Origin of the sequence: Butyricimonas sp. RTP31003st1_G1_RTP31003_210430 (assembly GCF_040920905.1) — a bacterium.
GTDB lineage: Bacteria > Bacteroidota > Bacteroidia > Bacteroidales > Marinifilaceae > Butyricimonas > Butyricimonas paravirosa.
Window position 1 is genome coordinate 57,672 of sequence record NZ_JBCOSQ010000005.1, and the last position, 57,671, is coordinate 115,342.

The 57,671-nt window shown below is 42.9% G+C and carries 57 protein-coding genes and 1 riboswitch (2 of these 58 cut by a window edge); of the genes, 33 read left to right on the forward strand and 24 right to left on the reverse strand.

Annotated features, from left to right (window positions below; all coding sequences use genetic code 11):
- The 3 genes from thrS to AB5542_RS02730 form a co-directional block, all read right to left on the reverse strand.
- Window positions 1-1,653, reverse strand: the 5' portion of a protein-coding gene (gene thrS, locus AB5542_RS02720; RefSeq protein ID WP_117775061.1) for a threonine--tRNA ligase. Its footprint begins 300 nt before the window's first position; 1,653 of the gene's 1,953 nt are visible here — the first part of the coding sequence; its start codon is at window positions 1,651-1,653; its stop codon lies beyond the left edge, outside the window.
- Between the two features lie 558 nt (window positions 1,654-2,211).
- Entirely contained in the window at window positions 2,212-2,847 is a 636-nt protein-coding gene (locus tag AB5542_RS02725; RefSeq protein WP_087420432.1) for a redox-sensing transcriptional repressor Rex, read from the reverse strand.
- A 64-nt stretch (window positions 2,848-2,911) separates the two neighbouring features.
- Complete coding sequence (locus AB5542_RS02730) at window positions 2,912-3,286, reverse strand: polymer-forming cytoskeletal protein (protein WP_087420433.1); 375 nt, start codon at window positions 3,284-3,286, stop codon at window positions 2,912-2,914.
- A 405-nt stretch (window positions 3,287-3,691) separates the two neighbouring features.
- Here AB5542_RS02730 and AB5542_RS02735 point away from each other — a divergent pair, with 405 nt between their 5' ends.
- Entirely contained in the window at window positions 3,692-4,966 is a 1,275-nt protein-coding gene (locus AB5542_RS02735; protein ID WP_270542043.1) for a bifunctional folylpolyglutamate synthase/dihydrofolate synthase, read from the forward strand.
- An 85-nt stretch (window positions 4,967-5,051) separates the two neighbouring features.
- Here AB5542_RS02735 and AB5542_RS02740 read toward each other — a convergent pair whose 3' ends face one another.
- Window positions 5,052-5,477, reverse strand: a complete 426-nt coding sequence (locus AB5542_RS02740; protein WP_209279522.1) for an META domain-containing protein — start codon at window positions 5,475-5,477, stop codon at window positions 5,052-5,054.
- Window positions 5,478-5,757: 280 nt separating this feature from the next.
- Here AB5542_RS02740 and AB5542_RS02745 point away from each other — a divergent pair, with 280 nt between their 5' ends.
- The 6 genes from AB5542_RS02745 (at window position 5,758) to nqrF (ending at window position 11,851) form a co-directional block, all read left to right on the forward strand.
- Complete coding sequence (locus AB5542_RS02745) at window positions 5,758-7,113, forward strand: Na(+)-translocating NADH-quinone reductase subunit A (protein ID WP_087420436.1); 1,356 nt, start codon at window positions 5,758-5,760, stop codon at window positions 7,111-7,113.
- Between the two features lie 89 nt (window positions 7,114-7,202).
- Complete coding sequence (locus tag AB5542_RS02750) at window positions 7,203-8,357, forward strand: NADH:ubiquinone reductase (Na(+)-transporting) subunit B (protein WP_087420437.1); 1,155 nt, start codon at window positions 7,203-7,205, stop codon at window positions 8,355-8,357.
- Between the two features lie 77 nt (window positions 8,358-8,434).
- On the forward strand, window positions 8,435-9,208 hold the full coding sequence (gene nqrC, locus AB5542_RS02755; protein WP_270542042.1) for an NADH:ubiquinone reductase (Na(+)-transporting) subunit C: 774 nt from the start codon (window positions 8,435-8,437) through the stop codon (window positions 9,206-9,208).
- Entirely contained in the window at window positions 9,208-9,852 is a 645-nt protein-coding gene (locus tag AB5542_RS02760; protein WP_087420439.1) for an NADH:ubiquinone reductase (Na(+)-transporting) subunit D, read from the forward strand. The genes nqrC and AB5542_RS02760 overlap by 1 nt, the downstream gene beginning before the upstream one ends.
- 23 nt (window positions 9,853-9,875) lie before the next feature.
- A complete protein-coding gene (gene nqrE, locus AB5542_RS02765) occupies window positions 9,876-10,496 on the forward strand; it encodes an NADH:ubiquinone reductase (Na(+)-transporting) subunit E (RefSeq protein ID WP_027201138.1) in 621 nt (206 codons plus the stop codon).
- Window positions 10,497-10,582: 86 nt separating this feature from the next.
- Window positions 10,583-11,851 carry an NADH:ubiquinone reductase (Na(+)-transporting) subunit F gene (gene nqrF / locus AB5542_RS02770; RefSeq protein WP_027201137.1) on the forward strand — a complete coding sequence of 423 codons (1,269 nt, stop codon included), beginning with the start codon at window positions 10,583-10,585 and terminating at the stop codon, window positions 11,849-11,851.
- Window positions 11,852-11,925: 74 nt separating this feature from the next.
- On the opposite strand, the gene AB5542_RS02775 is transcribed toward nqrF, so the two are convergent.
- Both AB5542_RS02775 and AB5542_RS02780 read right to left on the reverse strand, forming a co-directional pair.
- Window positions 11,926-13,803, reverse strand: coding sequence for a DUF3413 domain-containing protein (locus AB5542_RS02775; RefSeq protein ID WP_279037346.1), 1,878 nt, complete (start codon window positions 13,801-13,803; stop codon window positions 11,926-11,928).
- A 215-nt stretch (window positions 13,804-14,018) separates the two neighbouring features.
- Window positions 14,019-14,513, reverse strand: a complete 495-nt coding sequence (locus AB5542_RS02780) for a hypothetical protein (RefSeq protein ID WP_087420443.1) — start codon at window positions 14,511-14,513, stop codon at window positions 14,019-14,021.
- 155 nt (window positions 14,514-14,668) lie between these two features.
- Between AB5542_RS02780 and glyA the strand changes: the two genes are divergently transcribed.
- Window positions 14,669-15,949, forward strand: a complete 1,281-nt coding sequence (glyA, locus tag AB5542_RS02785) for a serine hydroxymethyltransferase (protein WP_279037349.1) — start codon at window positions 14,669-14,671, stop codon at window positions 15,947-15,949.
- A gap of 300 nt (window positions 15,950-16,249) precedes the next feature.
- Here glyA and AB5542_RS02790 read toward each other — a convergent pair whose 3' ends face one another.
- Both AB5542_RS02790 and AB5542_RS02795 read right to left on the reverse strand, forming a co-directional pair.
- Window positions 16,250-16,870 (reverse strand): hypothetical protein, encoded by a 621-nt coding sequence (locus AB5542_RS02790; RefSeq protein WP_087420445.1) that lies wholly within the window; start codon window positions 16,868-16,870, stop codon window positions 16,250-16,252.
- A 72-nt stretch (window positions 16,871-16,942) separates the two neighbouring features.
- Window positions 16,943-17,509, reverse strand: coding sequence for a GNAT family N-acetyltransferase (locus AB5542_RS02795; RefSeq protein WP_279037352.1), 567 nt, complete (start codon window positions 17,507-17,509; stop codon window positions 16,943-16,945).
- 273 nt (window positions 17,510-17,782) lie between these two features.
- Between AB5542_RS02795 and AB5542_RS02800 the strand changes: the two genes are divergently transcribed.
- Both AB5542_RS02800 and AB5542_RS02805 read left to right on the forward strand, forming a co-directional pair.
- A complete protein-coding gene (locus AB5542_RS02800; protein WP_027201131.1) occupies window positions 17,783-18,157 on the forward strand; it encodes a hypothetical protein in 375 nt (124 codons plus the stop codon).
- A 135-nt stretch (window positions 18,158-18,292) separates the two neighbouring features.
- Window positions 18,293-18,601, forward strand: coding sequence for a hypothetical protein (locus tag AB5542_RS02805; protein WP_027201130.1), 309 nt, complete (start codon window positions 18,293-18,295; stop codon window positions 18,599-18,601).
- Window positions 18,602-18,666: 65 nt separating this feature from the next.
- On the opposite strand, the gene def is transcribed toward AB5542_RS02805, so the two are convergent.
- From def to AB5542_RS02835, 6 genes are all read right to left on the reverse strand, one after another.
- Entirely contained in the window at window positions 18,667-19,266 is a 600-nt protein-coding gene (gene def, locus AB5542_RS02810; protein ID WP_118449158.1) for a peptide deformylase, read from the reverse strand.
- Window positions 19,263-20,630 carry an MATE family efflux transporter gene (locus AB5542_RS02815; RefSeq protein ID WP_368242975.1) on the reverse strand — a complete coding sequence of 456 codons (1,368 nt, stop codon included), beginning with the start codon at window positions 20,628-20,630 and terminating at the stop codon, window positions 19,263-19,265. The genes def and AB5542_RS02815 overlap by 4 nt, the downstream gene beginning before the upstream one ends.
- A gap of 280 nt (window positions 20,631-20,910) precedes the next feature.
- Window positions 20,911-21,258 (reverse strand): hypothetical protein, encoded by a 348-nt coding sequence (locus tag AB5542_RS02820; protein WP_368242976.1) that lies wholly within the window; start codon window positions 21,256-21,258, stop codon window positions 20,911-20,913.
- Window positions 21,188-21,601 carry a phage holin family protein gene (locus AB5542_RS02825; RefSeq protein ID WP_279037355.1) on the reverse strand — a complete coding sequence of 138 codons (414 nt, stop codon included), beginning with the start codon at window positions 21,599-21,601 and terminating at the stop codon, window positions 21,188-21,190. Before AB5542_RS02825 ends, AB5542_RS02820 begins: the two co-directional genes overlap by 71 nt.
- Window positions 21,602-21,607: 6 nt before the next feature.
- Window positions 21,608-21,871 (reverse strand): YtxH domain-containing protein, encoded by a 264-nt coding sequence (locus AB5542_RS02830; RefSeq protein WP_087420450.1) that lies wholly within the window; start codon window positions 21,869-21,871, stop codon window positions 21,608-21,610.
- Between the two features lie 85 nt (window positions 21,872-21,956).
- Window positions 21,957-22,751, reverse strand: a complete 795-nt coding sequence (locus tag AB5542_RS02835; RefSeq protein WP_087420451.1) for a nitroreductase family protein — start codon at window positions 22,749-22,751, stop codon at window positions 21,957-21,959.
- Window positions 22,752-22,895: 144 nt separating this feature from the next.
- On the opposite strand from AB5542_RS02835, the gene AB5542_RS02840 reads away from it, so the two are divergent.
- The 8 genes from AB5542_RS02840 to AB5542_RS02875 all read left to right on the forward strand — a co-directional run bounded on the left by AB5542_RS02840 (window position 22,896) and on the right by AB5542_RS02875 (window position 30,323).
- Window positions 22,896-23,567: a superoxide dismutase gene (locus tag AB5542_RS02840; RefSeq protein ID WP_087420452.1), complete on the forward strand. Its 672-nt coding sequence runs from the start codon at window positions 22,896-22,898 to the stop codon at window positions 23,565-23,567.
- A gap of 86 nt (window positions 23,568-23,653) precedes the next feature.
- Window positions 23,654-24,190 (forward strand): HD domain-containing protein, encoded by a 537-nt coding sequence (locus tag AB5542_RS02845; RefSeq protein ID WP_027201124.1) that lies wholly within the window; start codon window positions 23,654-23,656, stop codon window positions 24,188-24,190.
- A 74-nt stretch (window positions 24,191-24,264) separates the two neighbouring features.
- Window positions 24,265-25,665, forward strand: coding sequence for an alanine/glycine:cation symporter family protein (locus AB5542_RS02850; RefSeq protein ID WP_027201123.1), 1,401 nt, complete (start codon window positions 24,265-24,267; stop codon window positions 25,663-25,665).
- A gap of 138 nt (window positions 25,666-25,803) precedes the next feature.
- On the forward strand, window positions 25,804-27,060 hold the full coding sequence (locus AB5542_RS02855) for a DEAD/DEAH box helicase (protein ID WP_087420453.1): 1,257 nt from the start codon (window positions 25,804-25,806) through the stop codon (window positions 27,058-27,060).
- 28 nt (window positions 27,061-27,088) lie between these two features.
- The gene (locus AB5542_RS02860) at window positions 27,089-28,588 is read left to right on the forward strand and encodes a potassium/proton antiporter (RefSeq protein WP_279037359.1); all 1,500 of its coding nucleotides are present in this window, start codon (window positions 27,089-27,091) and stop codon (window positions 28,586-28,588) included.
- A gap of 149 nt (window positions 28,589-28,737) precedes the next feature.
- Complete coding sequence (gene rbr, locus AB5542_RS02865) at window positions 28,738-29,310, forward strand: rubrerythrin (RefSeq protein WP_279037361.1); 573 nt, start codon at window positions 28,738-28,740, stop codon at window positions 29,308-29,310.
- A gap of 159 nt (window positions 29,311-29,469) precedes the next feature.
- A complete protein-coding gene (locus AB5542_RS02870) occupies window positions 29,470-29,847 on the forward strand; it encodes a RidA family protein (protein ID WP_027201119.1) in 378 nt (125 codons plus the stop codon).
- 80 nt (window positions 29,848-29,927) lie between these two features.
- Window positions 29,928-30,323, forward strand: a complete 396-nt coding sequence (locus AB5542_RS02875) for a DUF6146 family protein (RefSeq protein WP_288215110.1) — start codon at window positions 29,928-29,930, stop codon at window positions 30,321-30,323.
- Window positions 30,324-30,401: 78 nt separating this feature from the next.
- Here AB5542_RS02875 and AB5542_RS02880 read toward each other — a convergent pair whose 3' ends face one another.
- The 4 genes from AB5542_RS02880 to AB5542_RS02895 all read right to left on the reverse strand — a co-directional run bounded on the left by AB5542_RS02880 (window position 30,402) and on the right by AB5542_RS02895 (window position 35,261).
- Complete coding sequence (locus tag AB5542_RS02880) at window positions 30,402-31,124, reverse strand: nucleotidyltransferase family protein (protein ID WP_270542032.1); 723 nt, start codon at window positions 31,122-31,124, stop codon at window positions 30,402-30,404.
- Window positions 31,125-31,775 (reverse strand): response regulator transcription factor, encoded by a 651-nt coding sequence (locus AB5542_RS02885; RefSeq protein WP_117775066.1) that lies wholly within the window; start codon window positions 31,773-31,775, stop codon window positions 31,125-31,127.
- A gap of 10 nt (window positions 31,776-31,785) precedes the next feature.
- The gene (locus tag AB5542_RS02890; protein WP_270542031.1) at window positions 31,786-32,730 is read right to left on the reverse strand and encodes a sensor histidine kinase; all 945 of its coding nucleotides are present in this window, start codon (window positions 32,728-32,730) and stop codon (window positions 31,786-31,788) included.
- A 191-nt stretch (window positions 32,731-32,921) separates the two neighbouring features.
- Window positions 32,922-35,261 carry a BamA/TamA family outer membrane protein gene (locus AB5542_RS02895; protein WP_270542030.1) on the reverse strand — a complete coding sequence of 780 codons (2,340 nt, stop codon included), beginning with the start codon at window positions 35,259-35,261 and terminating at the stop codon, window positions 32,922-32,924.
- Between the two features lie 48 nt (window positions 35,262-35,309).
- Here AB5542_RS02895 and AB5542_RS02900 point away from each other — a divergent pair, with 48 nt between their 5' ends.
- The 12 genes from AB5542_RS02900 (at window position 35,310) to AB5542_RS02955 (ending at window position 49,319) form a co-directional block, all read left to right on the forward strand.
- Window positions 35,310-36,080, forward strand: coding sequence for an RNA methyltransferase (locus AB5542_RS02900; protein WP_410520040.1), 771 nt, complete (start codon window positions 35,310-35,312; stop codon window positions 36,078-36,080).
- A 33-nt stretch (window positions 36,081-36,113) separates the two neighbouring features.
- Window positions 36,114-36,656, forward strand: a complete 543-nt coding sequence (locus AB5542_RS02905; protein WP_087420460.1) for a porin family protein — start codon at window positions 36,114-36,116, stop codon at window positions 36,654-36,656.
- A 142-nt stretch (window positions 36,657-36,798) separates the two neighbouring features.
- Window positions 36,799-36,904: riboswitch (SAM riboswitch) on the forward strand.
- Between the two features lie 351 nt (window positions 36,905-37,255).
- Window positions 37,256-38,419 (forward strand): homocysteine biosynthesis protein, encoded by a 1,164-nt coding sequence (locus tag AB5542_RS02910; RefSeq protein ID WP_270542028.1) that lies wholly within the window; start codon window positions 37,256-37,258, stop codon window positions 38,417-38,419.
- A gap of 94 nt (window positions 38,420-38,513) precedes the next feature.
- Window positions 38,514-38,936 carry an NIL domain-containing protein gene (locus AB5542_RS02915; RefSeq protein WP_087420462.1) on the forward strand — a complete coding sequence of 141 codons (423 nt, stop codon included), beginning with the start codon at window positions 38,514-38,516 and terminating at the stop codon, window positions 38,934-38,936.
- A gap of 35 nt (window positions 38,937-38,971) precedes the next feature.
- On the forward strand, window positions 38,972-39,733 hold the full coding sequence (locus AB5542_RS02920; RefSeq protein WP_270542027.1) for a UPF0280 family protein: 762 nt from the start codon (window positions 38,972-38,974) through the stop codon (window positions 39,731-39,733).
- A gap of 16 nt (window positions 39,734-39,749) precedes the next feature.
- Window positions 39,750-43,172, forward strand: a complete 3,423-nt coding sequence (gene metH / locus AB5542_RS02925; protein ID WP_270542026.1) for a methionine synthase — start codon at window positions 39,750-39,752, stop codon at window positions 43,170-43,172.
- Between the two features lie 201 nt (window positions 43,173-43,373).
- The gene (gene metF, locus AB5542_RS02930; RefSeq protein WP_279037375.1) at window positions 43,374-44,327 is read left to right on the forward strand and encodes a methylenetetrahydrofolate reductase [NAD(P)H]; all 954 of its coding nucleotides are present in this window, start codon (window positions 43,374-43,376) and stop codon (window positions 44,325-44,327) included.
- Window positions 44,328-44,330: 3 nt separating this feature from the next.
- The gene (locus AB5542_RS02935; RefSeq protein ID WP_340279063.1) at window positions 44,331-45,620 is read left to right on the forward strand and encodes a Na+/H+ antiporter NhaC family protein; all 1,290 of its coding nucleotides are present in this window, start codon (window positions 44,331-44,333) and stop codon (window positions 45,618-45,620) included.
- 38 nt (window positions 45,621-45,658) lie between these two features.
- Window positions 45,659-46,408, forward strand: a complete 750-nt coding sequence (locus AB5542_RS02940) for a sulfite exporter TauE/SafE family protein (RefSeq protein ID WP_279037380.1) — start codon at window positions 45,659-45,661, stop codon at window positions 46,406-46,408.
- Window positions 46,409-46,505: 97 nt separating this feature from the next.
- Window positions 46,506-46,883 (forward strand): thioesterase family protein, encoded by a 378-nt coding sequence (locus AB5542_RS02945; RefSeq protein ID WP_279037381.1) that lies wholly within the window; start codon window positions 46,506-46,508, stop codon window positions 46,881-46,883.
- 85 nt (window positions 46,884-46,968) lie between these two features.
- Complete coding sequence (gene uvrB / locus AB5542_RS02950) at window positions 46,969-48,975, forward strand: excinuclease ABC subunit UvrB (protein WP_279037382.1); 2,007 nt, start codon at window positions 46,969-46,971, stop codon at window positions 48,973-48,975.
- Between the two features lie 29 nt (window positions 48,976-49,004).
- On the forward strand, window positions 49,005-49,319 hold the full coding sequence (locus tag AB5542_RS02955; protein ID WP_118258243.1) for a HigA family addiction module antitoxin: 315 nt from the start codon (window positions 49,005-49,007) through the stop codon (window positions 49,317-49,319).
- Window positions 49,320-49,360: 41 nt separating this feature from the next.
- On the opposite strand, the gene AB5542_RS02960 is transcribed toward AB5542_RS02955, so the two are convergent.
- The 5 genes from AB5542_RS02960 to AB5542_RS02980 all read right to left on the reverse strand — a co-directional run bounded on the left by AB5542_RS02960 (window position 49,361) and on the right by AB5542_RS02980 (window position 53,505).
- Window positions 49,361-50,377: a hypothetical protein gene (locus tag AB5542_RS02960; RefSeq protein WP_279037383.1), complete on the reverse strand. Its 1,017-nt coding sequence runs from the start codon at window positions 50,375-50,377 to the stop codon at window positions 49,361-49,363.
- Between the two features lie 5 nt (window positions 50,378-50,382).
- Window positions 50,383-50,826, reverse strand: a complete 444-nt coding sequence (locus AB5542_RS02965; protein WP_279037385.1) for a hypothetical protein — start codon at window positions 50,824-50,826, stop codon at window positions 50,383-50,385.
- A 270-nt stretch (window positions 50,827-51,096) separates the two neighbouring features.
- Window positions 51,097-52,584, reverse strand: a complete 1,488-nt coding sequence (locus AB5542_RS02970) for an RNA-binding domain-containing protein (RefSeq protein WP_279037387.1) — start codon at window positions 52,582-52,584, stop codon at window positions 51,097-51,099.
- A gap of 107 nt (window positions 52,585-52,691) precedes the next feature.
- Window positions 52,692-53,108: a PaaI family thioesterase gene (locus AB5542_RS02975; protein ID WP_118258247.1), complete on the reverse strand. Its 417-nt coding sequence runs from the start codon at window positions 53,106-53,108 to the stop codon at window positions 52,692-52,694.
- Between the two features lie 82 nt (window positions 53,109-53,190).
- Window positions 53,191-53,505, reverse strand: coding sequence for a DUF4491 family protein (locus AB5542_RS02980; RefSeq protein WP_087420475.1), 315 nt, complete (start codon window positions 53,503-53,505; stop codon window positions 53,191-53,193).
- 167 nt (window positions 53,506-53,672) lie between these two features.
- Between AB5542_RS02980 and bcp the strand changes: the two genes are divergently transcribed.
- From bcp to AB5542_RS02995, 3 genes are all read left to right on the forward strand, one after another.
- Entirely contained in the window at window positions 53,673-54,140 is a 468-nt protein-coding gene (gene bcp, locus AB5542_RS02985) for a thioredoxin-dependent thiol peroxidase (RefSeq protein WP_087420476.1), read from the forward strand.
- 164 nt (window positions 54,141-54,304) lie between these two features.
- The gene (gene recA, locus AB5542_RS02990) at window positions 54,305-55,327 is read left to right on the forward strand and encodes a recombinase RecA (RefSeq protein ID WP_087420477.1); all 1,023 of its coding nucleotides are present in this window, start codon (window positions 54,305-54,307) and stop codon (window positions 55,325-55,327) included.
- 32 nt (window positions 55,328-55,359) lie between these two features.
- A complete protein-coding gene (locus AB5542_RS02995) occupies window positions 55,360-57,435 on the forward strand; it encodes a S9 family peptidase (RefSeq protein ID WP_279037393.1) in 2,076 nt (691 codons plus the stop codon).
- Window positions 57,436-57,498: 63 nt separating this feature from the next.
- Here the strand turns inward: AB5542_RS02995 and AB5542_RS03000 are convergent, their stop codons facing one another.
- A protein-coding gene (locus tag AB5542_RS03000) for a hypothetical protein (RefSeq protein WP_087420479.1) crosses the window boundary here: on the reverse strand, window positions 57,499-57,671 show its 3' end. It continues 754 nt past the right edge of the window; 173 of the gene's 927 nt are visible here — the last part of the coding sequence; its start codon lies beyond the right edge, outside the window — the gene reads right to left on this strand; it ends in the stop codon at window positions 57,499-57,501.

Here is a 57,671-nt window from a genome sequence, read left to right on the forward strand (position 1 = left end):
CACGACCTGGTCCGGAGTCAACCACAACGGGAATTTTCCACCTGTGTGTTCGATCAGCACGGCCACGAACCGCTCCATACTTCCGAACGGAGCCCGGTGAATCATTACCGGACGATGTTTCTGGTTATCAGCACCCGTGTATTCCAGCTCGAAACGTTCCGGCAAGTTATAATCCACTTGGATCGTTCCTAACTGCCACTTCCGCCCGATAGCATCCTTCACCATGAAGTCCAATTTCGGCCCATAGAATGCGGCCTCACCCAACTCGACAGTTGTTTTCAATCCTTTCTCGGCAGCCGCCTCGATAATAGCACTCTCGGCTTTCTCCCAGTTTTCATCGGTTCCGATGTATTTCTCCTTATTATTCGGGTCTCTCAAAGAAACCTGCGCGGTGAAATTCTCGAAACTCAACGCTTTGAATATCGTGAAAATAATGTCGATTACTTTCTTGAATTCCTCTTTCAACTGATCGGGCGTACAGAACAAGTGAGCATCATCCTGCGTGAACCCGCGAACCCTTGTCAACCCGTGCAATTCCCCGCTCTGCTCGTAGCGATACACCGTACCGAATTCTGCAAAACGAACCGGAAGATCCTTATAAGACCGCGGTTTGAATTTGTACATCTCGCAGTGGTGCGGGCAGTTCATCGGTTTCAACATGAATTCCTCGCCTTCTTGCGGGGTCGTGATGACCTGGAAACTATCTTTACCGTACTTCTGGAAATGTCCTGAAGTCTTGTACAAGTTCACGTTACCGATATGCGGGGTGATCACCTGCTCGTAACCGTACTTCTTCTGTACCTTGCGCAAGAAAGCTTCCAGACGATCTCTCAACATGGCTCCCTTCGGCAACCACATCGGAAGTCCCGAACCAACCGCTTGCGAGAACATGAACAACTCCATTTCCTTACCAATCTTACGGTGATCGCGTTGTTTTGCCTCCTCCATCAATACCAGCCATTCGTCCAGCATTTTCTGTTTCGGGAAAGTGATACCGTATATACGGGTTAACATCTTGTTATGTTCGTTCCCTCTCCAGTATGCCCCGGCAACTGAAGTCAACTTGATAGCTTTGATATAGGATGTATTGGGCAAGTGTGGTCCGCGGCACAAGTCCGTGAAATCACCCTGACGGTAATACGTGATTGTTCCGTCTTCCAAATCGTTGATTAACTCTACTTTATATGTTTCATTGAGCGATGAAAAATGATTCAACGCCTCTTGCTTACTAACGTCTATCCTGCAATACTCCTCGTTCTTTCTTGCCAATTCCAACATTTTCTTCTCAATCTCCACCAAATCTTTCTCTTGGATAGCAACACCTTCTCCCGGGTCCACGTCATAGTAGAAACCATTTTCAATTGCCGGACCGATACCGAACTTGATATTCGGGTAAATAGCCTGCAAAGCTTCTGCCATAAGGTGTGCAGATGAGTGCCAGAAAGCATGGCGTCCCTCTTCATCGTCCCATGTATATAGCTTAATCTCGGAGTCTGTTGTTATACCGCGCATCAAATCCCACGTGACGCCATTTACGGATATAGACAACACTTCCTTAGCCAGCTTATGGCTAATCGACTTAGCTATGTCCATGCCGGTTACCCCGGACTCGAACTCTTTTACATTCCCATCGGGAAATTTAATCTTTACCATTCTGCTTTCTTTTAGTTATTACTCTTTGTAATTTACGAACCGCAAAATTATAAAAAAACATCGGAATATCAAAGAAAAAGCCCGGCTTAAACACGCCTCTTCTCTTGAAAAAGAAACAGACACGAGGCATGTTCAAAAACGATCCCGGACATCATTTAACAAATGCAAATATTCGCTATTATTTATTTACTTTATTGCATTCACATTGTGACCCGCTCCCATTCCGCTCCCATTCCTCCCCTATTCCCCTCCTATTAATATTAAAAATATATTAAATTATAATACAATATACAAACGAGCTGATCAATGTATGATAATAAGTAAATACATAGAATATAAAAAATTGATTTATAATACTTTACCTAACAAAATTTGTATTTTTCTAAAAAAAACGTAATAGCACGGGAAAAAACGAGAGGCGAACTCAAAAGTCATGCTCAAAACAGCAACCTTCCCCCCTGTGTAAGGGGAAACTAAAAACTAAAAACTAAAAACTAAAAATTAAAAGATGTCGGCTCGTGCGCTGGAATCTAAAATTTAAAAGCTAAAATTAAAAAGCTATTCCTGTCCGTGTAATTTATTAAATAAAATGGCCAAGTTCGTGTATATCGTCGTGTTTTGCACGGCAATATGAGCAGGTACTTTAATCCGGGCCGGGGTAAAATTCCAAATAGCCTTGATTCCCCAAGCAACCATTAAATCGGCCACGTTCTGGGCACATTCGGCCGGAACGGTAATGATACCTATCGCCACGTTACATTCTCCCGGCATTCCCCGGAACTGGTCCACATGAAAAATCTCGACATCATTAATCTTTGTCCCGATTTTAGATTTGTCCACGTCGAAAGCCTTCTGTATATTCAAACCGAAATTTCTCAGTCCCTTATCCTGCAACAAGGCACATCCTAACGAACCCGCCCCGACTAGAAAAGCGTTATTAATCTTGTTAAAACCAAGAAAGTCATCCAGTATCTCCACGAAATTATCCACCTCGTAACCAACACGAGTTTTACCGGAGATACCGGTATGCGACAAATCTTTCGTCACTTGCGTGGCGTCTATTTCCATGTATTCGGCAATTCTTGTCGATGAGACGTACTTCTCTCCCTGTTTTTGCAATGTCTTCACGAAAGAAAGATATGCGGGCATCCGCCTCAAAACCGGAACTGGAACAACTTTACTATCATTAGCCATATAACGTTCTATAATTTCTGCAAAGTTATATCTTTTCGGCGAAATCCGACACAAAGAATTTGCATTATTTCTTTTCTGTCGTTTCCGGGCGAACAACACCTTTGGCCGACGCGATCATATTACTTTCCCCGTTAAACACCGCCCCGGCCTCAACAACCATAGTTGCAGTGGAGATCGTTCCCTTCACGTTTGATTTTGCCCTTAACACGACAATACCGGTTGAAACTATATCCCCCTCCACGTTCCCGAACACGTCAATATTCGGAGAATTGACTTTTCCCGTAACACGAGAAGAAGGCCCGAGAACCAAACGCCCGTCAGTATGAACTGTCCCGACAAGCGTGCCGTCAATCCGTATATCCCTTGGCGTTTGAATATCCCCCTCGACGATGACACCTTCACTCAAAAGATTCAAGATTGCCTGTACTTCCTTTCCCATATCTCTATTTCATTTTTATTTTCCCAAATGCAACACATACGTTACTACGACAATTAGCACGTTTTCTTATCATGACATACTAATTCCGGGTTTAAAGTTAGTGAAATTTCGTCAAATACATACATCATCTCCACCGGCACACACGATCTCTTCACTTCACGCCCCATGCTCGTCAGATGAAACGCACGAAAAGAACACACCACACAGCCTACATTTCCCGAATTTATTCCATATTTGTACGAAATCAATGTCATATACTTCTTATATATTATTAACATTTTCATCCTCAAACACACGCCTTTTTTCACTGAAAAGAAATATCAAAGCCCGAACTTACACCCACTGTATATTTTTACTATTTTTGCCCGCTCAACAGAATGAACCAGTTTATTTAAAAGAATATACATGAACTACAAGGAAACATTAGAATGGTTATTTGCCCAGCTTCCCATGTACCAAAGAGAAGGTAAGGCCGCATACAAAGCCAATCTGGACAACACGTTAAAACTGGATGAACACTTCGGTTCTCCGCACAAACAATTCAAGACCATCCACGTGGGGGGTACAAACGGTAAGGGTTCAGTGTCTCACATGCTGGCCTCCATATTACAAGAAGCCGGGTATAAAACCGGACTATACACGTCACCGCACTTGAAAGATTTCCGTGAACGTATCAAAATAAACGGGGAGATGATCACGGAACAATACGTGATCAATTTCGTGGAAGAGAATAAATCACTTTTCGCCGGGATCAAACCGTCCTTCTTCGAAATGACGGTGGCTATGGCCTTCCAATATTTCGCGGACCAACAAGTTGATATTGCTGTTATCGAAGTCGGACTTGGAGGGCGACTGGACTCCACGAATATCATAACCCCTCTAGCCTCGGTGATCACGAATATTTCATTCGATCATATGGCCCTTCTCGGTGACACGCTTGAAAAAATCGCACACGAGAAAGCGGGTATTATCAAACCCGGCGTTCCCGCAATCATCGGGACGAAAGACCCCGCCAGTGACTTTGTCTTTATTGAAAAAGCAAAAGAGTGTGAAACCACCCTTGAATTTGCGTCCGAAAACTGGCAAGTAACACGAGATAATAAAAACGCCTACCGGCTGGAAAACAAAAACGGGATCACGTTTGCCCCCGTGCAAGCAGACCTGAAAGGACTTTATCAACGAAAAAATATCCCGGCCGTTCTGGAAACGGTTCTAAGCCTAAGAAACAATGGCTTGCACATCTCCGATCAAAACATATACAACGGCATAGCCAACACGATTCGCAACACGGGATTGCTTGGACGTTGGCAAGAATTATCACAAACGCCCTATACGGTATGCGACACCGGACACAACATCGATGGACTAACCGAGATTGTCGCCCAATTAAAAACCTGCACGTATGAAAAACTCCATTTCGTGATCGGTATGGTAAACGACAAGGACGTGGACAGCGTGTTGCACATCCTGCCAAAAGACGCTATTTATTATTTCTGCAAAGCATCCATACCCAGGGCTATGGATGAGAAAACTTTAGCCGAGAAAGCCCGGCCAAATCATCTTCACGGGGAAACCTTCCCGACAGTTGCTGCAGCCTATCAAGCCGCCCGTGAAGCCGCCAGCAACCGGGATATGATATACATCGGGGGAAGTACTTTTGTTGTCGCGGAAGTGATTTAAAAAAAAACTTATAAACTAAAAGAGTGTCAAAAATAAATGTTGACACTCTTTTTACTACACGAAAAATCAAACTATAAACTTTGTCTTATTCCTTTTTAGGAGTTTCTTTTTGCGCTTTAAATACCGCTATCACGTTATTACTATCTTTCAGCGTCAACTTATCATTCTTTATGATAAAACTCTTCGTATCTTCCAGAACCTTGAAAAAACTTGTTTCAATATCCATATCAGGACAAGCCATCTTAGTCGCTCCCATCCCGCTAAAAGTCAATTGTGACTCGTTTTGTTCGTAAACACCAAAAAAGCGATTACATCCCGCCCTTCCAAATACTTTCTTATCACTGCTTTCAAGCGTGATGAATACCTCGCTCCCACCTTCCTTGAACTTAATCTCTTTCCCGTTCAAACTCTCCGCAACCCATTTCACCCCGGTCAGAGAAACGCTCTCCTTTGCCGACTTGCACGAAGTCATCCATATTGCTAATACACAACAAAAAAATATTCCTTTCATAATTCAATCACCATTTTGGATAATTAGTACTCATTAGTTTTCTCATTCTTTTCTACAAATACCATGCCAAAAGGGAATTTCATCAATAAACCTCACCTCATTCAAACATTCATTTATTTGAGAAATCAAGCAGTAAAAAAAAACATCTAAAGGGATGAATTAACTTTTGAATTACTGAATAAATTCAATAATTGATTATATATTTGCACGTGTTTTTAAAATAAACAATTACAGGGTGAATTAGAAATAATTATCTACATATCAAAAACATAATAAAACAATGTCCAAGGTTATAAAACTGAAAAAAGGCCTTGATATCAAGTTAAAAGGAGAAGCCGAAAATCTGGTGAAAAACATCGAGAGATGTGATTTCTACGCGGTAAAACCAACAGATTTCCGTCTGCTTACTCCCAAACTTGCAGTAAAGGCAGGCGATCAAGTGAAAGCGGGTGACGTGTTGTTTATCGACAAGTACAGACCTGAAGTCAAATTCACATCACCTGTTAGCGGTACAGTCGAAACCGTAAACAGAGGAGAAAGAAGGAAGTTGCTGGAGGTCGTGGTTAAAGCAGATGACCAAATCCAATACAAGGATTTTGGGGCTGCAGACGTGAACAAACTTTCCAGAGACGAAATCATCGAAAAATTACTTGACAGCGGGGTTTGGCCCATGATCAAACAACGTCCGTACGACATCATCGCGACCCCGGCTGATATGCCGAAGGCGATATTCGTGTCCGGTTTTGATTCCGCCCCTCTCGCTCCGGATTTCGACATCACTCTTGCAGATGAATTAACCGCGCTCCAATCCGGAATCGATTGCTTAAAAAAATTATGCGGTAAAAACGTGAACTTGAACTTGAAAGAAGGGACGCCTTCAACATCCGTGTTCGCCAAGCTGAAAAACGTGGATGTGAATTATTTCGCGGGACCACACCCGGCAGGAAATGCAGGAATCCAGATTCACCATCTGAACCCGATCAACAAAGGGGAAATCGTTTGGGTGGTAAACGCTATGGACCTTGCCATTATCGGACGATTATTCACTTCCGGAAAATTCGACGCCCGCAAGACGATTGCTCTCGCAGGTTCAGAAGTTGAAAAGCCTGCTTACTACAAAACCATTCTGGGAGCAAAAATCGGTTGTATCGTGAACGGGAAACTGAAGAATCAAGTTCATCAACGTATTATTTCCGGTAACGTACTCACGGGTTATAAAGTAACTGAAGAGAACTATCTCGGATTCTATAATAATATGGTAACCGTTATCCCTGAAGGTGATAATTACGAATTTTTGGGTTGGGCAACTCCCGGTTTCAACAAATTCTCCATATCAAAAACTTTCCCCTCTTTCTTATGTCCGAACAAGAAATACACTCTTGATGCCAACTATCACGGGGAAGAAAGAGCCTTCGTGGTGACCGGACAATACGAGAAAGTTCTTCCCATGGACATCCTTCCCGTTTACCTGCTGAAAGCGGTACTGGCAGAGGACTTGGACAAGATGGAACAACTCGGTATGTACGAGATTGTCCCGGAAGATATGGCTTTATGCGAGTTCGTTTGTACCTCTAAAACTCCGGTACAGGAAATACTGGAAAAAGGTATAGAGTTAATGATAAAAGAACTAAGCTAATTTTAAATTGCAAATTTTAAATTGTCAATTCCTTGATGGGACACGATTCAAAATTTAAAATCTAAAATCTAAAATTTAAAATTATAAAGATGAATTTTTTACGCAACTATCTAGATAAGCAAAAGCCAAAATTTGAAAAGGGAGGCAAACTATACAAGTTGCATTCCGTTTTCACGGGTTTTGAGTCTTTTCTTTTCGTGCCTAACCGCACGACATCTTCAGGCTGTAATATCCGGGACGCGATTGATCTGAAAAGAACCATGATCATTGTCGTGATGGCCTTGATTCCGGCCCTTTTATTCGGTATTTATAATGTGGGATACCAGCATTTCAACGCTATGGGTACTCTGGCCGATACCGGTTTCTTCGAGTTATTCTTCTATGGGCTGTGGAGAGTGTTACCTATGATCATCGTTTCCTACGTGGTCGGATTGGGTATTGAATTTGCCGCGGCACAAATCAGGGGACACGAGATCAACGAGGGCTTCCTCGTATCCGGTTTATTGATCCCGATGATTATGCCGATTAACGCCCCCCTTTGGATGGTGGGAGTTTCCACCGCCTTCGCCGTGATTATCGGTAAAGAAATCTTCGGTGGTACCGGAATGAACATCTGGAACCCGGCATTGTTAGCCCGTGCGTTCTTCTTCTTCTCCTACCCTTCCATGATTTCGGGGGATAAAGTATGGATCGCCGGAATGCCCGACGGGTTCTCTCAAGCGACCCCGCTTGCCGAGGCTGCCCAAGGTCTACCCACGACCTATGATATGTCTTCCATGTTCTGGGGATTGATCCCGGGATCCGTGGGTGAGACGTCAACTTTCTGTATATTGCTCGGAGCCATCTTGTTAATTGCCACCGGAATCGGAAGTTGGAAAATCATGCTTTCCACTTTCATCGGAGGCTACTGCATGGCTTTATTACTTAACTACACGTTACCCGCAACCAACCCGTACGCAGCAATCACCCCGATTACTCATTTAATCATGGGAGGTTTTGCTTTCGGAGCCGTATTCATGGCAACAGACCCTGTAACATCGGCACAAACGGAAAGAGGGAAATGGATATATGGTTTCATTTTAGGTATCATGGCCATCCTTATTCGTACGCTAAACCCCGGTTACCCGGAAGGAATGATGTTAGCCATCCTGTTAATGAACACCTTTGCTCCGCTTATTGACTGGTTTGTCGTTCAAGGTAACATCAAGCGCAGACTGAAAAGAGCTAAAGCGACGCAATTGTAGATTTTAAATTTTAAATTGTAAATTTATTCTGATACGAATTTAAAATCTAAAATCTAAAATTTAAAATTAATAACGAGATGAACAAACAAGGAAATACATATACCTTTATCTATTCCATCGTTTTGGTTGTCGTAGTTGCAGCCATACTGGCGATAGTGTCTCTTTCACTAAAGCCATACCAAGATGAGAATATAGAGAACGAGAAGAGACAAAACATTCTGAGTTCTGTAAATGTTAGTTCTACCCCGGAGACTTCGGCTGAATTGTTCAACAAAATCATCACGAAACAATTCATTCTGAACTACAAGGGTGAGGCTATCGAAGGAAACGCTTTCGCCGTGGACATCCCGACGGAAGGTAAGAAACTTCAGAAAGCACTTAAAAATCCGGAACTTCAACAAGCATTGAAAGACGGAAAATTGCTTTCAGAAACGATCAAAGATGACAAAGCATTAGCAGATGTCAAATTCCCAGTATTCGTGGCCGACATTGACGGTGCCATCAAGTACATCCTGCCCACTTACGGGGTTGGACTTTGGGGTCCGGTTTGGGGATATATTTCTTTAAATGAAGACAAGAATACCGTTTACGGGGTTCTGTTCGACCACAAAGGAGAAACTCCCGGACTTGGAGCCGAGATCACCCAACCGTTTTTCCAGAAGCAATTCAGCGGAAAGACCGTTTTTGAAAACTCCTCTTTAAAAGCCATCACGGTGAAGAAAGGCGGTAACGCAACCGGAGCACACGAAGTTGACGGAATCTCCGGGGGTACCATCACTTCAAAAGCAGTTGAGACGATGATCGCCGACTACTTAAAATGTTACGAACAATTCTTAAAACAAATACAATAATGAGCGATAAAGAAACATTATTTTCAGCTAAGAACCGAGGCTTGCTACTCGGCCCCTTGAGCAAAAATAACCCCGTTCTGGTGCAGATTCTGGGTATATGTTCTGCTCTCGCCGTAACCGCAAAAATGGAACCGGCCATCGTGATGGCTCTTTCGGTTACAGCCGTAACGGCATTCTCTAACGTGATTCTTTCGCTACTGAGAAATACAATCCCGACGCGTATACGTATCATCGTGCAGTTGGTCGTGGTTGCCGCATTGGTAATCATGGTGGATCAGGTATTGAAAGCGTTCGCTTACGAGGTAAGTAAACAATTATCCGTATTCGTCGGGTTGATCATCACGAACTGTATCATCATGGGACGTATCGAGGCTTTCGCCTTGGCAAACAAACCGTGGCCTTCATTACTGGACGGTATCGGTAACGGTCTCGGATACGGGTTAGTTCTCGTGATCGTGGCATTCTTCCGTGAATTACTCGGGTCCGGAACTTTGTTCGGGGTAAAAGTAATCCCACAAATATTCTACGATTGGGGTTATCAAAACAACGGTTTAATGATCCTTCCCCCGATGGCATTGATGCTGGTGGGTTTGATCATTTGGGTTCACCGTTCCAAGAACAAGGATTTAATAGAACAGAAATAGTCAACTAAAAGTGAAATAACGATATGGAAAATCTATTAAATATATTTGTACGGTCCGTATTCATTGATAACATGATCTTTGCTTACTTCTTGGGTATGTGTTCATACCTTGCCGTATCAAAGACCGTGAAGACATCATTCGGATTAGGTATTGCCGTTGTATTCGTGTTATTAATCACCGTCCCGGTAAACTACTTGCTGGATAACTTCGTGTTGAAAGCCGGAGCTTTAAGCTGGTTACTTGGTGAAAGCGCTGCAAACATTGATTTGAGTTTCTTAAGTTTCATCATGTTCATCGCGGTCATTGCCGCCATCGTGCAACTCGTGGAAATGGTAGTTGAAAAATTTGCCCCGGCACTTTACAACCAGTTAGGAATCTTCCTACCGTTGATCGCGGTAAACTGTGCCATCATGGGAGCATCCCTGTTCATGCAGGAAAGAGGATATGCTAACATTGGAGAGGCAACGGCTTTCGGTTTGGGTTCAGGTATCGGTTGGTTACTCGCTATCGTGGGTATCGCCGCTATTCGCGAGAAACTGAAATATTCAAACATCCCCGCCCCGCTTAGAGGTATCGGTATCACCTTTATCGTGACCGGATTGATGGCTATTTCATTCATGAGTTTCTTGGGAATTAACCTGTAAAGTAATTTTAAATTGTAAATTTTAGATTGTAAATTTCTCTGGAGTCCTCAATTTAAAATTTAAAATCATAAAATCTAAAATTAAAAATGATGTTATTAGCAATAAATACAACAATTGTCATGTCAGGGGTCATCGTGTTCCTCATCGTAACACTGATTCTCGTGGGCATGCTTTTGTTCGCCAAAGCCAAACTGACTCCCAAAGGAGAGGTGAAAGTTGACATTAATCATGGCGAAAAGGAATTGGTAACCGAACCGGGGTCCACGCTATTAGCCACCCTTGGAAACAACAAAATCTTCCTCCCTTCGGCTTGTGGAGGTAAAGGTTCATGCGGTATGTGTCGTTGTCAGGTTGAATCCGGAGCAGGGTCTATCCTACCGACAGAAACGGGATTCTTCTCCTACAAACAACAACACGATAACTGGCGCTTGGCTTGTCAGGTAAAAGTGAAAGAGAATATTGAAATGCACATTCCGGAAGAAGTTCTCGGAATCAAGAAATGGGAGTGCGAAGTGGTTTCCAACAGAAATATCTCTACCTTCTTGAAAGAATTCGTGGTAAAATTACCGGAAGGCGAAAACTTGAAATTCAAATCCGGAGGATATATCCAGATTGACGTGCCTGCAATCGACGTTGACTTCAAGACGTTCGATATTGACGAGAAATACAAGGCGGATTGGGAACGCATGAAAATGTTCGATCTTAAAATGCACAACCCGGAAGCAACCTACCGTGCTTACTCCATGGCAAACTCCCCGGCAGAGGGTAACATTATCATGCTGAACATTCGTATCGCAACTCCCCCGTTCGACAAAGCTATCGGTGGTTTTGCCAACGTGAACCCCGGAATCTGTTCCTCTTACATCTTCTCTCGTAAACCGGGAGATAAAGTAAGTATTTCCGGACCTTACGGAGAGTTCTTCTTGAGAGACACGAACAACGAGATGATGTTCATCGGTGGTGGTGCCGGTATGGCCCCCATGCGTTCACACATCTTCAACCTCTTCCACACGATGCACACCGATCGTAAAGTTACTTTCTGGTACGGCGCACGTGCTTTGCAAGAAGCTCCTTACGTGGACGAGTTCAACAAGATTCAAGAAGAGAACCCGAACTTCCACTGGACTCTGGCTCTCGACAGACCGGACCCCGTGGCTGACGCAGCCGGAGTGGCTTACAAACCGGGCTTTGTTCATCAAGTAATCTTCGAGAATTATTTGAAGAATCATGAAAACCCGGAAGATATTGAATACTACCTCTGCGGTCCTCCTATGATGATCTCGGCAGTAACCAAAATGCTGTACGACCTTGGAGTTCCGGATGAAAACGTGATGTACGATAACTTCGGAGGATAATCAAAATAAAAAAGCTGCTTGTACAAGCAGCTTTTTTATTTCAAATGAGTACCAGCAAGTTTTGAGTTTACTCCCTACTTCTTCAAAAACATATTCTTGAATTCGATTGCTTTAAGCAGCAATCCCGAATTTATCTGATTCCGGGAAAGACGATTCAACAAAGAATCCGTCACTTGGATATTCCCGGCCACCTTCTTCTCGTAAATCACGTTATCCATGATAAAAGCATAATTCTGCGGGTCTCCGGCCAGATGAAAAGGCAGGCGTTCGGGATCAAACAAATCTCTTCCCATAGAATAATCTTCCGCGGGATTCTTTACCCCCAACACCCGTTTCATTAAAGTCGGCGTCACATCATAATGAGACGTTCTGTGCGAGTACACGCCGGGAGTGTTCCCCGGGTAATACAGGATAAACGGGACATGCACCTGTGCGTTCGAAAAATCACTTCCATGTCCCCAAAAGTTCTTCTTATTCTCGTTAAACTCCTGCCCATGATCCCCGGTAATAACGATCACGGAATTATCCAACAACCCGTTCGCTTCCAGTTTATTCACCACCTTTCCCACAAGTGAATCCACGTAATAGGCACAATTACGGTACAGGTTAAAGAACGGTTCCGGGTCCAAATTATTATTTAAAGCCAGATAATTGGCGTAATCCCACGAGGGTTGAAATTTCTTACGATAAGGAGCCGGAATATCAATCGCATGCAACAAATCATAAAACACGAAAGAAAAAAATGGTTTATCCCCCTCTTTCCGTTCATCCAAATAATTCAAAAAATCTTCCGTGATCCTGTTATCCCGATCAAAAGGAGTTGCTCCCGGGGTTTCCTTGCGAATATCTTTCACGTCTCCGAAGACGATTCGATAAAAAGGAGGATTAACAAGCGTCGCACTGGCGAACGTCTCTATATCATACCCATTTTCCAGTAAATTCTCGATAAACAAAGGCTGTACACCCGTACGTTCAAAATCTTGCCAGTATGTTGCGGAAATACCGAAAAACAGACCGAATATCCCACCCCGCGTACCATTACTGGAACTTAAATGACGATTAAATACCGCGGAACGATCACCAAAAGCCCGGATGTTAGGACAACACTCCCGTGTAAAAGTCCTGAAATTCCATGAATCCAGAATAAGATAAATAATATTCAGCGGTTTCACGCTATCCACTTTTTCCAGCGGATGAAGGGGGTACACGAAACTATGCCCCTTCCCTTTATCCGGATTATTCACATATAAGTCCTCCTTTTTGACCACACCCAACTTTAACATCAAACGATTGGCTGTCAAAGGATAAAATTGCGGTAAACAAGCCGATACTTCCGTGATCGAATTCACGTTAGCCGCAGCAGCATAAGCATGGGTTAACTGGGGAGCAATACAGGAGAACAGGAAAAGATAAATACCGATTTTCACCTGTTTAGAAGTAACATACCGGGCATACCGGTAAGCGATAAAAACGACCGCTAAAGTAAACAACAAAATAAGTAACCCGATAAGAACCCCATGCAAGACCAAAGTATTATTAAACACGAATACCTGGTTTCCTCCCCCACCAAAAGCCAGATCCAGCACAAACCCGTTGATATGAAATTTATACAACTGGAAAACAATCCCGTTCAAATAGGCCAGCACGTTCAATAAAAATATAGCACAGGTGAACAGAATGGTACCGACCTTCCGCATCTGCCGCCACCACGTGAAGGGAATATATAAAATAACCCAAGGGATCAAATTGAAAAGAAAAGCTTGCCCCAATGCCGCCATCAGATAATAAAAGCCCCCGACAAAATTCAAAGATTCCCAATAATTACTATTCACGAGATAGATCACAAATTGAACGAGTAACATACAAGAGGCGCACATATAAAACAGAAAACCTCTCTTCAAATAATTCACTCTTTCAGTGCATCCCCCTGATTTAGAAGTATCAAACATCATAAACGATTGTATTAAGAAATGATCATATAATAGTTGCAAATAAAACGGATTAAATCGACTTTTCAATCATTTTCTTAAAAATTCATTTTCAATTATTTAATTCTTTTTCCTGAATCCCCGGCAATAAAAAAAATACATATCAATAAACGATCGTTTAATGACATATATCATGCCAAGCACAAATCCCTTTCAGAAGGGAATATACGTTCAAATTATCAATACTTCAGCTTACTATAATTCAAGCCATACAAGATGATAAATACCAACGCCAAGAATCCGGACATAGCCATGGAAATCACCACGACGCTATTCCAACCGGAATAAATCGGCAGGATAAACAACTGGCCGATCTGCGCGATCGCATATAAATAAAAACCATTCCTTTTTAACTTGTACATCATGAAAGCCCCGATCAAACTGATCACGGCACACAAGGCAGCTAACGAGTAAATTGCTTTCCCGTGCATTATGGTCGTTTGTAACACCTCCAAGGACGAACTCATGATAGAAGAAACCCACGAAGGTTGGGCTTCGGCTCCCGCCATGTTCGTTATCTGTTGAATCTGGACGACTAAGCGCTCCGGTGTAAACATGGCTAACTGGAACAAATTGTTAATTAAGCCCCAACCACTACCAATAAATGTCAAGATGCAAAGTACGGTGAGAAAAGTCGGTCTGACCGGTTTTTCTACGCTAAAGGGATTTTCCATAATCAAATAAATTTTATACACAACAAACGTACACAAATATTCGAAAATTAAAAAACAAGAGATGAAAAAAAGTTGCCAAATACTTTGTTTACATGCACGATTAGTATAATTTTGGCCTAGATTTATAAACGTCTATAGTATTAAAAATCTAAATAATGAAAAGAGACACTCAAATTTTCGACCTGATTGACAAAGAATGTCATCGTCAAAAAGAAGGACTTGAATTAATCGCATCTGAAAACTTCGTGAGCGAGCAAGTAATGCAGGCTATGGGATCTTGCCTGACCAACAAATATGCAGAGGGATACCCCGGAGCCCGTTATTACGGTGGTTGCCAAATCGTTGACCAGACAGAACAACTGGCTATCGATCGGGCTTGCCAATTATTCGGAGCTGAATTCGCTAACGTACAACCGCACTCCGGCGCACAAGCTAACGCTGCCGTGTTCTTCGCTTGCATGAAACCCGGCGATACCTTCCTGGGTCTTGACCTGGCTCATGGTGGTCACCTTTCACACGGATCTCCCGTGAATCTTTCCGGTATTAACTATCACCCGGTAGCTTACCACGTGAAAGAAGAAACCGGGATGGTTGACTATGACGAGATGGAACAATTGGCTTTGGAACACAAACCGAAATTAATCGTGTCCGGAGCATCCGCTTATTCTCGCGACTGGGATTACAAACGTATGCGCAAAATCGCTGATAAAGTAGGTGCTTTGTTAATGTGCGATATGTCTCACCCTGCCGGTTTGATTGCCAAAGGTTTATTGAACAACCCGATGGAATATTGCCACATCGTGACCACAACCACTCACAAAACCCTTCGCGGACCTCGTGGTGGTATGATCCTTCTTCCGAAAGATTTCCCGAATCCTTGGGGATTAAAAACTCCGAAGGGAGAGATCAAGATGATGTCACAAGTAATCAACTTTGCCGTATTCCCGGGACAACAAGGTGGACCGCTTGAACACGTGATCGCTGCTAAGGCTGTTGCTTTCGGAGAGGCGCTATCTGAAGAGTACACCGAATACGCGAAACAAATGCTAGCTAACGCCAGAGCTATGGCCAAAGCATTCGTGGAAAAAGGTTATAAAGTTGTTTCCGGTGGTACCGACAACCATTCCATGTTGATTGACCTGAGAACCAAATTCCCGGAATTAACCGGTAAGAAAGCTGAAAACACGCTTGTTAAAGCTGACATCACGATCAACAAGAACATGGTTCCGTTCGATACCCGTACCCCGTTCTCTACTTCAGGTCTTCGTGTAGGAACCCCGGCAATCACTACCCGTGGTTTGAAGGAAGAACATATGCCTATCATCGTGGACATGATCGACAGAGTATTGAGCGCCCCGGACGATGAAACCGTAATCGCACAAGTAAAGAAAGAAGTAAACGCCATGATGAGCGACAGACCTATGTTCGCCTGGTAATAAGACTTTCTAAATATACAAAAGACCGCAACATGGATTGCGGTCTTTTTTATTTGTTAATTAGTATTTAGTCTATCACGAGATTTCATGGCAATCTTGCATTTGGATCTCACTGTATCTCAAGGTAAATACACCGGTATCCCGCCTATGTCTCGTTAAGAGGTTAACGATAGGTTAACGATAGATTAACGATAGGTCAACGATACGGGGAATTAATGTGTTCCCGATATCATGTTCTCATACAATCATCATATTAACGAGACTACGGCAAGACACGGGTGAAATAGACTGTCAATACCATTACTTCCCACCTCGTCCTTTCTTTACCTTCCGGGAATTCTTTTTTATATCCTTCAGCCCTTTTTTCATTGCATTATATAATAATGTACCAGCCGAACGAGCAAACACAACTTGCTCGTCTCCCGCATCCAGAGTCACGGATGCTATTATTCGCTGAAAATAAATCCGGGCTCCCAAGGAGACATCATACACGGCAATACAGACTTCCGACTCGCTCTTCTGGTAAGAAAGTGGTCCCCCGGGATAAATCAAATCACTGACCTCATTACGCACTTTTCGAGCCGTGGCAGTCACCACATACTTGTAATCCGTCGTTTTCTTCAACGTCTCCATCACTTCGGGAGACAACTCAAAAGTGAGTTTGTCATGAGACAGGTATTTCAAGGATATATCATTTAAAAAATAAATAGAATCCCCTCCCATTTTTTTCAATTCCTTTAATAGATCACGTGTCAACCCTTCCCTGTACATGAGAGGTAACTGAGTTTCCACGTTCGTCACCAACCATTTACCCGTCGTGAAATCCAAACTTTTCGGGGACTCGTATAAATGCATATAACTGGGAGTGGCACACGAAACAGCCATCACCACTAAAATCAATAAAACGCCGTACTTCATCATGATTCTTATTTTATAGTGTTTCCAATCCTTCTCTAAAATTCTTGTATTTTAAACGAGGTAATAGCTCCTCCCTCATCCGGGAAGTATCCCCGTAATATGACACTCGCTTTCCCATATTTCACGCTTTATCAGATCATAATAATACATATCTATCACCCGTCCGTTTTTAATCGCAGCATCACGCAAAATAGCCTGTCTGGTAAAACCGACTTTTTCCAACACTTTCATCGAGGCCGGATTATACTCGTAAACAGAGGCAAACAAACGAATAATTCCGGTTTCCCGAAACACGTAATCAACCAACAACGCAACAGCCTCGCTCGTAATTCCCCACCCCCAATAGGCCTCACCCAGCCAATAACCGACCTCTGCACTAAGGCGCTCCACGTCTGTCAAGGGTACGATCCCAACTCCTCCCACGGCCTCTCCCGCTACCTCTATGGCAAAATTTTGAACATAAGGTTGGGCCTGTACCATCCGGATATACTTATCAGCATCCAACATTGTATACGGGTATGGAAGTCCATCCCGCACGTTATTCCATATTTTCTCGTTATTAATATGTTTTACTAATGATACTATATCCGTCAACTTCCACTCCCGCAACCTAAAATTTTCCTGTTTACTTTTTATTTCCATCAAGTTCGCTTTATAATGCAATCCGAGTTCCAAAATTATTTATTATTCTATATCTTTTTTCAACTTCTATCGTAAAAAAAATTATAAATGAGTAATAAATCCACATAAATTGTAGAATGATGGGGTATATGAAATGTTAATTTGTAACCTTTTCGAAACAAAAAAACAATTTCCGGTAGTAAAAATACTTATTTTTATATAGATCGATAGAAAAAAGAAGAAAAACATTGCAAATGCAATTTATATTCTTTAAATTTGAAACAAACACTAAGTATGATAAGATTCATATTACATAGTATCCTCATTCTTGTGGTAACACAACTCAGCAATGTTGCCATGGGATTGATCATGACAGAATCTCAACATACAGCGGTGACCTACCAATTAGCACAATTACATGACTCCATAAACAAGGGACAAAGCCTTGATTTTCAGAATCAATATCCCAGCCCGTTAATCCGGACTTCACTTGTCAGCATGACAAGATCAGAGCTACCCTGCCGGGTTCGGGTGATGCTGGACGGGGTCTACAAACAGGCAAATGAAAGTCTTACCATTAACAAGGAGGCAGATCACACGGGAATACACGAAGTATTCATATCGCACCCCAAGCGATATTTCCATGAACTCTGTTTGTTAATTATTTGAAACCTCACGTATATATGGCACGTATCTTGTACTAATACAAGATGTTTACACGATTAAGTGTTATCCTTTGATATAAAAAAACAGAGCAACGCTGGGAACGTTGTATATATATATACACACACAACACACAAGAAGATGAAAACAACTTTATTCAGTAAGAACCGGGACGAGAAAAATTACGAGTTATTTTTCGAATCAGATGAATTGCATCGGGTGCAATATCTATTAGAAACCAAACAATTCGGGGAACTTTCCGAATTACAAAGTTCAGAGGACGAGGACACAGGGATTAAATTAAAACTCTCATTAGCTGAACGCGGAAAATTGGTGACGGCACAACTCTTCGAGTACATCATGTCAGCTTACGAGGCTGTATCACCGATCATGACTTTCCGTAATAAAGAGGCTGTGGCTCTTTCAGGAGCCGTAACGCTCGACGAATAGACATTTTTTTTAATAAACGGGTTCCCGAAAATCGAGAACCCGTTTATTATTTATATCCTTAAAACTCACGGAAGATAATCCGTGTACAGAATTCCATTCAAATGGTCGATCTCGTGTTGAAAAATGCGAGCTGTAAATTCTCTCACCGTATCTTGTCTCCACTCGAAAGAAAGTTCATCCCGATAGCGCACGACAATCTCTTTAGACCGATATACCGACCCCATCCGACCCGGAATAGACAAACATCCTTCCTGCCCTAAAACAGTATCTTGAGAGAAATAAATGATTTCCGGATTCACGTAAAATTCAAAAGGCTCTCCCGTTTTATCCAAACGCTGCACAGCAACTAATTGACGTGATATACCGACTTGAGGAGCCGCAATACCCACTCCCTCGTTCAAGGAATCCCTCACGGTAGCAAGCATACGTGATCTTAAAACACGAAAGGTTTCCGTCTCGACATCTTCTTTTCCGAATTCTTTTGCCTGCAAACGCAGGAACAATGAATCTACCCGGTTTGTTACAAGAAACAGAGGCATAATACCCTCTTCTTCCGAATGTCCGATGCGTTCCCGTTCCTCCCGTGTAAAAGAATCCGATTTCTCTCCACACGCAAGGAAACATATCCCTACCCACACGCCAAATAATAACTGAACTATTCTCATTCTATTGTTTTATTAGTTTTAAACAAAAGCCCTTTTCTGACAAAATACATGAACGTGCCTATCGTGGTCATGAAAGAAATAAAATCTGCCATGGGCATACTACTCCACACGCCTGTAATCCCCCAGAAACGAGGTAATATTAACAAAAACGGAATCAAAAATAACAATTGTCGGGAAAGAGACAAAAATATGGAGACTTTAGCTTTCCCAATGGATTGAAAAAAGTTTGTGATAATAATCTGGCACCCCGCAAGAGGGAACATCAAACAAGTCACTCGTAAGCCAAATTTAGATAATTCCATCAACTCATGATTATCCGTAAACATCCCCACAATTGCCGAGGGAAACAACTGGCTCAACAAAAAACCAAACGTCATGATAGAAACCCCGGCAATCAATGCATAACGTAAAGTCTTACGTACCCGGTCAAAAAGAAGCGCCCCGTAATTAAACCCGATTACCGGCTGCATCCCCTGTGTCACCCCGATCTCGATCATGATAAACAAGGTCAGTACCAGATTCACAATCCCGTAGGCCCCGATAGCCAAGTCACCACCATAGCGCATAAAACTATTATTCAATATAATGACCACTGAACTAGCACACACGTTCATCAAGAAAGGTGACATCCCGATGGAAAAAATACTCATGATAATCCGACCTTTCAATTTAAATATTCCCGGTTTAAAACGTATCGTCGTGTTCTTGTTCAGATAGTGACTCACGATCCAGATTAAACCGATCGACTGGGAGATCACCGTGGCCAATGCTGCTCCCCGGATTCCCCAATCCAAATGAAAAATGAATATCGGGGCTAGAATAATATTGGCAAATACGGTCAGTAAAGAACTCAACATGGCCTTTTTCGGGTATCCCGTGGCTCGCATCACGTTGTTCAGACCGATAAAAGTAAAAGCAATCGGATTTCCCATCAAAATAACCTGCATAAAATCCCGGGCGTAAGGTAAAGTCGCCGGACTAGCCCCGAAGAAATGCAAGATCGGATCTAAGAATATCAAAGTCAATCCCCCGAAACAAAACCCGTTAATCACGCATAACAACAACACGTTCCCCAAGACAGAATTCGTTTTCTCCGTGTCTTTCTGCCCGAGATAAATCGAACTGATTGTCGCTCCCCCGATTCCTACCAAAGTCGAAAAAGCAATAATCAGGTTCATCAAGGGAAAAGTGATCGCTAACCCCGATATAGCTAACGGCCCCACACCATGCCCGATAAAAACACTATCAATAATATTATACAACGACGTCACTGTCATCCCGATAATTGCAGGGATTGAATACTGTAACAATAACTTCCCGACTGGCTTTGTCTCCAAAACCTGCGATGCATTAATACTCGACATAACTCTTTATCCTCCTTCTATTAAAATAAAACACCTCTTGATGGAATGGTCGTGATTGACCCACTATTTTCAGAAATATAACCCGAATAGAGGACACAAAGATAATAAAACTCGTCGTTTATTTTAGATTTTAGATTCTAAATTTTAGATTCCAACCACACAAGGCCTTATTAATTTTAGATTTTAGATTCCAACCGCACAAAGCCAACGCTTCTTAATTTCCTACTTTCAACTTTTAGTTTTTATCTTTTAACTTTTAACTTTTAACTTTTATCGTTTATCATTTGGGTCGTTTTTTAAACAAATTCCCGATTCGCCCCAGTCCCCAACGTAAAAGGATTGGCAAAGCGGCCTCCCACAACAAGGGTGAAATATTTTTAAACATCATTCCCAACATCGGGATTTGTCCTTCCGCCTCTTCTCCCCCGTCATTCTCCCTGTTTTCTCTTCGTTTAGAAAAAAACAAAGAAGAAATCCCGGCAAACAAAATCCGCCCGGAATGATCATGTATGAACTTAAAATCCTCGTTTATTTTCTGCTCCTGCACCCGGCAACTCTCACGCACCCGGCGCTGTTCCGCCATCAACATGTCCAGCGGGGTCGGTTGTCTCTTCATTATCTTTTTCATCCTTACTCATCATTGCTGTTATAATCTCGTTCATCACCTTGGACGTGATCTTTTTCTTGAAAAACATCGTTAACCCGAACAACAACAGGTACATCCCAACCACCAACACGAATCCCAAAGCCATACTACCCAACAATTCTCCCAAGAAAAAACCTAATGCCAGGAACAAAAATAAAATGGCAAAAAAAGCCAATAAAACCAAAACAATACCATACGAAAAGACTGCCATTGTCTTAGCAACCCTTTCGTATGTATTCAATTTTAATAGCTCTAGCCTCAATTCCACGTAAGTTGAAATATCCTCTTTCAACTCAGCGAACGTCTTCTCGGCAATATTCTCCATAAGCTATTACTTCGTTTCCGTAGCTGTCTTCCCCGCAACCTTTTCAGCTACATGATTGACATCCTCGGTCACGTGTTCTTTCACGTTTTCGGCCTTGTTTTTTGCTTTTGAATAAACGTCCTTCACCTCTTCCTTCACTTTAGACACGGCACGATCAAACTCTTCCGCTAATTTTTTACGATTATCAGCTACCATTAAATAACCGACAGCAACTCCTACAACAGCGCCAATACCTAGCCCTATCAGTAGATTTGAAGTTTCATGTTTCATATTCTTTAATTTTTATGTTCGTACCTAATTTAACGAACTGAAACATGAAAAGGTTCTCTTTTTAGTGATTTTTTTACGAATATTTTTAACGAGTGATAAAATGTATTTTCGAAGGGTCATAACGCTCGGGAACAGGTGCTTGCTCATCTGCCGGTTTCCCGATTGCCACAACGGCAAACGGCACGAATTCCGATGACAAGTGAAACAAAGTTTTCACTTGATGAACCCGGTGCATCTGAGGATAAATTCCAACCCAAGTGGTTCCCAGTTTCTCCCCGTAGGCCTGCAACATCAGGTTTTGGACACACGCTCCCAGCTCTTGGGGCCAATTCCCCCCGTCAAGCCCGGCCCGGCGGGTATTACAACAAACCAGAATCGCGGCCGGGGCTGTTCTTAAAGCCATCCCTTCCGGTAAAGTCTCAGCCAAAGTATCAAGATGTTCCCGATCTTCTATCACGAAAAACTCCCAGGGACGGCGATCTTTAACCGAAGGTGCGTACATGGCCGCTCTCAGCAATCGCTCGATCGTCTCCACGCACACCTTGTCCGGAGCATAATTTCTCACACTACGACGTCCCACGATAGCCTCGTTCACGGCTGCCATATCCGTGAACTTCTGGCTACACATTTCCGTTGCCAGTTCCCGAACCCGCGGGATAATTCTCACGAAATGATCACTTCCTTTATGAACAGCCAGCAAGGTTTCATTTTCCCACGTTTCTATGATCATCAACATGTTATCCAAACGATTATTTTCAAGTATTTCGTACCCGATACACCCCTTTTCCTGCCTTGACAATTCAGACATCTCACGCAAAAGTTCCACGACTTGAGCGCGAACCTCGCTCTTCACCTCAATTGTAACATTTATCCTGATCATATACTCAAATTTTGAAATTGCACATTTGTTCCCCACCACTCTCTTTCATAAAAACGGTCAAAATTATAAAAGTTAGAGGACTTTTTAATAACCAAAATGTACTTTTATTCGTAAATCACATAAACTTTAAAAGAAAAATAGAAGATGAAAACAAAACAAGCATTCAAAAGGATATGGATAGTTACCCTTCTCATCACAACAAGCGGGGCATTGTGGGCTCAACAACAAACAACGAAAGAGAAATTTTCCCTCCCACCTTTACCTTACGAAACAAATGCCCTCGCACCCGTTATCAGTGAAACCACCATAAAACTACATCATGGTAAACATCTGAAAGCTTACATTGATAACCTGAATAAATTGATCGTGGGGACACCATTCGAGAACTGTGATCTTGAAACCATCGTCAAGAACTCCACCGGAGCGATATTTAACAACGCAGCACAAGCGCTGAACCATATTATCTATTTCAACTCGTTCTCTCCGAAAGCAGAACATACCCCGTCAGGAGCGCTGCTTGCTGCCATAGAAAAAGAATGGGGTTCATTCGATAATTTCAAAAAGGAGTTCTCGGCTGCCGCCACCTCGTTATTCGGGTCCGGATGGGTATGGCTCGCGAAGGACAAAAAAGGGAAACTATACATTTTCTCCGAGAGTAACGCCGGGAACCCAATTACCAAAGGTTACACTCCGATACTGGGGATCGATGTTTGGGAACATGCTTATTACCTTGATTACCAGAATCGCCGTCCGGAACACATCGAAAAAATATGGACAATTATTGACTGGAGAACCATCGGGGCCCGTTACAAATAGCCCGGAATATTTATATATAAAACCAATCATGACATTTTCACGAACAAACATCTATATTTGTAAGTTTAAAAAAAGAACAAATAATGATAAACCCATTAGATATTATTCGTAAATATTACACGTTGGATTCCCTCGCCGGGCAATCCCTCCTCATACATAGCCAACTTGTTCGAGATAAAGCACAATCACTGGCTATCCGACATCCCGAAATGGATCTGGACATCCCCTTCATTCAAGAGGCTGCCATGCTCCACGACATCGGGATTTTTCTCACTAAGGCCCCGGACATCGGTTGTTTCGGAGAACATCCCTACATCTGCCACGGTTATCTGGGAGCCGATCTACTCCGCGAAGAAGGCCTTCCCCGTCATGCCCTAGTATGTGAACGACACACGGGGGCCGGCATATCACTTGAAATGATCAAGAAAAATCATTTACCTTTACCCCAACGGGATATGCTCCCCGTTACTCTTGAAGAAAAACTAATCGCTTTTGCCGATAAGTTTTATTCGAAAACCAATTTAACCCGGGAAAAGAAACTAGGCAAAATCCGGGCAGAAATGGCTTTTTATGGGGAAGAAACAGTCGCCCGTTTCGAAGAATGGTGTGAACTTTTTCTTTAAATATAATCTAATTTTTACAACTTTCACCCGTTTCATCACGTATTTTACTCGTAATTTAAATACGTGATGCGGTTATGGAAAATTTAAACAACTGGATTATAGCAACCAATGATTTTATTTGGACCTATATATTAATAGCCCTGCTAATCTGTATCGGGGTCTACTTTACCTTCAAGAGTAAATTCGTACAATTCCGGAATATCCGGGAAATGTTCCGGCTGCTTGGCGACGGAATAGCAAGCGGGAACCACAAGAACTCGGTTTCTTCTTTTCAAGCATTTTGCATTGCAACCGCTTCGCGGGTAGGCACGGGTAACCTGGCGGGTGTGGCAACAGCCCTAGCCCTGGGAGGACCGGGAGCCATATTCTGGATGTGGCTTATAGCGCTTATCGGTTCTGCCTCTGCCTTCATCGAATCCACGTTAGCCCAAATATATAAAGTTAAAGGAGAACGCTCGTTCATCGGGGGCCCCGCCTTTTACATGGAAAAAGGTTTAAAGAAACGATGGTTAGGCATTCTTTTCGCTGTCATCATTACTATTACCTTCGGACTTGTATTCAACTCGGTACAAGCAAATACCGTTACCTTGGCATTTCATGAAGTCTTTGGGACAAACCGTGTCTGGCTGGGAATCATTCTAACCCTGTTTACCCTACTGGTCATATTCGGTGGAATACACCGGATTGCCGTTATATCCGGAATCATCGTCCCCCTTATGGCTATTGCATACATTCTGCTTGCCGCTTTCATCCTATTCACGCACCTTGGAACATTACCCCATGTCATTGGTTCTATTTTCACGAACGCATTCGGATTCGAACAATTCGCGGGCGGGGGTTTAGGAGCCGTCATCATGCAAGGTGTCCGGCGAGGACTTTTCTCAAATGAAGCGGGTATGGGTTCCGCCCCGAACGCTGCCGCAACGGCAACAGTCTCCCACCCGGTGAAACAAGGATTAATCCAAGCCCTCAGTGTTTTCACCGACACGTTAATCATTTGTAGTTGTACGGCATTCATTATTCTACTTTCGGACGTTCCGCTAGATGGTTCGGTGAAAGGAATCCAACTGACACAAATGGCCCTGTCCCACCAGATCGGAAGCGTGGGAGGACAATTTATCGCTATTTGTATACTCCTTTTTGCCTTCAGCTCCATCGTGGGTAACTATTCATACTGTGAAACAAACTTATTTTTCATATCCAAGAATAAAACCTATTTACAACTTTACCGGATTATCGTGGGGGGAATGGTCATGTTCGGATCAATCGCCGCCCTGGATCTCGTCTGGAATATTGCCGATCTATTCATGGCAATCATGGCTATAACCAACCTGATCGCGATCGTATTACTGGGTAAAATCGCCTTGAAAGCATTACAGGACTACAACCGTCAACGTCGTATCAGCAAGAAAAATATCATATTCAAGTCCTCGTTCATCCCGGAGTTAAAAGATTCCACGAGTGAATGGGAATAAAATGATTTTTTTTTTAACTTTGCAACAAACAGAAGGGATTGACACGATGATAGATTTATGTGTAATTTTCTCCTGCCGCTGTACTTTAAAACAGGAAAAAGGCAGCATTAAAAATAAAGAATAGTAGAGATATAAAAGATGAGATTTGACGAGCTGGAACTAGAGGATTCATTGTTGCAAGGATTAGATGCCATGAATTTTCAGGAAACAACCCCTATACAAGAATTAACAATCCCTGTTATCTTAGAGGGAAAAGATTTAATCGCCTGCGCACAAACAGGCACCGGAAAAACAGCCGCTTACACTCTTCCGATCTTAAATCGATTAATCAAAGAAGAGAACCGATCGGACACGGTAAAAGCTGTTATCATGGCTCCCACCCGGGAATTAGCCCAACAAATAGACGTACAATTCGAGGGATTTTCTTATTTTCTCCCCGTTTCGACGGTAGTCGTCTACGGGGGTGGTGACGGAAGTTTATGGGATCAACAAAAAAAAGCATTGCGTCTGGGCGCAGATGTTGCCATCGCAACACCGGGACGGTTGATCGCACATCTGCAACATAGCGATGTAGACCTTTCGCAAGTAAAATACTTTATCCTTGACGAGGCTGACCGGATGCTGGACATGGGATTTTTTGACGACATCATGCAAATCGTGAACAAACTGCCCAAAGACCGACAAACCATACTCTTCTCGGCTACGATGCCCCCGAAGATACGACAGCTAGCCCAAAATGTACTTCGAGACCCGGTAGAAATCAACGTGGCAGTATCCAAACCCAACGAAGCCATCATGCAAGCCGCTTACATCTGCCACGAAAGCCAGAAAATGGGTATCATCGAAGAACTTTTCAGCAAACCGGTCTTACACAAAACGCTAATCTTCGCCTCTTCCAAACAAAAAGTAAAAGACCTCGCCTTCACCTTAAAACGTAAAAAATTCAACGTGGCAGCCATGCATTCCGACTTGGAGCAGTCAGAGCGGGAATCTGTTATGATGGATTTTAAAAATAATAAAATAGATATACTCGTTGCCACCGACATCGTGTCCCGTGGTATAGATATTGATGAGATAGGATTGGTAATCAACTTTGATGTACCCCATGATCCGGAAGATTATATTCACCGTATCGGACGAACAGCGAGAGCCAGCGCGGAAGGTGTTGCCTTGACCTTTGTCTCCGGGGCAGAGCAAGGAAAATTTTACCGCATAGAACAATTTATTGAAGAAACGATTTACAAGATACCACTCCCCGCCCACTTGGGACCGGCACCGGAATACAATCCGAAAGCATTCGAACATAGCTCGTCAAAAGGCAGAGGACGAAAACCTAACGGCCGTTCTTTCGTAAAAAAGAAAAACCACGCCAAGCGAGAAGGAGGCTCAAAATAAAATAATAACCTATTAAAACTATACACTTATGATTCTAAACGCTGGAAATATCTTACTTATTGGATCTATCCTATTATTTATTAGTATTGTTGTAGGAAAAGCAGGTTTCCGTTTTGGAGTTCCCGCTTTACTTCTCTTCTTGGGAGTAGGAATGCTTTTCGGAACCGATGGTTTAGGAATAGAGTTTAATAATCCGCAAACCGCACAATTTATAGGAGTTATCGCATTAAGTATTATTTTATTTTCTGGTGGTATGGACACAAGTGCGGCTGAAATCAAACCCGTTCTAGGGCAAGGAATTGTTCTCGCCACCGCCGGAGTCATGTTTACGGCTTTTCTCACGGGTTATTTTATCTACTACATCACGAATCTCGAAAATAGTTTCGTCACCCTAAACTTCACGGAATCATTATTACTCGCATCCGTCATGTCATCTACCGATTCTGCATCCGTGTTCTCGATTCTCCGTTCCAAACGACAAGGGCTAAAAGAGAACCTACGTCCCATGCTAGAGCTGGAAAGTGGTAGTAATGACCCGATGGCCTATATGTTAACGATATTACTTATCGGAATTATTCAATCCGGAGAAAACAGTTTAAGTAACACGATACTGCAATTCATCATGCAAATGAGTATCGGTGCCGTATCCGGTTATCTACTGGGAAGACTGGCCGTATACTGCATCAATAAACTAAACATCAATCAATCATTATATCCTGTTCTTTTATTAGCTTTCGTGTTCTTTATTTTCTCGTTCACGGATCTGGTAAAAGGTAACGGTTACTTGGCTGTTTATTTAGCCGGCTTAGTGGTTGGAAATCATAAAGTGGTACACAAGAAGAGTCTTACCACCTTTTTCGACGGTATCACATGGTTATTCCAGATCGTGATGTTCCTCACGTTAGGTCTTCTGGTAAACCCGGCAGAATTACTCCCGGTCGCAGCGTTAAGCATTCTTATCGGGGTATTCATGATTATACTGGCTCGTCCGATAAGTGTATTTTTATGCCTTATCCCCTTCCGGAAAATGACCACCAAGGCACGGGCATACGTTTCATGGGTCGGTCTGCGTGGAGCAGTCCCCATCATTTTTGCCACGTACCCGCTAATCGCAAACATCCAGCACGCATCATTAATATTTAACGTGGTGTTCTTCATTACCATTCTTTCTTTGGTTGTACAGGGAACAACAGTCAGTTTCATGGCGAAACTACTCGGTTTGTCAACCCCCGAAGAACGCAAAAACGTCTTTAACGTCGAACTACCCGAAGAAATTAAAACCGCCATGTCTGAAATTGAAGTCATTCCTTCCATGTTGGCAAAAGGCGACAAATTAATGGATCTGGTATTACCGGATAACACGTTGGTAGCCTTGATCAAAAAGAACGATTCATATTGCGTCCCCAAGGGAAAAACCAAACTACATACCGGAGATAAGTTACTCGTGATCACGGATGATGATGAAGCTCTCATGAAGACTTATGAAAGCCTAGGGATCACGGATTATTCAATTCAAAAAAATGCTTGATACTAGCCATACGGTAGTACATCAGAGATAAGAAAAATTACACTTTATAGGCATTTTCTATCATCTGATAAAAACTAAATATTTGTTTTGATAAACAAATTGTCGTATTATTGTGCTATCAAAACATGACCACTAAAAAGATTAAATTTATGAGCATTAAAGGAACAAAAACAGAACAAAACTTATTGAAATCATTTGCCGGTGAATCACAGGCCAGAAGTCGTTATACTTTTTTCGCTAGTGTAGCTAAAAAAGAAGGATTCGAACAAATCGCGGGAGTATTCATGGAAACTGCCGAACAGGAAAAAGAACACGCCAAGAGATTCTTCAAATTCTTGGAAGGCGGAATGGTTGAAATCACCGCATCTTACCCCGCAGGTGTAATCGGAACGACAGCTGAAAATCTGAAAGCTGCCGCAGAAGGAGAAAACGAAGAATGGGCAGACCTCTATCCGGAATTTGCTAAAGTTGCAGAAGAAGAAGGATTTACCGCCATCGCAGCCGTGTTCCGTAACATTGCGAAAGTGGAAGCTGAACACGAGGCTCGTTACAGAACGCTTTTAGCTCGCGTGGAAGCCGGTAAAGTATTCGAAAGAGACGAAGTGATCCTGTGGCAATGCCGTAACTGCGGTTTCGTTTACGAAGGCAAAACAGCCCCGAAAGCGTGTCCCGCTTGCGCTCACCCTCAAGCATATTTCGAAGAAAAGAAAAGCAATTACTAATCATACTTGTAATTGAGGATAAAAAACTAAAAGTTGAGGCAGATGTCTCAACTTTTAGTTTTTTATTTTACCCGTCACGAAGAAATCACAACTTGATTTTCGTTATATTCGCGACAAAGAAACTGAAATCTATTTTTTAATTGATAAAATAAAGTTATTATGAAAAAAGTAATCAACTCACCGAAAGCACCGAAAGCCATCGGTCCTTACAGTCAAGCAATTGAAGCAAACGGAACGCTTTACATCAGTGGTCAACTTCCTATTGACGTGAATACCGGAAAATTCGTTGAAGGTGGAGTAAAAGAACAAACAGAACAATGTTTGAAAAACATCGGTTACATCCTGGAAGAAGCCGGATATACTTTTGACAACGTGGTTAAATCAACTTGCCTGTTGGGAGATATGTCTTATTTCGCTGATATGAACGAAATCTATGCTAAATATTACAAGACAGATTGTCCTGCCCGTGCAGCTTTTGCCGTAAAAGCTCTCCCGATGGGTGCTATGGTTGAAATTGAAACCATCGCTGTAAAATAAAGATAAAAACGGCTGAATCAGCCGTTTTTTCATTTTTTTTTCTTACCTTAGGGGAAAGTAGTGCATAACTTAAATCAAACATGATGAGAATATTCGGTTTACTCCTTGTACTTGCCCTATTTTTCTCCTGTGCATCTCAAAAAGAGGTAGCCCAAAATAAAAAGGGGCGTTGCGCTATCAAAGATTCAGCGCAATATGAATTGATCGTTTTTGATTCGGGATTCGATTTTTGGTTGACAAGTCACCAGAGCATGGCCAGTCAGCACTCAGAAAGTTATTATCAAAGTATGAATCACCAGTATGCTATCGAATGGAACAGAAGGTATGCTGCCGGAGATCCGAGAATCAACAGTTACATCGATTACAGCTTGAACAGAGATTACGGGTTTGATTTTAATTACAAACTCTACATGTATTTCAGGTTCTTCGAAGACACGAACAGGATAAAACTAATCCCAGGAAACAGAAGCCTTTAATAATCTTAGATTTAATGATTTTAGATTTTAAATTCCAGCCACACAAGCTATCCCTTCTTTTAATCTCTCAATCTAAAATCATAAATCACTAAATCTAAAATTACTCGCTTCTTTTATGGCCTCCGGGGTACCCAAGTCGAGACATCGGCCATCGTGCCGAAAAAGCTCGATAGGATGTTCTCTTGCCTGCGCCAGATGCTCGTCGATGATAGAGAATACTCCCTGATGAATGATATGCTTTAAATATTCCGGGCTAAGAATCTGAATCCCGCAGTAATTGAACTCCGTGGCCCCGTAAAAGCCTTCGTCCACGATCTTCTGCTCCCCGGTTCGCTTGTTCTCCCAACCTTTCAAAACACCATGATTAAACTTCAATACCCGATCTGCAACTGCCTGTTGCACGACCAACGTGGCGTATGCCTCACGTGATTCATGCTGACGAACGAGCGCCTTCAAATCCAAGTCCGTTAAAATATCCACATTATGAATAAGCACGGGTTTCCCCGGAATAAATAATTCCCGGGCCTTCAAAATCCCACCTCCCGTATCCAGTAACTCATCTCGTTCATCGGACAAAACGATGTCCATGCCGAAATCTCCTTTCTCTTTCAAAAAGTGTTCTACCTGATCGGCAAAATGATGAATATTAATCACTAACCGCTCCACCTGCACTTCTCTCATTCTCTCGATCACCCGCTCCAACAGAGTCTTTCCTTTCAACTCCACCAAAGCTTTCGGGCGATCGTTTGTCAACGGTCGCAACCGGGTACCTAAACCGGCTGCAAAAATCATCCCATTCATCTATATCTCTATAATATTATTTTTAATCGCATACATCACCAATGCCGCAGTGTTCCGACATCCCGTTTTGCTAAGCAAATTTGCTCGGTGTTTGTCTACCGTACGTTTACTGATAAACAATTCGTCCGCAATCTCCTGATTTGATAATCCTTTACACACGTGATACAAAATCTCCAGTTCCCGTTCCGAAATATCATTATCCACGGTTTCCGGCGTCTCGCTTTTGTTGTCACGCATATTATTCAGAATATTCACCAATAACTCTTCCGAGAAGAAACTCTCCCCTTCCGCCACCTTCTGAATAGCCGTTACCACCTTATCAATTCCCGAGTTCTTCAACAAGAAACCCTTTGCCCCCGCATCAATCATCTTGTAATAATACTGCTCGTCCCCGTACATGGAAAGAACAATAATCTTCAAATTGGGTTTCATTTTCATCGCCTCAATCGTGGCATCAATACCATTCATCTCCGGCATCTCTATATCCATCAGCACGACATCACAATCAACAAACGACAAATTCTCAATAAACTCTCTCCCGTTCGAAGCCTCGTAAATATGTCGAACGAAATCCTGAGTCGAAAGCAATAATTTCAACCCCTCCCTAAACAATTTGTGATCATCAACCAGATATATTCTCAATTTATCCATAAAACAAGATTTACTTACACTTTATAAAAGCTCTCGCAATCATTCCTCGGCCCGATTCGCTAGAAATCTTTATATCTCCATTTCCCGAATTCAACCGGTACTGCATGTTACTCAATCCCATCCCGCCATCACTTTCAGCTTGCTTCACGTCAAACCCCATACCATTATCCTCGTATTCCAAGTACAAAACATCACCCTGCAACTGTAGGTCAATATTGATTTTACTGGCATTAGCATGTCGCAACGTGTTATTGATCAACTCACAAATCACCCGATACATGATTACTTCCACGTTATATATAAAACGACGATTATCAATATTTGTTTTAAAATTAATACTAATACCTTCAGCCGGACGCAACTTGCGAATAAATGACTCCGTGGCATCCTTTAAACCAAAATTATTTAATATATGAGGACTGATATTAGCTGAAATCTCTCGCACGCTCGTGATGGCCTCATCAACAGCTTGTTTCAAGTTCCCTTTGATTTTGTCGTTTACCTCCGGCGAGTTCTTTTCCTCGAAACCGGAAAGCAACATCTTTATAACACTTAATAAAGGCCCTAGCCCGTCATGCAATTCCTTAGCAAAACGCTGCCGCTCCTGTTCTTCCGTGCGGATAACAGCCGACAGAACCCGCTTTTCCGTCTCACTCCGTATACCATCCAACCGACGTAAAAACTGGAATACTTTCCGTATATAAAATGCCCCGATAGCAAAGGCCAGCGAAATAACAAATGACAACCACACTTTCGTCTGGTACAACTCTTCCGACTCTCCCCGGTGCATCGAGGGAACCAATTCTATCGCCCGGTAAATCGCCATCAAAAAAAAGCCCGTTGAAATCAAAATCCAAGCGGCATTGAACTTCGTCCGCTTAAACAAACTGATCGCAAATCCCATCGCAACGATCTGTAACAACAAAGACAAGTATACAACTATTTGTGTAACCACGATATATGTATTAGTTAAAAGTTAAAAACTAAAAGATAAAAGCTATGTTCAAATATCGACATTATTTCTAGAATAATCAACCCCTAATTAATTTTATGATTTACCCTCCCAACTTTATCTTTTAGTTTCTAGTTTTTATCTTTTAGTTTCTAGTTTTTATCTTTTAGTTTCTAGTTTTTATCTTTTAGTTTTTAGAACGGGTACCCGATCGCCACGTTAAACACGGACCGCTTGAATCCTCCACGCGAATCAAACAATACGAAACGGTTTCCCACGGGCATGGAAGGATCTTTTACCTTGATTCCCAAATCAAAACGTAACAAAAAGAAATTAGCGTTCAACCTCAGACCCGCCCCTGTACCGATAGCAATCTGGTTAAAGAAATTATAATTCAGTTTTGCCCCAGAACGATTTTCTTTCGGGTTAATATTCCACACGTTTCCGGCATCCACGAACAACGCTCCCTCCAACAACCAAATCAACTTGAAACGGTATTCAATATTTCCCGCCAATTTGAAATCCCCCACGCTATTCGGGTATTTCTCCGTGGCCAAATAAGAACCAGGACCTAATGTCCTAGCCTGCCAAGCCCGGATGTCGTTTGCCCCACCCCCGTAATACGCCTCCTCAAAAGGCAATACCTTCATGTTTCCATACGGGTAACCACACCCCACGAAAAGACGTCCCACGAGTGAATTCGCCCGGTTGATATACCAGTTATAACGATATTCGGCATCTGCTTTCACAAATTGCGCATACCTTACCCCGAAGATTTTGTAATACTTTTCATTTAACGTTCCACTCGCAGAACTTTTACTTCCGGCAATCCCGTCTATAACGGAAAGAAAATTCCCTGAAGTCTCCGTGTTTACCCTGAAATAACTATAATTCGCAGTTTTCACGTTCACCTGCTGATCCGTGTAAGTGGCAGAGAAAACGGCAGAAAGGATCATATGGTCCGTATAGGCATTTTTGATATACTCATTTTTCAAACCATCGATAAAATTCTGGTCCACATCCTTCATCAACACGTAGTTCAAATCTATCAAATCAAAATTATACCTCCACTTTTTGTTCGCTTTCCGCCATAAATAACCGAAACGGGCATTAGCAATCGAACGGGTATAATACGGGGTATATTCATAACTATACGAAAAAGAAATCGAAGTCTTCGGGGCATAATTCCGCCGGAAATCTTTCATCTTGAAAAACGGCATCCAAAACTGCGGGGTCACGAGTTTTAATTCAGCTCCGATTTCCGAGGTATTAAATATTTTTCCCTCTCCATTGACCTGCTCTTTCCGCAAACTTCCCCAAATACTGGCCGAAATATTCTCCCCCGCACGGAACACGTTACGATGGTTATAAGTAAAATTACCTCCCACTCCCATATTGCCTGAATTATGCGTCCCCTCCAAGAACACGTTATAGGATTGCCTCTTCACGGGCGATAACTGGATCACGCAGTCCAAAGCTTTCACGTCTCCATCCGACTCCACCTCTTTAAAATCGATATTCACCATCTTGAAAAGATTCAGCGCCTGCAATCGCACGTAAGTATCTATCACCCGCCGGGCATCGTACAATTCCATCTGCTGCAACTGGATAGTTTCTATAATCATTTTAGGCTTTATCTTTAGCTTATCCTTGTACAAGATATTATAACCATTGTAATACAACGTATTATACGTAGAATCCACCTGTTCTGCAGTCAGCATCGGGTCGTAATCAAAATTCACGCTGATGTTCCGCACGAAATAACGCCTGTAAGCGTTGCTATCCACGGCATTCTCTACCACCCGTACGAAAACTTTGGCCATATTTTCTTTAGCCGTGCTTGTTGTATCGGCAAAAAACTGGATAAAATTCTTTGAAAAATTGAAATACCCTTTTTCCCGGAGCATCTTCGTGATTCGTTCCCGTTCGTCATCCAGGACGTCAAGATCCAAGGGAGCGTCTTTCTCCAAAAGAGTATTCACCGTATCCCGTCGAAAATTAGCCATCAACCCGCTTTCTTCGGCGATCTGATTTACCCGTCCCCCCTCCTTATCATCAAATCGCACTTCCTGAATCCGGGTAACAGGTCCCACTTTCACGTGGTATTCCACAAACGCCTTCCTTTTCTTATAAAAGATCGTATCTAACACTTCCGCACTATAAAACCCTTTATTATGGAGATACAATTCAATCTGGCTGGCACTTCGTTGCGTCATGAAAGGATCGTAAATAACGGGAGCCTCCCCGATACGTCGTAACCATTGGTTAAATTTCTTTTTTTCATTCCTCCCGCTTAAATTATATAATCCCAGATGAAAACGGGCAACCCCCAAAATCCGGGTATTCGGTTTTTGTCGGATATTTCGTTTCAAATCAGACCGATTAAGCTTATAATCATCCACTTTCACCTTCACACGATCCAGCAAATACTCGTTTTTCCCGACATACTTCGTCGGTGAACACGAATAAAAAATGAAGAATATAAAAAAAATAAAACTTATCTTGTACGCTACCCGCATGCTCAAAAATCTCAAAAAAATACTATGTTTGTGTTTTAATTTTAACCAGCAAGCTTAAAAATGATGCTTAGCAAACACCTAACAAATGTAATTCAAAACCTTGAAAAAAAGAAATTCAGGGAAAAATATAATTTATACAAGGTAGAAGGAGATAAACTCGTACAGGAATTACTCCTCTCTGACATGAAAATAGATTCATTGATTGCCCGTCCCTCGTGGATCGAAAGTAATCAACAACACGTGAAAAAATGTAACACGATCGAGGTAAACGAGATCGAGATGGGACGTATTTCCAATTTCAAATCCCTACCGGAAGTCATCGCACTAGCCGAAATTCCCATTAAAACATACAACCCGGAGGAGATAAAAGACTCGCTTTCAGTGATTCTCAACGGTATTCAAGACCCCGGCAACATCGGCACGATACTCCGGGTTTGCGACTGGTTCGGTATCCGGAACATATTTTGCGATCACGATTGTGCAAACATTTTTAACCCGAAATCCGTTCAAGCAAGCATGGGTGCAATATTCCGGGTGAACGTTTTTTACTTGGATCTTGTCAGTTTTATCCCCCGGTTCACGAACCCAGACTTTCCCTGTTACGGGACATTTCTGGAAGGAGAAAACATCTACCGGATGAACCTCCAAACCAAGGGATTTATCGTCATGGGAAACGAGGGAAACGGAATTACCGCGGGTATCGAACAACTGGTAGACCATAAAATAACAATTCCCAGTTTTGCACACAGTCTTTATTCGACAGAATCCCTGAACGTGGGAGTTGCCACTGGCATCATCCTTTCGGAATTCAAACGAATAGAATATAATAAATAGATAAATCAATTATTTAAAACAAAAAAGGACAGTATGAAAAAATTAGTAATTTTAGCTCTCTTTAGTCTCATCGGTTTAACCACCATGGCTCAATCCTTACCTATAAATATCGGTATTCATGGCGGTTGGAATGACGCAAAAATCAAAGCAAAAGAATATAAAGTAGATTCGCATGGTGGATACATGATTGGTGCCTTCGCAAGAATCAATCTTGGGAGTATTTACTTAGAACCAGCCTTGAACTTTGCACACAAAGAAAGTAAAATCAAAGTCGGTTCTATCGGAAAATTCAAATACAGCTCCATCGACATCCCTGTTATGGTCGGATATAACATTCTCAAACTCCCCATATTCAAATTACGCGGATTCGCTGGTCCCGTTGCATCTTTCGTCACGAAAGATTTAAAAAGCGATTTCAACACGGACAAAATGATGTGGAACGGAAAAATCGGAGCCGGAGTCGATGTATGGAAAGTAACTTTCGATATTGACTACGAATTCGGATTAAAGAAATTCGGAGATGGGGTAAAAGCACCCAAATCATGGAACTTAACCTTGGGATTCAAGATTATCTAATCCCACCCTATTTTTTCTGTAGTTTCCTAAAATCGGTTTACTCGATTTTAGGAAACTACAGAAAAAAAATTATCAAATACTTGCATTATTCATTTATTCTGTTTTCCTTTGTCCCTATCAATTCAATCTGCAAGGATTGTTTGAATTATAAAGAGGAGTCGAGAGAACGGGCTCATGGAAACTCCGACAACCTGCAAGGCTACTTGCAAGGTGCCAAAACCCGACCTGAGAACCAGGAGTTATAATTTAAGCTGAAAGAAAATGAAAACAGAAACAACAAAACAAAACAGCATTTATTGCACTACAAATTGTAGCACTCTTTTCATTCATTCTATCGCCATGTCTATGCGTATGCGCTGCATGCGCTAATATTTTTTATACCCCGGACTTTTTATTTTAGATTTTTTTGATTTCAGATTTTTGATTGGGAAATTACACGGTAATTTTCAAGATTTCATGAATCGGTTTCAAGGATAAACCGTGTGAAAACGTGTCATTGCATACCATCAAATCATCCCTAGAAATCAATTAGTTGCAAGGCAGCTAACAGATAAAAAATCACCAACAAAAATTTATCCATTAAAAAATTGTACAAGATCATGGCTAAAACATACGCAGAAATAAACGATAAAATCAAGAAAGGTACGGCTGTCGTGTTGACTGCCGAAGAGGTTGCAGAACTGGCAAAAACGCTCTCCCCGAAAGAGATCGCAGAGAAAGTGGATGTCGTGACCACGGCCACTTTCGGGGCAATGTGTTCCTCCGGGGCATTTTTAAACTTCGGACACGCTAATCCCCCGATTCGCATGGAAAAAATCGAATTGAACGGCATTCGTGTCAGTGGCGGATTGGCTGCCGTGGACACTTACGTGGGAGCAACTGATTGCAATCCGGAAAACCCCAGTTACGGGGGAGCCCACATCATAGAAGATCTGATTGCAGGTAAAGAAATCACGCTGGAGGCCTGGGGAAAAGGTACGGATTGTTATCCCCGGAAACATATCAAAACAGTGATCACCAAAGACACGATCAACGAGGCTATCCTGTACAACCCCAGAAATGCCTACCAGAATTATAACGTGGCTACTAATTCCACGGATAAAATTAAATACACGTACATGGGAACCTTGTTGCCAAAATTGCGAAACGCCTCTTACAGCACGGCCGGAGAATTATCTCCCCTGTTGAACGATCCGGAATGTCGCACGATCGGTTTAGGAACTCGTATTTTCCTCTGCGGGACAGAAGGATACGTCACTTGGAACGGAACACAATTCCACTCCACAAAAGAAACGAACGAACACGGTATTCCCACCAGCAATGCCCGCACGATTGCCGTGATCGGAGACTTAAAAAATATGAGTACGGAATTTTTAAGAGGAGTTTATTACGAAAAATACGGGGTAAGCATGTTTGTCGGCATCGGCATCCCCATCCCGATTCTGGATGAAGACCTTGCCCGCAGAGTATCTATCCGAAATGAACAAATAGAAACCACGGTTATCGATTACGGAGACGGGAATAAGATTTTAGGTAAAACAAATTATGCCGCCCTGCAAAGTGGAGAGATCGAGGTCAATGGCCATAAAATCAAAACGGCTCCTGTTGCCAGCTTGTCAAAAGCCCGGCAAATTGCCGAGATTTTAAAGTCATGGATTCAGAAAGGAGATTTCCTGCTCACGGAACCCGTTCGCCCCATGCCAACAGGCACTTCTCTAAAAGGACTCCAAGAAATTGAAAATGGAGAATTGAAAAAAGATTAAGTGCTTGCCGATTCAACGATTACGTGATTTTATAATCATCTAATCGGAAATCACAGAATCAAATAATTAGTAAAATCTAAAATTAATAGCGGCTATGACTAAAAAAGTAATATTAACCTTCCCGGTTGACGCAACAGACAGACCCTTGACATACGACTTAATTCGTATCTATGATGTAAAAGTAAATATCCTAAAGGCGGAGATACAACCCGGAAAAACCGGATCACTCTTGATCGAAATGGACGCGGATCCCTTGAGAATAGAACAGGCTATCGCCTTCCTGAATGATAACGGGGTAACCGTAAGCCCTGTATCCAGCAAGATTTCTTACGACGAATCCCGTTGTATCAATTGTGGTAACTGTGCCTCGGCCTGTTTCTCCCACGCCTTGACGATCGAGGCTCCCGACTGGAAACTACAATTCAATCCCGAAAAATGTATCGCCTGCAAACTATGTTTAAAAGCTTGCCCGTTGAAACTTTTCAAGATTGAATTCAGTAATCCGGAAAGCTGCTAGACAATTGAAAATTGAAATTATAAATTAATTCGGTTATGATCGAGTACAAAAATCGCACATATCGGGAGCATTTGCAGAAAGAGCGCTGGTATTCTTTCACGGTTGCTTACAAAGAGACAGACCTGTGGATCGGAATAGATCAAGCATCTTTCCAAGAAAGCATACCAACATTCACGGAATCCCGAATCCGAACATTACGGGAATACATGGATGCTTACCTGCAAAATGATCCGGATTACGCCACGTCACTCGTTCCCTACGAGGCACAACCGGGAGCCCCGACCATTTTTCAAGAGATGTCTGAGGTGACCAGAAAATCCGGAATCGGTCCGATGAGCGCAGTTGCCGGGGCTGTTGCCAGCCGAATTGGTCAAGAGATCAAAGAAAAGTACGGGGTGCGGGAAATCATCGTGGAAAATGGTGGGGACATCTATGCGGACATACAAGAAAACATAGATATTGCCGTGTTTGCCGGGACCTCTCCCCTGTCGGAAAAAGTGGGTTTCACCCTCCGGGCTGAGCACGCCCCCCTGGGAATTTGTACTTCATCCGGAACCGTGGGTCCCTCTTTAAGTTTCGGGAAAGCGGATGCTGTCATGATTATTTGTAAAAATTGTGCTTTAGCCGACACGTACGCCACGGCTTTTGCCAACGAGATCAAAACAACAGATGACATCGCCCCCTGCATCGAAAAGATCGGGAAGACGAAAGACATCCTTGCCGCCATCTGCATCAAGGATGACAAAATCGGAATTCACGGCATTTTTGATTTAAAACTCTTTCATTCTAAACTTTAAATTCTAAATTACAAAAATGAACCTACAAGATCGCATATACATACTAGATGGAGCCACCGGAACAGCTTTGCAGCAATTCCGATTGACAGAAACCGATTTCCGAGGCGAGGAATTTGCACAACACCCGATCCCCCTAAAGGGAAACAACGATGTGCTGAATATTACCCGCCCGGACGTGATTCGTCAGGTACATCAAAACTATATTGATGCGGGAGCCGATATTATCGAAACCAACACCTTCAATGCCAATGCTATTTCACAAACCGAATATGGCTGTTCGGAATGGGTGGAACGCTTTAACTTGGAAGGCGCCCGTCTGGCAAAAGAAACCGCAGCCGCTTGTAAAGAACGGAAAATTTACGTGGCAGGAAGTATCGGACCAACCGATAAATCCCTGACCCTCGCCCCCGATCCCGATCAACCGACTTACCGAATCGTGGATTTCGACACGCTGGCCAACGCATACGCCAGTCAGGTAACGGCATTAATAGAAGGCGGTGTAGATTTGTTGCTGGTTGAAACCATCTATGACGGGCTGAATGCGAAAGCCGCTCTTTACGCTATCGCAAAAGTACAGGAAGAGAAAGGCACGCATCTTCCCGTGATGCTCTCCGCCACGGTAAACGACAAAAGCGGACGTACACTGACCGGACAATCACTAGAGGCCCTGTTCACAAGCCTTTCCCACTACCCGATTCTCAGCTTTGGCCTGAACTGTTCATTCGGAGCGAAAGAGTTACACCATTTCCTGCGGGAACTGGCTCCACGCATCCCGTGTTACATCAGTATATACCCGAACGCAGGACTACCGAATGAAATGGGAGAATACGACGAATCACCGGAATTCACCGCTCTTTGTCTCCAGAACATGGCAAAAGAGGGATTGATCAATATTGCCGGAGGATGTTGCGGAACGACACCGGAACACATCCGGGCAATCGCAAACGCCTTGAAAGACATCCCCCCTAGAAAAGTCCCGACATCCAACCACCAACTAAAAGTGAGTGGTCTCGATACCGTCGTGGTGGATAAGGAATTAAACAATTTTATCAATATCGGCGAACGTACAAACGTGGCAGGTTCCGCAAAATTTGCCCGTCTTATCCGGGAAAAGAATTACACGGAGGCTGCCACGATCGCCCGGAAACAGATCGAGGCAGGAGCGTCTATCATCGACATCAACATGGATGATGCCATGTTGGACGGCACGGCCGAGATGGAACGTTTCGTGCGAATCATCAGCAACGAACCGGATATTGCCAAAGCGGCTTTCATGATAGATTCTTCCAAGTGGGAAACCATCCTTGCCGGGTTAAAAAACACGCAAGGAAAATGTATTGTAAACTCGATCAGCTTGAAAGAAGGGGAAAAAGACTTCCTTTACAAAGCCAAAGAAATTCAACGTCTGGGGGCAGCCGTGGTCGTGATGGCATTTGACGAAGAAGGCCAAGCCACGACATACCAACGTAAAATAGACATTTGCCAAAGAGCTTACGACTTGTTGACCTCGCAAGCCGGATTTACTCCCGAAAACATTATCTTCGATGTGAATATCCTAGCCATCGGAACCGGCATCGAGGAACACAACAATTATGCCGTGGACTATATCGAGGCGGTACGCTGGATTAAACAAAACTTGAAAGGATGCCGCACATCCGGTGGTGTCTCCAACCTGTCATTCTCGTTCCGGGGAAACAACACGGTGCGGGAAGCCATGCACTCCGTTTTCTTGTACCACGCCATCCATGCAGGGTTGGATATGGCGATCGTGAATCCTGCCATGTTACAGGTATATGACGAGATCGACCCGATATTGCTGAAAGCCGTGGAAGACGTCGTACTAAACCGTACACCTGAAGCAACGGAAACCCTGATCACCCTTGCCGAAAAATACAAGGAAACGAAAGGAGAAGTAAAAACAGTGCAACAGGAAGAATGGCGGAACCGTCCCCTGGAAGAACGTCTCGGACACGCTCTAATCAAAGGAATCACGGATTATCTGACGGAAGATCTTCAAGAGGCACTCGCGCATTATGCCAGCCCGGTCGAGATCATTGAAGAACCTTTAATGAAAGGCATGGAACGAGTCGGACAATTCTTCGGGGAAGGAAAAATGTTCTTGCCACAGGTCGTGAAATCAGCCAAGGTTATGAAAGAAGCCGTACACATCCTGCAACCGGAAATCGAACGTCACAACACATCGGGTAAAAACGTAACCCGCCGACCCCGTGTCGTGATTGCCACGGTGAAAGGAGACGTACACGACATCGGTAAAAATATCGTGAATATTGTTCTGACCTGTAATAATCTGGATGTAATCGACCTTGGTGTCATGGTTGACAATCAGAGTATTGTTAAGGCTGCCAAAGAACACGAGGCAGATATTATCGGGGTCAGCGGTTTGATCACGCCCTCTCTGGGGGAAATGGAAAACCTGTGCGAACTGTTGCAAAAAGAACAATTACAAGTTCCCCTACTTGTTGGCGGGGCTACGACCTCAACGGTGCATACGGCCGTCAAACTAGCACCTAAATACGATTATTGCGTTGTGTCAGGCGGTGACGCATCCCGGACCGTGGGAATCATCAAGCGTTTACTGAATGACCGGGAAAATTATATTCGTGAAATAAAAGTTGAACAAGAAAACATTCGAACTTTGTACAATCAACATCAACAAAAACAAATATCACTCGAAGAGGCTCGCCGGAGAGCCCCTCGGTACGATTGGGATCACGTGGAGCCCACAACTTTCGGAGAACACAATCTACTGGTAAAACGCTTGAATCTCGAAGATTTAGTGGAAAGAATCGACTGGACACCATTTTTCCATTTCTGGGGATTCAAAGGGATATACCCGGAAATCATTTACACGAACGACGAGGCGGACCGTACTTACCAGGCAGCACTGGATATGCTGGGTAAAGTGATCGCCGGAAATGAATTTGACGTTTCCATCATTGTCCGTTTCTTTGATGCCTATTCGGAGCATGAAGACATCGTTCTGGATGGTCAATATCGATTCACGATGCCCCGGCAGCAAGCGGACTTGGAAGAGTGTCTTTCACTGGCTGATTTTGTCATCCCGAAAGAAAAAGGAATCGGCAGCGTGGGACTATTCTGCTTGAAAGTACAGGATGATCACCAATGCAACGATTGCCGTGATTTTGAACATTTGTTACGAGGAAGTCTCTGTGCCCGGTTGGCAGAAGCCTGCGCGGAATGGATGCAGGAACAAGTCAATGAAGGAACTCACATCATCCGTCCCGCTTTCGGTTACCCGACTTGCCCGGATCATGCGATGAAGAAATTGGCCTTTGACATCTTGGATGCTCCTGCCCAGATCGGGGTACGCCTCACCGAGGGGTATTCCATCTATCCCTCGACAAGCCTGTGTGGTATGCTGATTTCTCATCCTAAAGCAAAATATTTTAGCGTATAAGACTCTAAAATAAGATAAAAGTAACAAACTCCCTCCCCCCTTCGGGGTACTCCCTCTATAAACAGAGGGAGAGCTGGAATACTCCCTGTTTTCGGGAAGAGTCACCAACTCCTCCTCTGTTTATAGAGGAGGTGGCACGAAGTGACGGAGGAGTTTGAACTCTAAAATAGATAAACTATTGGAATCTAAAAATCTAAAATTATGAAAGTCATCGACATACTCAACAATACAGACAAAGCGGTATTCTCTTTCGAGCTGGTACCGCCACTAAAAGGCGGAGACATCAATAAAATATACGAGGCCATCGAACCTTTGATTGCCCTTGCTCCCCCATTCATTAACATTACCTTTCACCGGGATGAAGTGGTATATCGTGAATACCCGGACGGAACGATCAAAAAAGTTACCGTGACAAAACGCCCCGGTTCCGTGGCACTGGCCGCAGCCATCATGAGACGGTACAACGTGGACATGGTTCCTCATATCGTGTGCGGGGGAGCCACCCGCCACAAGATCGAAAACGAACTCATAGACTTGAATTTCCTTGACATTGAAAACGTGATGGCACTCCGGGGTGATCCCATACCGGGAGAACGTTTCTTTACTCCCGAAGAAGGCGGACACCAATATAGTTGTGAACTGGTAGAACAAATCACTCGCATGAACCACGGCCAATACTTGGATGACACGCTGACAGATGCCGTTCCCACGAACTTCTGCATCGGGGTTGCCGGATACCCGGAAAAACATTACGAGGCACCCAACCAAGCCTGTGACATCGAAAACCTGAAAAAGAAAGTCGATGCGGGAGCGAATTATATCGTCACCCAGATGTTTTTCGATAACTCCAAATTTTTCCAGTTTGTCGATAAATGCCGGGCGCAAGGAATTAACGTACCTATCGTACCGGGACTAAAACCCATATCAACACTCAAACATCTGGAAATGCTCCCACGTACATTCAGTATCGATATTCCGCACGAACTGGTTAAAGAGATTCGTTCATGCAAAAATAACAAGGAGATCAACCAAGTCGGTATAGAATGGTGCGTGGCACAGAGTAAAGAACTCATCGCACACGGGGTTCCCGCCGTTCATTACTACACGATGGGGAAATCGGAAAATATTCAGGAAATTGTAAAACAAGTTTTCTAAGCTATGCAACAAGAAACTAAACCAAACTTTTGGGCACTAACTCCCTTGATCGTATTTTTAAGTATCTACCTGATCGCCTCTATCATCATGGGAGATTTTTACAAAATGCCGATCACGGTAGCATTTCTCGTCTCTTCCGTTGTGGCCGTGACCATCTCTTCCGGGGGAAAACTCCACAAACGGATAGACCTATTCTGTAAAGGAGCCGCCAACAGCAATATCATGCTCATGGTATGGATTTTTATCCTTGCCGGGGCATTTGCCCAAACGGCAAAAGCCGTGGGGGCGGTAGATGCGACTGTTAATCTCGCTTTATCCGTACTTCCGGACAGTCTCTTACTCGCGGGGATGTTTATTGCCGCCTGTTTCATTTCACTTTCCATGGGAACTTCTGTCGGTACGATTGTGGCACTTACCCCCGTCGCCGTCGGTATTGCCGTACAAACAGGCATAAACACACCTTTCATGGTAGCCATCGTGGTCGGAGGAGCCATGTTCGGGGATAACCTATCCTTTATCTCCGACACGACCATTGTTGCCACCCGCACGCAAGGCTGTAACATGAAAGATAAATTTAAAGTCAATAGCTTAATTGTCATCCCGGTTGCCATACTCGTAACTATCGTTTACCTGTTCCAAGGTAGCGAAATAACAACAACACCCAGCGCCACCCCGATCGAGTGGTTAAAAGTAATTCCTTACATTTTGGTACTTACCACCGCATTAGCTGGCGTGAATGTCATGATCGTACTTTTACTCGGTATTCTCTGTTCCGGTATAGTCGGGATAATTACCGGAAACATTCAATTCTGGGAATGGATTGCCGCCATGGGTACGGGTATCTCCGGCATGGGAGAACTGATCATTATCACGTTACTGGCAGGCGGAATGCTCGAAATGATTCGCTACAACGGGGGTATTGTCTACATCATTCAGAAATTAACCACTCATGTCAAATCAAAAAAAGGAGCCGAATTAAGTATTGCCGCCCTCGTCAGTTTCGCCGATTTATGCACGGCAAACAACACGATAGCCCTCATCATGTCCGGCCCCATAGCTAAAGACATTGCCAATCGTTTTGGTGTCGATCCCCGGAAATCAGCTAGCCTGTTAGACACCTTCTCGTGTTTCGTGCAAGGTATCATTCCCTACGGGGCGCAATTACTCATGGCTGCCGGCCTAGCCTCCATTACCCCGCTAGCCATCATGCAGTACCTCTACTACCCGTACTTAATGGGTGTTGCAGCCCTTTTAGCTATATTCTTCCGCTATCCCCGGAAATACTCACGGTAAACTTTTAGCTTTTATCTTTTAGTTTTTAACTTTGCCCCATGACAATAATCGAAATCATCGTCACCATACTCCTCGGTACCGCCGCAGGTTTTATCAACACGTTTGCCGGGGGCGGCTCCATGTTGGTAGTACCTTTCCTTATCTTCATCGGCTTACCGGCAAACGTGGCGAACGCAACCAATCGGATTGCTATTTTATTGCAAAACGTGGTATCCGTCAGCGGCTTTAAACAAAAGAGAATACTTGATTTCAAAAGCGATTCTAAACTGCTACTCCCCGTGGCCCTCGGTAGTATCGTGGGGGCATTTATTGCCGTGGACATCAACGAAGAGATATTCAAAAAAGTCATTGCCGGACTTTTAATCGTCATGTTTTTCATGCTACTCTTGAACCCGGATGCTTGGGTTAAAGCAAATGTGGACAAGGCAAAAATGAAAAGCCCGTGGCTACGAAACATTATCTTCTTCTTCCTGGGAATTTACGGCGGATTTATCCAAATCGGTATCGGATTCTTCCTGCTGGCGGGGTTGGTTCTCGGATGCGGTTATGATCTATTAAAAGCCAATGCCATAAAACTATTTATCGTGCTATTCTACACGATTATCGCTCTGGCAATCTTTATCTGGAACGATCTCGTGGATTTTAAAGTCGGATTTATCCTAGCCTGTGGAAATATGCTTGGGGCATGGTTAGGAGTACGTTTCAGTATCAAATGGGGAGCCAAATACATCCGGTATTTCCTGCTCGTCGTACTTGTCATTGTAGCCGTACGCCTGTTTTTCAGCTAACCGAATTTAAACAATCCATAACATCACGTGAAAACTTCTTAAAACGACCTTTCCATACAGGATTATTAGTTAACTTTGCAATCCAAATTCAAAGATCATGGAAATAAAAATAGGACACTCTTTCACACAAGAAATTACCGTGCAACATAAAGACACGGCCGTCGTTTACGGTTCCGGAAAACTGGAAGTATTCGCAACACCCGCAATGGTAGGTTTAATGGAAAACACAGCTATCAAATGCCTGGAAGGTATGTTGGAAGCCGACAGCGACACCGTAGGTATCGAAATCAATACCAAACACGTGAAGGCAACCGCTGTTGGCAAGAAAGTAACCTGCAAAGCTACCATCACCGAGGTTGACGGTCGCCGTATTCGTTTCTCTATCGAGGCATGGGATGAAACCGCCCCTATCGGCTCGGCCATCCACGACCGCTTTATCATCAACCCGGAAAAATTCATGAGCAAACTTTCTTAATTGTAAATTGAATAATTGTAAATTTTAAATTGAAGAACCAACATTTTCAATTTAAAATCTAAAATTTAAAATCTAAAATTAGTAAATGTTTAAACTGACCTCAGCATTCGAACCGACCGGGGATCAACCGGAAGCAATCAAGGAACTAACGCAAGGACTTCTGGATGAAGTCCCGGGGCAGGTATTATTGGGAGTTACAGGATCGGGAAAGACATTTACGATTGCCAACGTGATACAAGAGGTTCAGCGTCCGACACTAATCCTCAGTCACAACAAGACGTTAGCCGCCCAGTTATACGGGGAGTTCAAAGCCTTTTTCCCCGAAAATGCGGTGGAGTACTTTGTATCTTACTACGACTATTACCAACCGGAGGCTTACTTACCCACCACCAACACGTATATCGAAAAAGATCTCATGATCAATGACGAGATCGACAAATTACGGTTACGAACCACGGCATCCTTGCTATCCGGACGCCGGGATGTAATTGTGATTTCATCGGTCTCATGTCTTTACGGTATGGCAGACCCGACTGCTTTCGGTTCAAATATTATCTACTTGCAGAAAGGTCAAAAGATAGCCCGTAATCAACTTTTACGCCGTTTGGTGGATGCCCTTTACGTGAATAACGAACTGGAATTCAAACGTGGTAGTTTCCGGGCAAAAGGAGAAACCGTGGACATCTTTCCGGCCATTGAAACCTTCGAGGGAATGGCCTATCGAATTGAATTTTGGGATGATGAGATTGACCGGATTACCTCGTTCAGCCCGCAAACCGGGAAAACGATCGACGAAATGGAAAATCTGAACATCTACCCCGCAAATCTGTTTGTCACGGATAAAGCCACGCTCACGAAAGCCATACATGACATAGAACACGATCTTGTCGTGCAAGTTGATTTCTTAAACTCCATCGGCAAACACTTTGAGGCAAAACGACTGGACGAACGGGTAAAATATGACGTGGAAATGATCCGGGAACTAGGCTATTGCTCCGGTATCGAGAACTACTCCCGCTACCTAGACGGGCGGGCTGCCGGAGTTCGCCCCTTCTGCCTGCTGGATTACTTCCCGCAGGATTTCCTGCTCGTTGTAGACGAATCACACGTGACCCTCCCGCAAGTAAGAGCCATGTATGGTGGTGACCGTTCCCGTAAACAATCACTCGTGGAATACGGGTTCCGTCTTCCGGCAGCTTTCGACAACCGTCCACTCACGTTTGAAGAATTCGAGGCCAACACGGGGCAAACCATATACGTCAGTGCCACCCCGGCCGATTATGAACTGGAAAAATGCAATGGGGTTGTCGTGGAACAGATTATTCGTCCCACCGGAATTCTTGATCCGGAAATTGAAGTCGTTCCCAGCAAGAACCAGATAGACCACCTCATCAACGAAATACAAAAACGAATTGAGATCAACGAAAAAGTTCTTGTAACCACGCTGACCAAGCGAATGGCGGAGGAACTAAGTAAATATTTGGACCGCATTCGCATCAAATGCCAGTACATTCACTCTGACGTGGACACACTGGAACGAGTACAGATCATCGAAAATTTACGTAAAGGAGTAATTGACGTAATTGTCGGAGTTAACTTGTTACGTGAAGGATTAGATATGCCTGAAGTTTCACTTGTTGCCATCCTCGATGCCGACAAAGAAGGATTCCTACGTTCTACCCGTTCACTGATACAGACCTCCGGACGTGCCGCCCGTAACCTAAATGGCAAAGTGATCATGTATGCCGACACGATCACTCGCTCTATGCAGGAAACCATCAATGAAACCCAGTACCGCCGAGAAAAACAGATGGAATATAACCTTCAACACGGCATCACCCCTACCCAAATACGGAAATCCACGGAATCCGTACTAAAAGAAACTTCCCGTGCTTACATTGAAGAAGAGCACGTGAACTTAGCCGCAGACCCCGTTACCGCTTACATGAGTAAACCGGAACTGGAAAAAATGCTACAAAAAACAAAAGCCGCCATGCAAAAAGCTGCCAAAGAAATGGATTTCCTTGAAGCTGCCCGCCTCCGGGATGAAATGTTTAAACTGGAAGAAACAATCAAACGGCTGAATCCTTAAAACGAATCATTACAAATAAAAAAACTACCATGGGAAATTTAGGAGAACCATTTATTCCAATACATCCGGGTGAAATCATAAAAGAAGAATTGGAATTCAGAAAAATCTCGCAGAAACAATTTGCCCAAATTGTAGATTTTTCGTACACCATGCTTAACGATATTCTGAACGGGAAACGCCCTGTATCTACAGATTTCGCCTTGCTAATCGAAGTTTCATTAGGTATCAATGCCGAAATGTTAGTAAATATGCAAACTCGCTACAATTTACAACTGGCTCGACAAAACAAGAAAAACATTGACAAATTTGAGAAGTTACGAAATATTTGTGCTTCGTTATTATAGCAAAAAGCAACTGTTTTTCCAGTTGCTTTTTACCCTTCCAATCAAAATTCGAACCCACATTCTACAGGTGTTCGAAGTATTCTCCATTGTTTATCTACAGCTTCTAAAAATTCTTCAAGTTTCACGGAAATTTCTTTTAATTTCGGGGAAGATAGATCATTTAAATACAAACCATTAGCACTTATCGTGTAACTTCCCGTTAATGCCTCCCCATCACATTGACGAATACTTTTACTTACAAGTGGAATCTCGTTCAAGACATTCTTTCTTGGGGTATAGTCTTCCCGTATTGTAATGAAAGCCCCTTCTTTTTCTGTAGCCTCCTCAATATTCATAAACTCTCTCTTTTCCATCCGATCCAAGAATTGTTGCATTTGCTCAATAACACAGCTTATTTGCTCGGAAGATGTAAAGTGCATCTCCCCCTCGTAAGTATCGATATAGTAAGAAACACCATAAGTATCTTTATCCGCAAAACGACAAACAGACATATCCACATCAATTCCACATAAATCATCATCCTCAAATTCCTGAAAAGAGGTATCACCTTGTTCAAGAAACGTTTCGATCGTATCATGAATTTCAACTAATTGTTTTAACGAAAGATCGTACAATAACTCATCACCAATGGAAATACTATAGAGGCGTCGCATCTTACACGCAACCTCTAATTCTTTAATTTCTTTCGCTTGAAAAGAATTGTACACAAACCATTTCTCAACAAAAGAAGTTTCCCTTGATAATTTCACCATTAATTCTATTAATCGTGAAGCTAACAGTCTCTTATCCTTACTATACGAGGGGACATCAACGTAACCTTGAAAAAAAGCATCAGCCAATTTCATCCAAGGAAGTCGCATACAATCTAAGAGTTGTTGCGTTTCATTCATTTCATGGAGCAAGCCTCCCAATAAATTTTCATCACAATCTCCGCTCAATTTATTACTCCGAAACCTTCTCATAACCTGAGACTTCGTCAGATAGAAATCTTTCGAAGACATTCTTTGTTGCTCTCCCGACATCCCGTCAGAAAAAGCACTTTCATCCTTTTCACCCATGATAGTCACATTTCAGGTCCATTACTCCTCAAACCAATCAAAGCTTCTACTTCTTTCCTCTGTTGCTGGTATCGACGTGCCAAACCCATAATCAAAGGTTCTTTCTTTGAGAGATATTTCATCTTTTTTATCAACTCTATCACCAAATCTGATAAGCGATTTTGCTTCTCTTTTCCCTCTACCAGAACTACATAATGCATAAAACTACTATATAGTACTGAAATACTATCCTCCCACTGAAATTGTAAACTGTGTAATAGGTTTTCCACGATACGCAAGTGTTTCAACATAACCTCTAAAGGTTCCTTTTTCTCTTGCACCCCAAACGCCATTAAACGTTCTGCCTCCCAAATGTAGTAATTTTCCAGCCTTTCAATTTCTTCCGTGGACAGATTACCTAACGCATCTCCATTTTCTGATTGCGCCTTCAAAGCATCATTCTTTTCCATAAGTTATAGGTTTAAGTCAGGCAGAAAAAAACGGTTCCGCCTTTCCCGTTGACTTACACTACAACCGCAGCAGTGGGTACATTAATACACCACACGGGGGTACAGAACCGTATGTTGAGTAACAGGCATGAAAAATGCCTGCTACAATTAGGCAGGAACTCCCTGCGGTTGTTATAATGTAAGTCAATAGCAAAGGTATCAAACTATAAACAAATAGCAAACAGGAATGCAAGATTATATTAAATTTTTTCGAAAAAAAACTTCTATTTTCTAGCTCCCAAGTAAACTTAGAAATACCTGTCCCCTTTCTGTTAGTTTAAATTTTTGAGAAGGATGATTGGGTTTATCAGGAATCGTTCTTTCGATTAGACGATCTACAATAAGTTTTTGAACAACTTTATTTAGCTGTCCCGAGATTTTCTTTTGTCCTAATGCAATGGAAATATCTTGTCTTGATAGTGGCGCTTGCACCAAACAACGTAATACTTCTGAATACAAAGTTGATTTCTGTAACTCTTGCTGCAACTCTTGCTGTAACTCTTGCTGCAACTCTTGCTGCAACTCTTGCTGTACACCTTCTATCCGCTCTTGTTTTTCAAGATAATCCAATTTCACAAACTGCACTTGAAAAGACAAGCCAACTTCTTTCCAACGGAGTTCTATATTCGGGTACTCTTTCAATTCACTAGCAATCAATTTCAACCCGTTACCCCATTGATCAATAATACCAAGTCGTTTAAAGACAGGAGCTATTACTTTATTACGAGCATCACTTTGCCGGCACTCCATTGCCGCATAATCTATCGACGGTAACAAAAGCCCAGGACTCGTGATTTCTATCATATCATCATAAATGGCAACTTTTACATCTTTCCCTGTAAGCGAATAATCTCTGTGTACTACGGCATTACGAATTACCTCCCGAATAGCTTTTACAGGATATTCCCAACGTTGAACAGTATAAACACCCTCAACAATTGCACCTTGATTAATATGACGTAATATAAAATTATAAGCTTCCTCTGCTTGAATAGAAATGTTAGCTGTAATACTTTTCTGATCGATAAAAACGTCAGAACTAACACCTTTAAAACGAGCGCACTCCACCTTCGCATAATGAAACATAGAGTTTCTCAAAAAATCATCCGAAAATAAAATCAAGGCATTGGTAGGATACCTCAAACCTTGCATCTCCTTGACAAGTTCAAGTTTTTGTAACGTTTGATCGGTTAACTTCTCCCCTGTCTTCTCCTCAAATATTGTTTTAAAATTATCAATATTCAATTCTGCAACCGTTTTCTCTGGGATTATTTCACTATCAAAAGAAATATTCCGTTTCCTACGTTCTAGTTCCGCAATAATCGTTTCGTCAGCAAGACGATTAGTAGAACCTACCCGAATATATGTTCCATGTAACTTGCCTTTTTCTTTAAGATAATATGGTGGAGTACTTCCCCTAAAAATCGTTACTTGAATCAAATGCTTATCATTTCCACTGATAAATTTTATTTCGGGCAAAATGGCCGGATAACAACGATCGAAAATAGTATTAGCAATCTTTTCTTCCATCATTACCAACTTATCTTCATCGAGTCCAACGATCGCACGTGGATCATCACTAATACCAATAAACAATTCTCCCCCAGCATCATTCGCAAAGGCAACAACCGTCTTAGCCAGATCAGAATGTTCCGGTAACTCAGCTTTAAATTCTAACCTCCGTCCTTCTGGTTGCTTCAATATTTCTTCTATACTCATAACAAATTGTTTATCACAACAAAAACGATTTGTCACAAATATACCTATAACGAATTATTTACACAACATTTTATATTCTTATTTTTAATTAAATATTACCGCATTAACTAAGACTTAGGCAGCACCACATTCGTGATCCGTCCAACAGATGCCAAATTCCCAAATTCATCCGTCACGTTAACAGATACCACGTGAGTACGATGTCCTTTATGGATAAACTCCGCACGACCGATAACATAACTTCCTTGAGCTTTCCGAACGTGGTTGGCATTAATCTCGATTCCAAACACGTGATTTTCTTCCAGATTCTCTCCGATATAAGTTAATCCACTCCCCACGGTCTCTACTAATGCCATAATTGCTCCACCATGCAATAAATTACCGGGGCGCATCGTCCGTTCGTCAATAGGCATTTTTGCCTCCAACCAATTCTCTCCGATACCAATAAACTCTATACCTAAACTTGCCATTAATGTTCCCCGGCTCTCCCGGTTCATCCGCTCTATAATTGCTGAACTATCCATGTATTAATTTCTTGATTTATGATTTTTCGATTCAGTGATTTCCACACACAAAGCTAACGCCTTTTTATCGTAAATTACAAATTTATTCTTTTCTAGCTTTTCTCTTTGGGTTTTCGGGAAACCACCCTTTACGCACTCGTTCTTCCTGCTCGAAAATCTCCTTGATCGTCCAGAAAGAAGAAAAGGCAAACACGCCTAGTAAAGAAGACCATAGCACGTTCGTCACCCACAAAGCGGCCACTGTTCCCACGATTCCCAGAACGAGAAAAATCCACCAACAACCTGTTCCCCAATAATATTCCGCTTTAATCACCACTGGATGAAATAATCCGATAATCAGGAACGTGCAAATCCCGATAATCAGCCCTGTCAAATTATACGTTTCTATAAATTCCATACTCTATTTTTAGATTTATGCAAATGTACAAATATTCCAAAACTCTATTTCATTTCACCAAAATATTCCTACTTTTGTACATAGACTACGGGAAAAGAAGTAAACAAGTTTTATCAAATCATAAATTGTTTATATTCCTTATCGTAAATCACTAATTATAAACGAATATGGCACCATTAAAAGAAGGAGATAAAGCCCCTTACTTCGAGGGCATAAATCAGGACGGGAAAAAAATCACGCTGGAAGATTTTAAAGGGAAAAAATTAATCCTCTATTTTTACCCGAAGGACAACACGTCGGGATGCACTGCGGAAGCATGTAGCTTGAATGATGGTTATTCTTCCCTCACGGAAAAAGGATTTGAAGTCGTTGGTGTCAGCCCCGATTCGGCAAGTTCTCATTTAAAGTTCATTGCCAAATACAACTTGGCTTTCAACCTAATTGCTGATACCGAGAAAAAGATACTGGAAACCTACGGTGTATGGGCCGAAAAGAAATTATATGGCAGAACTTACATGGGAGTCGTGCGCACCACCTTTGTCATTGACGAGAACGGGATCATTGAAAAAGTGATCACGAAAGTAAACACGAAAGATCACGCGAAACAAATCCTGGAACAATTAAAAATAAAATAAAGCACTCCTCCGGCCTTCGACCACCTCCTCTATAAACAGAGGAGGAGCTGGTAACTCTTACCAAAGATGGTAAGTAACTCAACTCTCCCTCTGTTTATAGAGGGAGTACCCCGAAGGGGGGAGGGAGTTCAAATCTAAAATCTAAAATTTAAAATCAATAAATTATGGCAAACACAGAAACCAATCAAGACAAGTTAAAAGCACTTCAACTTACCCTTGACAAGATCGAAAAAAACTTCGGTAAGGGGAGCGTCATGAAACTTGGCGATAATGTCGTGGAAGATGTTGCGGTGATCCCTTCCGGCTCTATCGGACTGGACAGAGCATTAGGAGTAGGCGGATACCCGAAAGGCCGTGTGATCGAGATTTTCGGTCCCGAATCTTCCGGTAAGACTACATTAGCCATCCATGCCATCGCCGAGGCACAAAAACAAGGCGGTATCGCGGCTATCATCGATGCCGAACACGCCTTCGATCGGTCATACGCCGAGAAACTGGGAGTTGACGTGAACAACTTGTTTATATCCCAACCTGACAACGGGGAACAAGCCCTTGAAATTGCGGAACAACTGATCCGCTCGGCAGCAATCGACATCATCGTGATCGACTCCGTAGCTGCCCTAACCCCCAAAGCTGAAATAGAGGGAGATATGGGTGACAGCGTGATGGGATTACAAGCCCGTTTGATGTCACAAGCACTACGTAAACTGACAGGAACCATCAGCAAAACAAATACCTGCTGTATATTCATCAACCAGTTGCGTGATAAAATTGGTGTCATGTTCGGTAATCCCGAAACAACCACGGGTGGTAATGCGTTGAAATTCTATGCCTCCGTGCGTCTGGACATCCGTCGTGTAGGACAAATCAAAGACGGAGAGGAAATCTACGGTAACCACACCCGCGTGAAAGTGGTGAAAAACAAAGTTGCTCCTCCATTCAAGAAAGCCGAATTCGACATTATGTACGGGGAAGGCATCTCTCGTTCTGGAGAAATCGTGGATCTCGGTGTTGAATACAACGTGATCAAGAAAAGCGGTAGCTGGTTCTCTTACGGCGAAAGCAAACTGGGACAAGGACGGGAAACCGTGAAACAACTGGTGATGGATAACCCGGAACTGGCGGAAGAGCTTACCCAAAAAATCGTGGAAGCCATGGAGAACGGCGTGCAAGCGGCAACAAAATAAGAAAATCGAGTAATAAAACAGCTAAAATTACAATGAAAAGTTATTTATGTTCTGCATTAGTCTTGTTGGCAATGGTGTCGTGTGACAGCAAGAAAGAGGCAGTAAAACCAAGTTATAAAACACCGGATATGAAACTAGCATCCGACGTGATGACGCCTGAGGTGTTATGGTCATTTGGTAGAATCGGTAGCGTAAGCGTATCCCCCGATCAAAAAACACTCGTGTACGACGTGACTTACTTCAACAAGGAAGAAGATCGTTCATACAGTGACATCTACGTGATGAACCTAGCCGATGGAAAATCAAAACAACTGACAGACACGGATTACAAGGAATTCGGAGAGACGTGGACTTCCGACGGTAAAATTGCCTTCATGTCCAGCAAGTCCGGTTCCGTACAATTATGGGAAATGAATGCCGATGGTAGTGGGCTTACCCAGTTAACCAATATCGAAGGCGGTATCGGGGGTTTTATTTTCTCCCCGGACAAATCCAAACTTCTTTTTTTGAAAGACGTGAAACTGGAACAAGATGTTCACGATCTTCACCCCGATCTTCCGAAGGCAAACGCCCGCTTGATCGACGGTCAAGTATATCGTCACTGGAATGACTGGGTAGAGGCTTACACCCATCCTTTCGTGGCAGATTACATCCCCGGCCAAATGGTTACCACGGGTAAAGACATCATGGAAGGAGAAAAATGGGAATCACCCGTTCGTCCTTGGGGCGGTACAGAACAGATCACCTGGACCAAAGACGGGAAAGGCGTAATCTACATGGCCCGTAAAAAAGAGGGAATCGCTTACATGACTTCAACCAACACGGACCTCTATCTTTACGATTTGAATTCCGGTAAAACCCGCAACCTTACAGAGGGCATGATGGGTTACGACCAAAACCAAGTGATCTCTCCCAATGGAGAACTTATGGCTTGGGAAAGCATGGAACGTGACGGTTACGAGGCTGACAAAATTCGTCTATTCGTGATGAATTTGAAAACCGGGGAGAAGAAAGAATACACGAAAGATTTCGATCAAAATGTTGGGGCACTCTCTTGGGGTGACGATAACACGATCTATTTCATTTCAGACCATCACGCTACGGACGAGATCTATCGGTTAACCTTGAATGACGGTGTTATCACCAAATTAACCGAAGGCGTACACAATTACACCTCGGTTATTCCCGTGAACGATTACCTCATCGCTACCAAAGTATCTATGAGTCAACCGGCAGAAATCTACAAAGTTGACCCGAAAACCGGAAAAGACACCGAATTATCATTCGTGAACAAAGGTATTTTGGATCAATTAACCATGGGTAAGGTTGAATCTCGTTGGATCAAGACCACGGACAACAAACAAATGTTGACTTGGATCATCTACCCTCCCCACTTCGATCCGAACAAAAAATACCCGGCAATCCTTTATTGCGAAGGCGGTCCTCAAAGCACGGTAAGCCAATTCTGGAGCTATCGCTGGAACTTCCAGATGATGGCTGCCAACGGTTACATCATTGTTGCCCCGAACCGTCGCGGTCTACCGGGATTCGGACAAGAATGGAACGAGCAAATCAGTGGAGACTACCCCGGACAAAACATCAAGGATTACCTTTCTGCCATCGACGAGATGAAACAAGAGCCTTATATTGATGAAAATCGTTTAGGTTGCGTGGGAGCCTCCTATGGTGGTTTCTCCGTGTATTTCCTTGCCGGACATCACGACAAGCGCTTCAAAGCGTTCATCGCTCACTGCGGTATCTTCAATATGGAAATGCAATACTACAACACCGAAGAGATGTGGTTTGCTAACTGGGATATGGGTGGCGCTCCTTGGGAAAAGAATAACAAGGTGGCTCAACGCACGTTCGACAACTCTCCTCACAAATTCGTGGGAGAATGGGACACCCCGATCCTAGTGATCCACGGTCAAAAAGACTTCCGTATCGACGCCTCTCAAGGCATGGGAGCCTTCAATGCAGCCCGTATGCGTGGCATCCCGGCACAGTACCTGTACTTCCCCGAAGAATGTCACTGGGTATTGGGTTGCCAGAACGGAATCCTGTGGCAACGAACTTTCGCCTCTTGGCTGGATAAGTGGTTGAAATAATATAAAACTAAACAAATAAAAAGAATCCCACGGAGTATCAACTTCGTGGGATTCGCTTTTCTCCTACTTCACCTCACAATTTGCTTCCTCAAACCGTTCGACCAAAGGCACCATCAAATCAAACTTCTTAATTATATCCTTATAATCACGATACAACTCGTAGAACCTCTCCTTTTCCCCCCAATAGGCGTAAATAGCCGCGATGTAATCCCGAATGTCTTGTTCCTTAGTAGGGG

Excerpts from the sequence above, each read along its gene's own strand:
- AB5542_RS02875 (WP_288215110.1), top strand. The coding sequence starts at position 29,928 with ATGATGAGAATATTCGGTTTACTCCTTGTACTTGCCCTATTTTTCTCC.
- AB5542_RS02735 (WP_270542043.1), top strand. The coding sequence starts at position 3,692 with ATGAACTACAAGGAAACATTAGAATGGTTATTTGCCCAGCTTCCCATG.
- AB5542_RS02740 (WP_209279522.1), bottom strand. The coding sequence starts at position 5,477 with ATGAAAGGAATATTTTTTTGTTGTGTATTAGCAATATGGATGACTTCG.
- AB5542_RS02725 (WP_087420432.1), bottom strand. The coding sequence starts at position 2,847 with ATGGCTAATGATAGTAAAGTTGTTCCAGTTCCGGTTTTGAGGCGGATG.
- AB5542_RS02780 (WP_087420443.1), bottom strand. The coding sequence starts at position 14,513 with ATGGAAAATCCCTTTAGCGTAGAAAAACCGGTCAGACCGACTTTTCTC.
- AB5542_RS02815 (WP_368242975.1), bottom strand. The coding sequence starts at position 20,630 with ATGTCGAGTATTAATGCATCGCAGGTTTTGGAGACAAAGCCAGTCGGG.
- AB5542_RS02910 (WP_270542028.1), top strand. The coding sequence starts at position 37,256 with ATGGCTAAAACATACGCAGAAATAAACGATAAAATCAAGAAAGGTACG.
- AB5542_RS02775 (WP_279037346.1), bottom strand. The coding sequence starts at position 13,803 with ATGATGTTTGATACTTCTAAATCAGGGGGATGCACTGAAAGAGTGAAT.
- AB5542_RS02885 (WP_117775066.1), bottom strand. The coding sequence starts at position 31,775 with ATGGATAAATTGAGAATATATCTGGTTGATGATCACAAATTGTTTAGG.
- AB5542_RS02880 (WP_270542032.1), bottom strand. The coding sequence starts at position 31,124 with ATGAATGGGATGATTTTTGCAGCCGGTTTAGGTACCCGGTTGCGACCG.
- AB5542_RS02795 (WP_279037352.1), bottom strand. The coding sequence starts at position 17,509 with ATGGAAATAAAAAGTAAACAGGAAAATTTTAGGTTGCGGGAGTGGAAG.
- def (WP_118449158.1), bottom strand. The coding sequence starts at position 19,266 with ATGAGAATAGTTCAGTTATTATTTGGCGTGTGGGTAGGGATATGTTTC.
- AB5542_RS02960 (WP_279037383.1), bottom strand. The coding sequence starts at position 50,377 with ATGGGTGAAAAGGATGAAAGTGCTTTTTCTGACGGGATGTCGGGAGAG.
- AB5542_RS02965 (WP_279037385.1), bottom strand. The coding sequence starts at position 50,826 with ATGGAAAAGAATGATGCTTTGAAGGCGCAATCAGAAAATGGAGATGCG.
- nqrC (WP_270542042.1), top strand. The coding sequence starts at position 8,435 with ATGAACAAACAAGGAAATACATATACCTTTATCTATTCCATCGTTTTG.
- AB5542_RS02975 (WP_118258247.1), bottom strand. The coding sequence starts at position 53,108 with ATGGATAGTTCAGCAATTATAGAGCGGATGAACCGGGAGAGCCGGGGA.
- AB5542_RS02800 (WP_027201131.1), top strand. The coding sequence starts at position 17,783 with ATGATAAGATTCATATTACATAGTATCCTCATTCTTGTGGTAACACAA.
- AB5542_RS02850 (WP_027201123.1), top strand. The coding sequence starts at position 24,265 with ATGGAAAATTTAAACAACTGGATTATAGCAACCAATGATTTTATTTGG.
- AB5542_RS02995 (WP_279037393.1), top strand. The coding sequence starts at position 55,360 with ATGAAAAGTTATTTATGTTCTGCATTAGTCTTGTTGGCAATGGTGTCG.
- AB5542_RS02820 (WP_368242976.1), bottom strand. The coding sequence starts at position 21,258 with ATGAAAAAGATAATGAAGAGACAACCGACCCCGCTGGACATGTTGATG.
- AB5542_RS02905 (WP_087420460.1), top strand. The coding sequence starts at position 36,114 with ATGAAAAAATTAGTAATTTTAGCTCTCTTTAGTCTCATCGGTTTAACC.
- AB5542_RS02790 (WP_087420445.1), bottom strand. The coding sequence starts at position 16,870 with ATGATGAAGTACGGCGTTTTATTGATTTTAGTGGTGATGGCTGTTTCG.
- recA (WP_087420477.1), top strand. The coding sequence starts at position 54,305 with ATGGCAAACACAGAAACCAATCAAGACAAGTTAAAAGCACTTCAACTT.
- metF (WP_279037375.1), top strand. The coding sequence starts at position 43,374 with ATGAAAGTCATCGACATACTCAACAATACAGACAAAGCGGTATTCTCT.
- AB5542_RS02855 (WP_087420453.1), top strand. The coding sequence starts at position 25,804 with ATGAGATTTGACGAGCTGGAACTAGAGGATTCATTGTTGCAAGGATTA.
- rbr (WP_279037361.1), top strand. The coding sequence starts at position 28,738 with ATGAGCATTAAAGGAACAAAAACAGAACAAAACTTATTGAAATCATTT.
- bcp (WP_087420476.1), top strand. The coding sequence starts at position 53,673 with ATGGCACCATTAAAAGAAGGAGATAAAGCCCCTTACTTCGAGGGCATA.
- AB5542_RS02955 (WP_118258243.1), top strand. The coding sequence starts at position 49,005 with ATGGGAAATTTAGGAGAACCATTTATTCCAATACATCCGGGTGAAATC.
- AB5542_RS02750 (WP_087420437.1), top strand. The coding sequence starts at position 7,203 with ATGAATTTTTTACGCAACTATCTAGATAAGCAAAAGCCAAAATTTGAA.
- AB5542_RS02835 (WP_087420451.1), bottom strand. The coding sequence starts at position 22,751 with ATGATCAGGATAAATGTTACAATTGAGGTGAAGAGCGAGGTTCGCGCT.
- AB5542_RS02805 (WP_027201130.1), top strand. The coding sequence starts at position 18,293 with ATGAAAACAACTTTATTCAGTAAGAACCGGGACGAGAAAAATTACGAG.
- AB5542_RS02840 (WP_087420452.1), top strand. The coding sequence starts at position 22,896 with ATGAAAACAAAACAAGCATTCAAAAGGATATGGATAGTTACCCTTCTC.
- AB5542_RS02900 (WP_410520040.1), top strand. The coding sequence starts at position 35,310 with ATGCTTAGCAAACACCTAACAAATGTAATTCAAAACCTTGAAAAAAAG.
- metH (WP_270542026.1), top strand. The coding sequence starts at position 39,750 with ATGAACCTACAAGATCGCATATACATACTAGATGGAGCCACCGGAACA.
- AB5542_RS02920 (WP_270542027.1), top strand. The coding sequence starts at position 38,972 with ATGATCGAGTACAAAAATCGCACATATCGGGAGCATTTGCAGAAAGAG.
- AB5542_RS02830 (WP_087420450.1), bottom strand. The coding sequence starts at position 21,871 with ATGAAACATGAAACTTCAAATCTACTGATAGGGCTAGGTATTGGCGCT.
- nqrE (WP_027201138.1), top strand. The coding sequence starts at position 9,876 with ATGGAAAATCTATTAAATATATTTGTACGGTCCGTATTCATTGATAAC.
- AB5542_RS02870 (WP_027201119.1), top strand. The coding sequence starts at position 29,470 with ATGAAAAAAGTAATCAACTCACCGAAAGCACCGAAAGCCATCGGTCCT.
- AB5542_RS02940 (WP_279037380.1), top strand. The coding sequence starts at position 45,659 with ATGACAATAATCGAAATCATCGTCACCATACTCCTCGGTACCGCCGCA.
- AB5542_RS02935 (WP_340279063.1), top strand. The coding sequence starts at position 44,331 with ATGCAACAAGAAACTAAACCAAACTTTTGGGCACTAACTCCCTTGATC.
- AB5542_RS02945 (WP_279037381.1), top strand. The coding sequence starts at position 46,506 with ATGGAAATAAAAATAGGACACTCTTTCACACAAGAAATTACCGTGCAA.
- AB5542_RS02760 (WP_087420439.1), top strand. The coding sequence starts at position 9,208 with ATGAGCGATAAAGAAACATTATTTTCAGCTAAGAACCGAGGCTTGCTA.
- AB5542_RS02980 (WP_087420475.1), bottom strand. The coding sequence starts at position 53,505 with ATGGAATTTATAGAAACGTATAATTTGACAGGGCTGATTATCGGGATT.
- AB5542_RS02915 (WP_087420462.1), top strand. The coding sequence starts at position 38,514 with ATGACTAAAAAAGTAATATTAACCTTCCCGGTTGACGCAACAGACAGA.
- AB5542_RS02730 (WP_087420433.1), bottom strand. The coding sequence starts at position 3,286 with ATGGGAAAGGAAGTACAGGCAATCTTGAATCTTTTGAGTGAAGGTGTC.
- AB5542_RS02860 (WP_279037359.1), top strand. The coding sequence starts at position 27,089 with ATGATTCTAAACGCTGGAAATATCTTACTTATTGGATCTATCCTATTA.
- nqrF (WP_027201137.1), top strand. The coding sequence starts at position 10,583 with ATGATGTTATTAGCAATAAATACAACAATTGTCATGTCAGGGGTCATC.
- glyA (WP_279037349.1), top strand. The coding sequence starts at position 14,669 with ATGAAAAGAGACACTCAAATTTTCGACCTGATTGACAAAGAATGTCAT.
- AB5542_RS02745 (WP_087420436.1), top strand. The coding sequence starts at position 5,758 with ATGTCCAAGGTTATAAAACTGAAAAAAGGCCTTGATATCAAGTTAAAA.
- AB5542_RS02825 (WP_279037355.1), bottom strand. The coding sequence starts at position 21,601 with ATGGAGAATATTGCCGAGAAGACGTTCGCTGAGTTGAAAGAGGATATT.
- AB5542_RS02970 (WP_279037387.1), bottom strand. The coding sequence starts at position 52,584 with ATGAGTATAGAAGAAATATTGAAGCAACCAGAAGGACGGAGGTTAGAA.
- uvrB (WP_279037382.1), top strand. The coding sequence starts at position 46,969 with ATGTTTAAACTGACCTCAGCATTCGAACCGACCGGGGATCAACCGGAA.